Annotated in this window: 60 protein-coding genes and 2 tRNA genes (1 of these 62 cut by a window edge); 37 read left to right on the plus strand and 25 right to left on the minus strand. The window is 44.0% G+C overall.

Annotated elements, in window-relative coordinates; translation table 11 throughout:
• The 3 genes in view from nuoL to nuoN are tightly spaced (at most 11 nt apart) and all read left to right on the plus strand, a layout consistent with a single transcriptional unit that may run on beyond the window.
• Positions 1–465, plus strand: partial view of an NADH-quinone oxidoreductase subunit L gene (nuoL, locus tag AC4JOV_RS01110; protein ID WP_229936961.1) — the final stretch only. Its footprint begins 1431 nt before the window's first position; 465 of the gene's 1896 nt are visible here — the last part of the coding sequence; its start codon lies beyond the left edge, outside the window; the stop codon is at positions 463–465.
• Between the two features lie 11 nt (positions 466–476).
• The gene (locus tag AC4JOV_RS01115; protein ID WP_229936960.1) at positions 477–2003 is read left to right on the plus strand and encodes an NADH-quinone oxidoreductase subunit M; all 1527 of its coding nucleotides are present in this window, start codon (positions 477–479) and stop codon (positions 2001–2003) included.
• A complete protein-coding gene (gene nuoN, locus AC4JOV_RS01120) occupies positions 2003–3493 on the plus strand; it encodes an NADH-quinone oxidoreductase subunit NuoN (RefSeq protein WP_491522168.1) in 1491 nt (496 codons plus the stop codon). The genes AC4JOV_RS01115 and nuoN overlap by 1 nt, the downstream gene beginning before the upstream one ends.
• 261 nt (positions 3494–3754) lie before the next feature.
• Here the strand turns inward: nuoN and miaA are convergent, their stop codons facing one another.
• Positions 3755–4663, minus strand: coding sequence for a tRNA (adenosine(37)-N6)-dimethylallyltransferase MiaA (miaA, locus tag AC4JOV_RS01125; RefSeq protein ID WP_229936958.1), 909 nt, complete (start codon positions 4661–4663; stop codon positions 3755–3757).
• A 49-nt stretch (positions 4664–4712) separates the two neighbouring features.
• On the opposite strand from miaA, the gene AC4JOV_RS01130 reads away from it, so the two are divergent.
• The 8 genes from AC4JOV_RS01130 to tilS all read left to right on the plus strand — a co-directional run bounded on the left by AC4JOV_RS01130 (position 4713) and on the right by tilS (position 11158).
• Positions 4713–5270, plus strand: coding sequence for a CDP-alcohol phosphatidyltransferase family protein (locus AC4JOV_RS01130; protein WP_229936957.1), 558 nt, complete (start codon positions 4713–4715; stop codon positions 5268–5270).
• 10 nt (positions 5271–5280) lie between these two features.
• Positions 5281–6150 carry a menaquinone biosynthesis prenyltransferase MqnP gene (gene mqnP, locus AC4JOV_RS01135; protein ID WP_229936956.1) on the plus strand — a complete coding sequence of 290 codons (870 nt, stop codon included), beginning with the start codon at positions 5281–5283 and terminating at the stop codon, positions 6148–6150.
• A complete protein-coding gene (locus AC4JOV_RS01140) occupies positions 6150–6482 on the plus strand; it encodes a sigma-70 family RNA polymerase sigma factor (RefSeq protein WP_229936955.1) in 333 nt (110 codons plus the stop codon). The genes mqnP and AC4JOV_RS01140 overlap by 1 nt, the downstream gene beginning before the upstream one ends.
• Positions 6483–6784: 302 nt before the next feature.
• Positions 6785–6861 (plus strand) — tRNA-Arg (locus AC4JOV_RS01145).
• 192 nt (positions 6862–7053) lie between these two features.
• Positions 7054–7129, plus strand: a tRNA-Phe gene (locus tag AC4JOV_RS01150).
• Between the two features lie 242 nt (positions 7130–7371).
• A complete protein-coding gene (locus AC4JOV_RS01155; protein WP_229936954.1) occupies positions 7372–8718 on the plus strand; it encodes a hypothetical protein in 1347 nt (448 codons plus the stop codon).
• 143 nt (positions 8719–8861) lie between these two features.
• Positions 8862–10175, plus strand: coding sequence for a 30S ribosomal protein S12 methylthiotransferase RimO (gene rimO / locus AC4JOV_RS01160; protein WP_229936953.1), 1314 nt, complete (start codon positions 8862–8864; stop codon positions 10173–10175).
• The gene (tilS, locus tag AC4JOV_RS01165; protein ID WP_229936952.1) at positions 10172–11158 is read left to right on the plus strand and encodes a tRNA lysidine(34) synthetase TilS; all 987 of its coding nucleotides are present in this window, start codon (positions 10172–10174) and stop codon (positions 11156–11158) included. The genes rimO and tilS overlap by 4 nt, the downstream gene beginning before the upstream one ends.
• Before the next feature lie 295 nt (positions 11159–11453).
• On the opposite strand, the gene AC4JOV_RS01170 is transcribed toward tilS, so the two are convergent.
• The 4 genes from AC4JOV_RS01170 to AC4JOV_RS01185 form a co-directional block, all read right to left on the minus strand.
• Positions 11454–12308, minus strand: coding sequence for a tyrosine-type recombinase/integrase (locus tag AC4JOV_RS01170; protein ID WP_305799969.1), 855 nt, complete (start codon positions 12306–12308; stop codon positions 11454–11456).
• Positions 12309–12938 carry a lysophospholipid acyltransferase family protein gene (locus AC4JOV_RS01175; RefSeq protein ID WP_229936951.1) on the minus strand — a complete coding sequence of 210 codons (630 nt, stop codon included), beginning with the start codon at positions 12936–12938 and terminating at the stop codon, positions 12309–12311.
• Between the two features lie 8 nt (positions 12939–12946).
• Positions 12947–14257, minus strand: a complete 1311-nt coding sequence (miaB, locus tag AC4JOV_RS01180) for a tRNA (N6-isopentenyl adenosine(37)-C2)-methylthiotransferase MiaB (protein WP_229936950.1) — start codon at positions 14255–14257, stop codon at positions 12947–12949.
• A gap of 72 nt (positions 14258–14329) precedes the next feature.
• Positions 14330–14569: an HP0268 family nuclease gene (locus AC4JOV_RS01185; RefSeq protein WP_229936949.1), complete on the minus strand. Its 240-nt coding sequence runs from the start codon at positions 14567–14569 to the stop codon at positions 14330–14332.
• A 210-nt stretch (positions 14570–14779) separates the two neighbouring features.
• On the opposite strand from AC4JOV_RS01185, the gene nusA reads away from it, so the two are divergent.
• The 3 genes from nusA to AC4JOV_RS01200 all read left to right on the plus strand — a co-directional run bounded on the left by nusA (position 14780) and on the right by AC4JOV_RS01200 (position 17385).
• A complete protein-coding gene (gene nusA / locus AC4JOV_RS01190) occupies positions 14780–15946 on the plus strand; it encodes a transcription termination factor NusA (RefSeq protein ID WP_229936948.1) in 1167 nt (388 codons plus the stop codon).
• Positions 15947–16293: 347 nt separating this feature from the next.
• Positions 16294–16917, plus strand: coding sequence for a glycine-rich domain-containing protein (locus tag AC4JOV_RS01195; RefSeq protein WP_229936947.1), 624 nt, complete (start codon positions 16294–16296; stop codon positions 16915–16917).
• Between the two features lie 135 nt (positions 16918–17052).
• On the plus strand, positions 17053–17385 hold the full coding sequence (locus tag AC4JOV_RS01200) for a hypothetical protein (RefSeq protein ID WP_229936946.1): 333 nt from the start codon (positions 17053–17055) through the stop codon (positions 17383–17385).
• A 252-nt stretch (positions 17386–17637) separates the two neighbouring features.
• Here AC4JOV_RS01200 and AC4JOV_RS01205 read toward each other — a convergent pair whose 3' ends face one another.
• The 3 genes from AC4JOV_RS01205 to gap all read right to left on the minus strand — a co-directional run bounded on the left by AC4JOV_RS01205 (position 17638) and on the right by gap (position 20582).
• Positions 17638–18327 (minus strand): triose-phosphate isomerase, encoded by a 690-nt coding sequence (locus AC4JOV_RS01205; RefSeq protein WP_229936945.1) that lies wholly within the window; start codon positions 18325–18327, stop codon positions 17638–17640.
• A 1-nt stretch (position 18328) separates the two neighbouring features.
• The gene (locus AC4JOV_RS01210; RefSeq protein WP_229936944.1) at positions 18329–19519 is read right to left on the minus strand and encodes a phosphoglycerate kinase; all 1191 of its coding nucleotides are present in this window, start codon (positions 19517–19519) and stop codon (positions 18329–18331) included.
• 70 nt (positions 19520–19589) lie between these two features.
• Positions 19590–20582, minus strand: coding sequence for a type I glyceraldehyde-3-phosphate dehydrogenase (gene gap / locus AC4JOV_RS01215; protein WP_229936943.1), 993 nt, complete (start codon positions 20580–20582; stop codon positions 19590–19592).
• A gap of 59 nt (positions 20583–20641) precedes the next feature.
• On the opposite strand from gap, the gene nadD reads away from it, so the two are divergent.
• A complete protein-coding gene (nadD, locus tag AC4JOV_RS01220; RefSeq protein WP_229936942.1) occupies positions 20642–21229 on the plus strand; it encodes a nicotinate (nicotinamide) nucleotide adenylyltransferase in 588 nt (195 codons plus the stop codon).
• Complete coding sequence (rsfS, locus tag AC4JOV_RS01225; protein ID WP_229936941.1) at positions 21226–21570, plus strand: ribosome silencing factor; 345 nt, start codon at positions 21226–21228, stop codon at positions 21568–21570. The genes nadD and rsfS overlap by 4 nt, the downstream gene beginning before the upstream one ends.
• Here the strand turns inward: rsfS and AC4JOV_RS01230 are convergent.
• From AC4JOV_RS01230 to mraY, 7 genes are all read right to left on the minus strand, one after another.
• Entirely contained in the window at positions 21567–21902 is a 336-nt protein-coding gene (locus tag AC4JOV_RS01230) for a hypothetical protein (protein ID WP_229936940.1), read from the minus strand. The genes rsfS and AC4JOV_RS01230 overlap by 4 nt on opposite strands.
• Before the next feature lie 30 nt (positions 21903–21932).
• Positions 21933–23630 (minus strand): arginine--tRNA ligase, encoded by a 1698-nt coding sequence (gene argS / locus AC4JOV_RS01235; protein ID WP_229936939.1) that lies wholly within the window; start codon positions 23628–23630, stop codon positions 21933–21935.
• Positions 23631–23738: 108 nt separating this feature from the next.
• Positions 23739–23978 carry a Sec-independent protein translocase subunit TatA/TatB gene (locus AC4JOV_RS01240; protein WP_229936938.1) on the minus strand — a complete coding sequence of 80 codons (240 nt, stop codon included), beginning with the start codon at positions 23976–23978 and terminating at the stop codon, positions 23739–23741.
• A gap of 71 nt (positions 23979–24049) precedes the next feature.
• Positions 24050–24679, minus strand: coding sequence for a guanylate kinase (gmk, locus tag AC4JOV_RS01245; RefSeq protein WP_229936937.1), 630 nt, complete (start codon positions 24677–24679; stop codon positions 24050–24052).
• A complete protein-coding gene (locus AC4JOV_RS01250) occupies positions 24672–25442 on the minus strand; it encodes a hypothetical protein (protein WP_229936936.1) in 771 nt (256 codons plus the stop codon). Before AC4JOV_RS01250 ends, gmk begins: the two co-directional genes overlap by 8 nt.
• A 73-nt stretch (positions 25443–25515) precedes the next feature.
• On the minus strand, positions 25516–26742 hold the full coding sequence (gene murD / locus AC4JOV_RS01255) for a UDP-N-acetylmuramoyl-L-alanine--D-glutamate ligase (protein WP_229936935.1): 1227 nt from the start codon (positions 26740–26742) through the stop codon (positions 25516–25518).
• Between the two features lie 46 nt (positions 26743–26788).
• Positions 26789–27847, minus strand: a complete 1059-nt coding sequence (gene mraY, locus AC4JOV_RS01260) for a phospho-N-acetylmuramoyl-pentapeptide-transferase (protein ID WP_229936934.1) — start codon at positions 27845–27847, stop codon at positions 26789–26791.
• Positions 27848–27937: 90 nt separating this feature from the next.
• On the opposite strand from mraY, the gene gpmI reads away from it, so the two are divergent.
• The 3 genes from gpmI to fabG all read left to right on the plus strand — a co-directional run bounded on the left by gpmI (position 27938) and on the right by fabG (position 30735).
• A complete protein-coding gene (gpmI, locus tag AC4JOV_RS01265; RefSeq protein WP_229936933.1) occupies positions 27938–29419 on the plus strand; it encodes a 2,3-bisphosphoglycerate-independent phosphoglycerate mutase in 1482 nt (493 codons plus the stop codon).
• A gap of 188 nt (positions 29420–29607) precedes the next feature.
• Positions 29608–29949: a hypothetical protein gene (locus AC4JOV_RS01270; protein ID WP_229936932.1), complete on the plus strand. Its 342-nt coding sequence runs from the start codon at positions 29608–29610 to the stop codon at positions 29947–29949.
• Positions 29950–29991: 42 nt separating this feature from the next.
• Positions 29992–30735 (plus strand): 3-oxoacyl-ACP reductase FabG, encoded by a 744-nt coding sequence (gene fabG / locus AC4JOV_RS01275; protein WP_229936931.1) that lies wholly within the window; start codon positions 29992–29994, stop codon positions 30733–30735.
• Positions 30736–31802: 1067 nt separating this feature from the next.
• Here the strand turns inward: fabG and AC4JOV_RS01280 are convergent.
• A complete protein-coding gene (locus tag AC4JOV_RS01280) occupies positions 31803–32456 on the minus strand; it encodes a small multi-drug export protein (protein WP_229936930.1) in 654 nt (217 codons plus the stop codon).
• 152 nt (positions 32457–32608) lie between these two features.
• On the opposite strand from AC4JOV_RS01280, the gene AC4JOV_RS01285 reads away from it, so the two are divergent.
• The 15 genes from AC4JOV_RS01285 to AC4JOV_RS01355 all read left to right on the plus strand — a co-directional run bounded on the left by AC4JOV_RS01285 (position 32609) and on the right by AC4JOV_RS01355 (position 45506).
• The gene (locus AC4JOV_RS01285; RefSeq protein WP_229936929.1) at positions 32609–33271 is read left to right on the plus strand and encodes a response regulator transcription factor; all 663 of its coding nucleotides are present in this window, start codon (positions 32609–32611) and stop codon (positions 33269–33271) included.
• Positions 33264–34103: a sensor histidine kinase gene (locus AC4JOV_RS01290; RefSeq protein ID WP_229936928.1), complete on the plus strand. Its 840-nt coding sequence runs from the start codon at positions 33264–33266 to the stop codon at positions 34101–34103. The genes AC4JOV_RS01285 and AC4JOV_RS01290 overlap by 8 nt, the downstream gene beginning before the upstream one ends.
• Before the next feature lie 142 nt (positions 34104–34245).
• Positions 34246–34983, plus strand: a complete 738-nt coding sequence (locus tag AC4JOV_RS01295; protein ID WP_229936927.1) for an energy transducer TonB — start codon at positions 34246–34248, stop codon at positions 34981–34983.
• A gap of 110 nt (positions 34984–35093) precedes the next feature.
• Positions 35094–37082 (plus strand): TonB-dependent receptor, encoded by a 1989-nt coding sequence (locus AC4JOV_RS01300; RefSeq protein ID WP_229936926.1) that lies wholly within the window; start codon positions 35094–35096, stop codon positions 37080–37082.
• Between the two features lie 8 nt (positions 37083–37090).
• Positions 37091–37840, plus strand: a complete 750-nt coding sequence (locus tag AC4JOV_RS01305; RefSeq protein ID WP_229936925.1) for a nitrous oxide reductase accessory protein NosL — start codon at positions 37091–37093, stop codon at positions 37838–37840.
• Positions 37841–37900: 60 nt separating this feature from the next.
• Positions 37901–38569, plus strand: a complete 669-nt coding sequence (locus tag AC4JOV_RS01310) for a nitrous oxide reductase accessory protein NosL (RefSeq protein WP_229936924.1) — start codon at positions 37901–37903, stop codon at positions 38567–38569.
• An 18-nt stretch (positions 38570–38587) separates the two neighbouring features.
• Complete coding sequence (locus AC4JOV_RS01315; RefSeq protein WP_229936923.1) at positions 38588–38848, plus strand: hypothetical protein; 261 nt, start codon at positions 38588–38590, stop codon at positions 38846–38848.
• Positions 38838–40019 (plus strand): ABC transporter permease, encoded by a 1182-nt coding sequence (locus tag AC4JOV_RS01320; protein WP_229936922.1) that lies wholly within the window; start codon positions 38838–38840, stop codon positions 40017–40019. Before AC4JOV_RS01315 ends, AC4JOV_RS01320 begins: the two co-directional genes overlap by 11 nt.
• Positions 40016–40693, plus strand: a complete 678-nt coding sequence (locus tag AC4JOV_RS01325) for an ABC transporter ATP-binding protein (protein WP_229936921.1) — start codon at positions 40016–40018, stop codon at positions 40691–40693. The genes AC4JOV_RS01320 and AC4JOV_RS01325 overlap by 4 nt, the downstream gene beginning before the upstream one ends.
• Entirely contained in the window at positions 40686–41651 is a 966-nt protein-coding gene (locus AC4JOV_RS01330) for a hypothetical protein (protein WP_229936920.1), read from the plus strand. Before AC4JOV_RS01325 ends, AC4JOV_RS01330 begins: the two co-directional genes overlap by 8 nt.
• The gene (locus AC4JOV_RS01335) at positions 41648–42151 is read left to right on the plus strand and encodes a hypothetical protein (protein WP_229936919.1); all 504 of its coding nucleotides are present in this window, start codon (positions 41648–41650) and stop codon (positions 42149–42151) included. The genes AC4JOV_RS01330 and AC4JOV_RS01335 overlap by 4 nt, the downstream gene beginning before the upstream one ends.
• A gap of 140 nt (positions 42152–42291) precedes the next feature.
• Complete coding sequence (gene acpP / locus AC4JOV_RS01340) at positions 42292–42522, plus strand: acyl carrier protein (RefSeq protein ID WP_229936918.1); 231 nt, start codon at positions 42292–42294, stop codon at positions 42520–42522.
• A 95-nt stretch (positions 42523–42617) separates the two neighbouring features.
• Positions 42618–43835 carry a beta-ketoacyl-ACP synthase II gene (locus AC4JOV_RS01345; protein ID WP_229936917.1) on the plus strand — a complete coding sequence of 406 codons (1218 nt, stop codon included), beginning with the start codon at positions 42618–42620 and terminating at the stop codon, positions 43833–43835.
• 9 nt (positions 43836–43844) lie between these two features.
• A complete protein-coding gene (gene accA / locus AC4JOV_RS01350) occupies positions 43845–44780 on the plus strand; it encodes an acetyl-CoA carboxylase carboxyl transferase subunit alpha (protein ID WP_229936916.1) in 936 nt (311 codons plus the stop codon).
• Between the two features lie 108 nt (positions 44781–44888).
• Positions 44889–45506: a DedA family protein gene (locus AC4JOV_RS01355; RefSeq protein ID WP_229936915.1), complete on the plus strand. Its 618-nt coding sequence runs from the start codon at positions 44889–44891 to the stop codon at positions 45504–45506.
• Here AC4JOV_RS01355 and dbpA read toward each other — a convergent pair.
• From dbpA to rpmB, 5 genes are all read right to left on the minus strand, one after another.
• Positions 45503–46864 (minus strand): ATP-dependent RNA helicase DbpA, encoded by a 1362-nt coding sequence (gene dbpA, locus AC4JOV_RS01360; RefSeq protein ID WP_229936914.1) that lies wholly within the window; start codon positions 46862–46864, stop codon positions 45503–45505. The genes AC4JOV_RS01355 and dbpA overlap by 4 nt on opposite strands.
• Positions 46865–46948: 84 nt before the next feature.
• Positions 46949–47182 carry an HP1242/YdcH family protein gene (locus AC4JOV_RS01365; RefSeq protein WP_229936913.1) on the minus strand — a complete coding sequence of 78 codons (234 nt, stop codon included), beginning with the start codon at positions 47180–47182 and terminating at the stop codon, positions 46949–46951.
• Positions 47183–47217: 35 nt separating this feature from the next.
• A complete protein-coding gene (argJ, locus tag AC4JOV_RS01370; RefSeq protein WP_229936912.1) occupies positions 47218–48408 on the minus strand; it encodes a bifunctional glutamate N-acetyltransferase/amino-acid acetyltransferase ArgJ in 1191 nt (396 codons plus the stop codon).
• Between the two features lie 60 nt (positions 48409–48468).
• A complete protein-coding gene (locus AC4JOV_RS01375; RefSeq protein ID WP_229936911.1) occupies positions 48469–49599 on the minus strand; it encodes a potassium channel family protein in 1131 nt (376 codons plus the stop codon).
• A gap of 27 nt (positions 49600–49626) precedes the next feature.
• Positions 49627–49833 (minus strand): 50S ribosomal protein L28, encoded by a 207-nt coding sequence (gene rpmB / locus AC4JOV_RS01380; RefSeq protein ID WP_229936910.1) that lies wholly within the window; start codon positions 49831–49833, stop codon positions 49627–49629.
• A gap of 234 nt (positions 49834–50067) precedes the next feature.
• Here rpmB and rpe point away from each other — a divergent pair, with 234 nt between their 5' ends.
• The 3 genes from rpe to AC4JOV_RS01395 are packed head-to-tail and all read left to right on the plus strand — an operon-like array spanning position 50068 to position 52126.
• Positions 50068–50709, plus strand: a complete 642-nt coding sequence (rpe, locus tag AC4JOV_RS01385; RefSeq protein WP_229936909.1) for a ribulose-phosphate 3-epimerase — start codon at positions 50068–50070, stop codon at positions 50707–50709.
• Between the two features lie 18 nt (positions 50710–50727).
• Complete coding sequence (locus AC4JOV_RS01390) at positions 50728–51339, plus strand: phosphoribosylanthranilate isomerase (RefSeq protein ID WP_229936908.1); 612 nt, start codon at positions 50728–50730, stop codon at positions 51337–51339.
• On the plus strand, positions 51323–52126 hold the full coding sequence (locus AC4JOV_RS01395) for a 3'-5' exonuclease (RefSeq protein WP_229936907.1): 804 nt from the start codon (positions 51323–51325) through the stop codon (positions 52124–52126). Before AC4JOV_RS01390 ends, AC4JOV_RS01395 begins: the two co-directional genes overlap by 17 nt.
• A 96-nt stretch (positions 52127–52222) precedes the next feature.
• Here the strand turns inward: AC4JOV_RS01395 and AC4JOV_RS01400 are convergent, their stop codons facing one another.
• The 4 genes from AC4JOV_RS01400 to uvrB all read right to left on the minus strand — a co-directional run bounded on the left by AC4JOV_RS01400 (position 52223) and on the right by uvrB (position 57652).
• Positions 52223–52873 carry an EI24 domain-containing protein gene (locus AC4JOV_RS01400; protein ID WP_229936906.1) on the minus strand — a complete coding sequence of 217 codons (651 nt, stop codon included), beginning with the start codon at positions 52871–52873 and terminating at the stop codon, positions 52223–52225.
• On the minus strand, positions 52873–53397 hold the full coding sequence (locus AC4JOV_RS01405) for a gamma carbonic anhydrase family protein (RefSeq protein ID WP_229936905.1): 525 nt from the start codon (positions 53395–53397) through the stop codon (positions 52873–52875). The genes AC4JOV_RS01400 and AC4JOV_RS01405 overlap by 1 nt, the downstream gene beginning before the upstream one ends.
• Positions 53398–53481: 84 nt before the next feature.
• The gene (locus tag AC4JOV_RS01410; protein ID WP_256444097.1) at positions 53482–55569 is read right to left on the minus strand and encodes an RNA degradosome polyphosphate kinase; all 2088 of its coding nucleotides are present in this window, start codon (positions 55567–55569) and stop codon (positions 53482–53484) included.
• 109 nt (positions 55570–55678) lie between these two features.
• Entirely contained in the window at positions 55679–57652 is a 1974-nt protein-coding gene (uvrB, locus tag AC4JOV_RS01415) for an excinuclease ABC subunit UvrB (RefSeq protein WP_229936904.1), read from the minus strand.
• Between the last annotated feature and the right edge of the window lie 19 nt (positions 57653–57671).

A 57671-nucleotide genomic window follows, 5' to 3' on the forward strand; every position in this document is an offset into this window, starting at 1 on the left:
GGTTTCTTCAAAGGAGGATTTGAATCATTTGTGACAACTCTCCTTCCTGCGTATCATATGAGTGAACATACACACCACTATGTATGGCTGCTTACAGCGATCGTAACACTCTTTGCAGTTGGCGGTATCGTACTTGCGTATATCAAGTACAACAAGGGTCTTGAGAGAAGTGAAAAACTTGAGAACAGCTTTATCTATAAGTTGCTTGCAAACCAGTACTATATTCCAAATATCTATACAGAGTTGATCTCTAAGCCATATGCAATGATCTCTGAGAAATTCTGGAAGAGTATAGACATGAATATTGTAGATAGAACAGTAGATGGTATTGCGCACTTCTTCTATAAGAGTGGGGATGTCAACAGACGTATGCAGACCGGTAACCTGTCACACTACCTTAATTGGATGGCTGTAGGTGCGGTTGTGCTCATGGTAGCTGCAGCAGTAACGGCGATGATAGGTTAAGGAGTAAATAGATGGATTATATTTTAAGTATATTGGTATTTTTCCCGGCAATCGCAGGATTGCTTGGGTTTGTGATAGATAAGGACAGTGCCAGAGTTTATGGTATTACTGTAGCTGCGATAGAGTTCTTACTATCCTTGTGGTTGTGGTTCAGCTTCGACGGAAGCAATGCGGGAATGCAGTTTGTAGAGCTTATCCCGGTGATTCCTGATTTTGGTGTGAACTACTACCTTGGTGTTGACGGTATCTCTCTCTTCATTATATTAATGACGACAATGATGACACTGATCGGTATTATGAGTTTGAGCGTAAAAGAGAATGTAAAAAACATGATCATTACGCTTCTTTTCCTTGAGATGACGATGGTCGGTGTATTCGTTGCACTTGATGCGATCATTTTCTACCTCTTCTGGGAGCTTTCACTTGTACCGATGCTTTATATCATCGGTGCATGGGGTGGTGCTTTGAGAGTCTATGCAGCGGTCAAGTTCTTCCTCTACACATTTGCAGGATCACTGATCATGCTGGTCGGTATGCTTTTCATGGCATATACCTACCACAGCCTTACAGGTGTATGGAGCTTTGCACTGACTGACTGGTATGCATTGGTGCTTCCTGTGAATTACCAGATGTGGTTATTCGCTGCATTCTTTGTCGGGTTTGCGATCAAGGTTCCTATGTTCCCGTTCCATACATGGCTTCCGTATGCACACGGACAGGCACCGACGATCGGTTCAGTGATCCTTGCTGCGGTACTGCTTAAGATGGGTACCTATGGATTTGTAAGATTCTCACTCCCGCTTTTCCCTGATGCAGCAGTGTTCTGGATTACGCCGATCGCGGTACTCTCCATTATCATGGTTATCTATACGGCGATGGTTGCATATGCACAAAAAGATATGAAGCAGGTGATCGCTTATTCATCTGTTTCTCACATGGGTATCGTCATGCTCGGTATCTTTGCAATGAATGCTGAAGGTATCGGTGGTTCTGTATTCCAGATGCTTTCACACGGGATTGTTTCGGGTGCACTGTTCATGCTTGTAGGTGTGATCTATGACAGAAGACATACAAAGATGATGGACGAGTTCGGTGGTATCGCAGCGATCATGCCGAAATACGCAGTGATCTTCGGTATCATGTTGATGGCTTCAGTGGGGCTTCCGCTTACGATCGGATTTGTCGGTGAATTCCTTGTATTGGTAGGTTTCTACCAGGTATCTCCGATCATGACGGTCCTTGCAGGTACATCGATCATTATCGGTTCTGTGTACATGCTTACGCTCTTTAAAAAGAGTTTCTTTGGCCCGGTAACAAAAGAGGAAAACAAAGTACTCAAAGATCTTGATGCAAAAGAGACCTGGTCACTTGTTCCGCTTGTAGCGATTGTTATCTGGTTGGGTATCTATCCAAAACCTATCCTTGATCCGATCGACAACTCTGTCAAAGCGATGTTGAGTTTCATGGATGAAAAAGCGATCACGCAAGAGGCAAAAGATATGATACATGTAGCGAAATCAACGAAGGAGGCGAAATAATGTTAGAGCCTATTAAAGTAAGTTTAGAGAGTCTAAACCTTATCACACTCGCGCCGATGCTTATCGCCATTGCGGGTGGTTTGATTATTTTGTCTATCGATCTACTTAGAGAGGGACTTCATAAGTCTCTCTATGTCATGTTGACAGTGTTAATATTGGTGGTTGATCTTCTTTCTACTGTTGGTCTCAATATCAATGAACGGGGGTTTTTCGATGTCATGCTTATCGATGGTATCTCGATCGTCTCACAACTCCTTGTGATTGTAGGGTCAATCGTATTTATTCCATTGGCACTTGGCTCAAAGAGATTCCACGAGTACTCCTATCCTGAGTTCTTTGCACTCTTCTTGTTCATGGTTGCCGGATTCCAGTTTATGGTGGCATCAGATAACCTGATCCTGATCTTCGTAGGACTTGAGACAGCATCTTTGGCACTCTATACGTTGATCGCTCTGCACAACAGAAGCAACTCTTATGAAGCAGCAGTGAAGTATTTCACTATGGGTGCATTGGCAGCCGGTTTCTTCGCGATGGGTTCAGCAATGATCTATGCATTGACCGGATCTGTTGAGCTTTACAAAGTGGCTGAAGTACTAGCAACAAGAACTGGAGAGGCAGATCTTATGATCGCGATCTTCGGAGGATTTGTATTGATCCTTGTAGCACTTGGATTTAAACTCTCACTCTATCCGTTCCACACATGGGCACCGGATGTATACGAGGGTGCATCTGCTGCATTGGTCGGATATATGTCAGTGGTTCCGAAAGTAGCTGCATTTGTGGTAGCGATCAGAGTATTCGGTATGTATATTGATCTGGGGATCGAGTGGGCAAGAACGACGATTCTTGTGATCGCAGTACTTACTATGACATTGTCGAATATTATGGCACTTGTTCAGGAAGATGTAAAACGTATGCTTGCATACTCGTCGATCTCTCATGCAGGTTTTGTTATCGCTGCACTGGCACTTGATACAACAGAGGGTAATACCAGTATCTTCTTGTACTATGCGCTCTTTATGTTTACCAACCTTGGTGCATTTGCAATGCTATGGATCTCACCTCATAAGATGAGAAGATTTAATAACAGATATGACCACCCGTATGAGAAGTTTGCAGGATTTATCAAGATCATGCCTATGGGTGCTGTGATCATGGCACTCTTTATGCTGTCACTTGCCGGTGTACCGCCATTCTCGGTATTCTGGGGTAAAATCTACGTGATGCAGGCAGCGGTCAACGCAGGATATATCTGGTTGGCGATCGTCATGGGTCTTAACTCTGCGATCGCAGCATACTACTACTTGAAGTTGGTAGTCTATATGTTCCTGAAAGATCCGGTAAAAGATGTAGATACGATCTACTATAACATCTCGAGACCGCTTATGGTAATCATCGGTTTTGCAACCGCTGCAACGGTAGGAGCGATCTTCTACGTCCAACCACTGGTATCGTATATCTACTATATGATCAGTGCAAGCGGGTATTAAATTTAGCGTTCAGCGTTTAGCGCTGAGCGTTTAGATTATTTTCTTCATTTTATATAGTATTCATTAATTCATCTCTTACAAGAACAACTTTTTCTTCAACTCTTATACATAGCTTTTTATGATACCTTTAAACCGGAAATTGTTGAATGTAGCAGTGTGGGGTACACTTGCTCCGACGTCACATTAATATTTCCCTTGTCGGGATGAGGGCATCCCGACCTACCTGTATGATTCGGTAGAAATACTATCTGGGTAACGTATTCAGAGTAGAATACGTTTCAACTCTTCCACACTGCCTTTGATGACACCCTCAAACTGGGAGGTGTTGAATGTGGTTTGGCGTTTGGCGAGGCGTGCGGTATTGGTCGTGATCTTTTCTGCAAGCATCGCTTTGTCATAGACCCCGTCGAGGTAATCAAGGGTCTCTTTGATCCCTATCGATTTCATACAGTTCGGTTTGCGTGTATATTTTTTCTCCAGCATACATATCTCATCGATGAGTCCCTCTTTGAGCATCAGTTCCGTTCTTAGGGCGATACGTTTACGCAGCACTTCTCTCTCTATATCAATCCGGTAGATAGGTAAAGTCCCTTTTATAACAGATGCAGGAGGATTGGCTTTGAAGTACTCTGAGGGTGTCATTCCCGTTTCCAGATAGATATTGAGCGCTTTTTCTATACGGTATCTGTCACTCTGGGAGATACGTTCCATATAAACCGGGTCAAGATCATATAAAAACTGATACGTCTCTTTCAGATCTTTTAGCATCCGGGCTGTTTTGTCTCTTACATGTTTAGAGACAGAGGGGAGGTCACTGATCCCTTCAATAAGCATTTTAAGATAAAAACTTGTGCCTCCCACAATCACCAGGTTTTTCCCTGCATGCATTGCTTTATGATAGACTTCTTGATAGAGTTTAACAAAAGTTGTCACATCAAAATGTTCATCGGGATAGAGATGGTCTATCCCAAAATGCTCGATGCCGGCTCTCTCTTTCTCTGTAGGTTTGGCTGAGACAATGTCGATCTCTTTATAGATAGAGAGTGAATCCAGTGAGAGGATATAGGCATCCATCTTTTGTGCTATCTCTATTGAGAGAGAGGTTTTACCTGATGCAGTAGGGCCGATAAGGGCTAATTGTTTGATCGTTTCATTCATAAGTGTAATCATACCATAACCCCAAAAAGGGTAAAATGAGGCAAATTATTATGAGGTATTTATGAACTTATTTGATAAGAACAACCGATTCAATATCGCAAACCTGGTAACCTTTACCAATATCTCACTGGGAGTCATCGCGATCTACTTTATCGTCAAAGGTGACTTTTTTACAGCGATCGTGTTGGCATGGATTGCGGGAGCATGTGATATCATCGATGGAAAGCTGGCACGCAAGTACAAACTCTCTACAGAGTTTGGTGTACAGCTTGACAGTTTTGCAGACTTTTTGTCTTTTGTGGTCATGCCGTCATTTCTGCTCTTTTATGCATTGGGTAAGGGGATCACCTCCGGTGTTCAGGAAGTGATAGTCGGTATCGTGTTTATCGTCTATATCCTTATGGGACTGAGAAGACTGGTGGAGTTTAACCTTAAAGCCGATGTAGGTGAAGTGGAAAAATTCTTTGAGGGTGTTCCTACTCCATTAGGGGCGATCTTGCTCTGGATTCTGTATCTGGTCTATAGCTATGCATTGGTAGAAAATGTCTATGCGATCACACTTCTGGTAGCTGTCATCGCGTGGTCACTCAACTCAAAACTCAAAATCCCGCATCCATAGAGAGTAGATCGTGCATCATATCAAAAAGAAATTCTCCGACCTCTCCGAATTGGTAATGTTTCAGCACTCGGTCTTCTCTTTACCTTTCATCTTTATTGCTATGTTGGTAGCTTCTTATCATGAGAATGGTTCGGGGTGGTTTGGATGGAAACTGCTTTTACTGGGAACATTGGCAGCAGTCAGTGCCAGAAACTACGCTATGGGCGTCAACCGCTATCTGGACCGGGATATCGATATACTCAATCCGCGTACAAAGAACAGACCCTCTGTGGACGGCAGGGTCTCTGCGACACAGATGTTCTGGTTTATTCTTCTTAATGCAGCGGCTTTTGTAGCGGTTGCCTACTTTATCAATACACTGGCACTGCAGCTTTCACTTCCGATACTGATCGTATTGGGTGCGTATACCTACTTCAAGCGTTTTTCCGCTTTGGCACACTTGATACTGGGGATCAGTCTTGGGCTCGCACCGATTGCGGGAGAGGTAGCTGTATCAGGGATGATCAGTTTATGGTCTGTCTCTCTTGCTGTTGGCGTGATGTTCTGGGTAGCGGGATTTGATCTGCTCTATTCACTGCAGGATATGGAGTTCGATATAGCACAGGGGCTGCACTCTATCCCTTCAAGGTTCGGTGCGACAAAGACGATGTGGATCGCGCGGCTGTTTCATCTGCTGGCGGTAACCTTCTGGATACTCTTTGTGATAGAAGCTGGGTTGGGACTCTTTGCCGTTCTGGCGATCGTATTTGCTGCCTTCATGTTAAGCTATGAACACTATCTGGTCAGTAAGGACTTTACAAAGATAGACAGAGCATTTTTCACCGTGAACGGATATCTGGGATTTGTATTTTTGATCTTTATCATTCTGGAGGTGATCTGATGGAGATGTTCGACTATATCGTCATAGGCTTGCTGGTACTTTTAGTGTTGGTTCTCTTTGGGCTGATCTCGGAAAACAGAAAAGTGAGAAAAGAAAATCATCTGTTAAACCAGGTGTTGGAGAAGAAAGATATGACGATAGCGAACCTTGAGGCTTCCAGAGTAGCTGTCCAAGAGGTAATCGAGAACTTTTCGATCAGTGATGAAGTGATGGCAGGGATAGAAGCCGGGGAGAGCAGGGAAGCGCTTGCACAAAGACTGGGTATCCCTGTAAGCAGGATCGAGCTGATCATAAAATTTGACAAGATCAAAAAAGAACAGACAACCGTCTAGTAATCTTTATAGAACAATTAATTCAACATTATCACATAGATTTTCTCTCGTCATTCCCGACCTCGCACCCCCCCCAGGGGCATTTCCTTCGAGCATCGGGAATCCACATGCTTAAGTGCATCGAACTGTAGATTCCTGCCTCCGCAGGAATGACGGTATTTATTATTGAGCTGGAAACAGCAGATCAAACGCCTTTTTATAGGGTATACCTACCTGATAAGATAAAGTTGAACAAATAACTGGAAAACCACTTGCTAAATAAAGAATATTATGGTACTATTCCATCCTCTTTATGAGAATATGCGACCATAGCTTAGCTGGATAGAGCATCGGTTTGCGGTACCGAAGGTCTCAGGTTCGAATCCTGATGGTCGTACCACTTTTTGTCTTATTTGTATTCATCTTTCACGCGTCTCCATTTGACGTACTGGATGTACGCCGCTTTCAGATCACGCAAAATCTGAACACAACTAAGAAAAAGAGTGAGCATAAAGAGATTTGAAATAAAAGTTTCTTGAAACTAAGCAAAGCTTAAGTTTAAGTAGCTATAATTTCATCCACTTCAACAGATGGCTCTGTAGCTCAGTCGGTAGAGCAAAGGATTGAAAATCCTTGTGTCGGCGGTTCGATTCCGTCCAGCGCCACCACTACTTATAATTTTCATAAAAAAATCAAAAAATTATTAACATTTCTTAAGATAACTGGAGAAATTAACAAAAATCCTCTTATTTATTGCATCAAAATATTTTATGTAACCCCTTCAAAGGCCCTGTATTGGGGCCTTAGCGCCTGTGATTAATTATTTGTTAACTTTTTGTTTATTTTTATTGACACCGTTTTAGTTTGTTCGCTATAATTTGGGGTATTCAAAAAAAACAAGGAGATTACAATGAAAAAAGCTTTATTACTTTCAGTAGTAGCGTCGTCAATGATTATGGCAGGTGGAGATATCGCTCCAGTTGAGCCAGTAGTTGAAGCACCGGCAGAGGTAGCAGGATGGGAGTTCTCAGGAACTGCAAAAGTTTATTATCAAACTGCAGGTCAAGATGTGACTAGTACAGAAAAATATATGGGAGATGTTGTTTATTCTGGTAGTTATGAAAATGATATCTTTAAACAAGAGTCTTCAGCAGCAGATTTCGGTCTTCAACTAAGAGCAACAAACTCTGATCTTATTGCAGGGATCGGTGCAGGTGTTGAAGTAAGCGGTCTTTCTACACTCAACCTTGAAAACTGGATGGTTTCTAATGTAATGCAAGGTACAGCAAACGATGGTGATATCGATGATCTAACTGATGGTGGGTGGATCTCTCAAATGTACTTGACTTACGGATTCGGTAACACATCTATCAAAGCGGGTCGTCAAGAGCTTCCAAAAGGACTTTCTCCGTTTGCATTCTCTGAAGACTGGAACGTGTTCAAAAACACATTCGATGCAGTATTGGTAGTAAACAGTGACCTTCCTGACACTGCATTGGTAGGTGCATGGGTAGCTGGTGCAAACTTCAATGCATTTGGTGCTGGTAACAACATTACTGACTTCAACTCTCTCAATGACGAGAAAGGTGTATGGATGTTGACTGCACAGAACAAGTCTATCGCAAACCTTACATTGACTGGTTCTTACTACTTCGCGGATGATTTCTTGGGTGATAGCCTTAACATCCTTTGGGGAGATGCGCAGTACGATGCATCAAGCTTCAATGTAGGTATCCAGGGTGGTACGGTAATGCATGATGCATTTGCTGATGATATCGTAGCATTCGGTGCAAAAGTAGGTGCTGAGCTTGCTGGTGCACACGTAATGGCTGCATACTCAAATGTAAATGATGGTGGTGTTGACCTAGATCTTGATGGTGATCCTGATATCGGTGGTATCTTCAACATCGGTGGTACAACATCAGCGCTTTACACTGACCTTCTTTCTGACCAAGTTTCAAACGGTTTGTTGATGGCTTATACAAGATTTGATATGGATAAATTCGTTGTAAAAGGTAACATGGATGCACTTGGTGGAAACATTTCTGCTGCATACGGGTACACTGACTTTGATACATGGAACGGTGACCTAAACGAGTTCAACCTTGGATATACAACAAACATTACAGATGCATTAAATCTTAACGTTGCGTATGCATACATCGCTGCTGATCTTACTGAGATAGATGGTGATTATAGCTACAACGAAGATGCAGAGATGAATGTTGTTCGTGTAATCGCTACATACAACTTCTAAGAAACACTTTCGTTTCTTCTTAGAGTCCGGGCTTTTGCCTGGCTCTAGCCTCTCTTTTTTTCTTTCAATATTCTTTTAATTTCACACCTTTTTCATTTACGCTATAATGCTGAATAATTTTAACTACTATGTATTGGATTTTTATGAGCAAAAAACTACATTTAGTCAGTCTTGGCTGTACCAAAAACCTGGTGGACAGCGAAGTGATGCTGGGGCGTCTCAGAGAGTATGAGATCACCGATGACAACAAAGAAGCCGATGTCATCATCGTCAACACCTGCGGCTTTATCGATGCAGCCAAAGAGGAGAGTATCAATACGGTACTGAACCTGCATGATGAACGCAAAAAAGAGTCGATCCTGGTCATGAGCGGCTGTCTCTCTGAACGCTACAAAGAGGAGTTGCAGGCTGACCTGCCTGAAGTTGATATCTTTACAGGGGTGGGTGACTATGAGAAGATCGATGCGCTGATCGCAACCAAGCAGAGCAGTTTCAGCCCTGAAGTCTATCTGGCAACTGAAACGTCAGGCAGGGTGGTGACAGGGTCAAACTACCATGCCTATATCAAGATCGCAGAGGGGTGTAACCAGGCCTGTGCATTCTGTGCGATACCAAGCTTTAAAGGTAAATTGCATTCACGTTCACTTGCCTCCATCCAAAAAGAGGTAGAGCATCTGGTAGCAGAAGGCTTTTACGACTTTTCATTTATCTCCCAGGACTCTTCAAGTTACGGAAGAGATATAGGGATGAAAGATGGCTTGTATGCGCTTGTAAAGAGCATTGAGAAGATTGAGGGTGTAAGATTGGCACGTATCCTGTATCTCTATCCAAGTACAACAACGTTTGAGCTTATCGATGCGATCGCGGATTCGGAAGTATTCCAGACCTATTATGATATGCCTATCCAGCATATAGACGACCGTATGCTCAAGGTGATGAAGCGTGGTTTCGGGGAGAAAAAGACGAGGGAACTGCTTGAACATATGAAGTTAAAACCGGGCGCCTTTATCAGAACTTCAGTGATCGCAGGGCATCCCGGTGAGACTGAGGAGAGCTTTGAGAAGCTCTGTACTTTCATGGAAGAGTTTGGCTTTGACAGATTCAATACCTTTACCTACTCCAATGAAGAGACCACAGCTGCCTACACCTTGGAACAGATACCAGATGAGATCAAAGAGGAACAGGCAGCAATCCTTGGAGAGATCGCAGAGTGCTCGACACTGGCATCTCTTCAGAAGATGGTAGGTCAAACGGTGGAACTTGTCATTGACGGAGAGAGTGAAGAGCATGAACTTCTCCTCTCTGCAAGGCCACTGCAATGGGCAGTCGATATCGACGGAGAGATACTGATCAACGACACCTCTGATCTGCCTATCGAGTATGGCAAGGTCTATGAGGCCAATGTCACTGAACTGGTGGGAGATCAGTTGCTCGCAACCTTAGTGAAACAGGTATGATCGATTCAGTACTTCTTAAAACGCTCAAAGCAAAAAAGAATCTTCTGGCCTTTTCAGCAGGGGTAGACTCCTCTGCACTTCTATTCCTCTTATTGGAACACCATATCCCTTTTGATATCGCTTTAGTGAACTACGGTACAAGAGAGAGCTCTCAAGCGGAAGAGGCGCATGCCAAAAAACTGGCGCTGCAGCATGGTTTCAGATGTTTTACCGTCAGAGCACCGCAGTTTGAGAGTCGCTTTGAAGAGCAGGCCAGGGGATTCAGGTATGCCTTTTTTGAAGATCTGATCCAGGAGAATGGATATGATACACTGTTAACAGCACACCAGTTGAATGATCAGCTTGAGTGGCTGCTGATGAGACTCTCCAAGGGGGCAGGCCTTTCTGAACTGCTTGGACTGGAAGCAGTGAGTCAAAAAGAGGATTACCAGCTTATACGTCCGCTTCTTGAAGTCAGTAAAGAGGAGCTTTTGGAGTACCTTGAGAAAAATAACTATCCATACTTTATAGATGAGAGTAACCAAGAGGTAAAGTATGAACGCAACTACTTTAGAAAACACTTCTCCGATCCATTGATCTCACGGTATAAAGAGGGGATCAGACGCAGTTTCAAGTACCTGAAATTCGATCAAAAAAGGCTTGAGCGTCAATTTGAACTGCTGCATAGAGAAAAGGAACTTCATATTATCAAGCTGCATCTACCGGAGGCCAAGGTACAGGCGGCAGATAGCATACTCAAAAGCCTGGGATATCTGATGAGCGGTGCACAAAGAGAGGAGTTGGAGAGATCAGGGAGTCTGGTGATCGGAGGGAAGTGGGCAGTAGAAGTGCAGAATGATCTTCTCTATATAGCTCCATACCGCACTGTAGATATGCCAAAAGCCTTTAAAGAGAAGTGCAGGGTAGCAAAGATCCCTGCCAAGATCAGACCCTATCTGTTTGAAGCAGAGATCGATCCTGCATCCATCATTTCTAATCTTTAACGCCACACTTCAAATGTTCGTACATGGTTCTACACGGCTCAGGGTGAACAGACAAAAGTGATCTAATCGCGTAGTGTGCGTAATCACGCACCAATAAGGTGGGTTTTTTAAAGCCTATCGGAACCTAGCAGAGTATGCCACGTTTATTATTGTGACCAATTACGAATCCAGATATTAATGTACGTCAACCTGTGGATCCCCGGGTGCCCGTAGGAAATGCCCTTGGGGTACAAGCCCGAGGATGACGAAAGCACTTGACACCTTATCATGACCCTGTCACGATGCTACCTGCTACCTACTCTTCACTGCTATCCTCTGAGCCTTTATGGGCAAGGGGATGCGCCTTCATATACTCATTCATCTTTTTTGCCGTACCGAGTTTCGTATAGACCTGTGTCGTGGCCATCGTAGCATGCCCCAGGAGCTCACTGACATCTGCGATCCTTGCTCCTTGGTTAAGCAGGTGGGTGGCAAAGGAGTGACGAAGCTGGTGAGGGGTTGCTTTGATGCCGTGTGATTTGAAAATTTTGGTCAGTCTGTAGCGCAGCTGTGCACTGTTGAGTGGGACATTTCCTTTTTCAAAGAGATACTTTTTGGGTGTATGGTTAGCCAGATAGGTATTGATAAGATCCCTGATAGCAGGCAGAAGCGGCAGTTCTCTTACTTTGTTCCCTTTTCCTCTCACCTGTACCCACTCCGGCTGTATCTGAGAGAGCTGAAGCGTACTCAGTTCCGTAATACGCAATCCAAGTCCATAGAGCATGGATATCAGTAGTTTCTCTTCGAGTGTGGCACTCTGGAGTACTTCCTGGATATATTGGGCCTCTATAGGCTTTGGAAGGCTTTTGGGTACCTTGATAGATTCACCGGCAATCAGCCTGATAGGCAGATTCTCTTGTTCCTCGAGGTAGTTGATGCATGAGTGGATCGCTGTCAGTTTTGTAGCAATCGTATGTTTGTTCTTTTTGGCGATCTGAAATCTGTAGGGGGTAATATCAAGTACAAAAGCATTATCTTCCTGATAGAAGTGACTGACCTCCATCATCTGTCTGAGTGCTACCTCATACGTCGTTAAGGTTGCTTCGGAGTAGCCCCTGATATCTACAAGATAGTCTAAAAATCCGTCGATGAGTTCCTGGAGCTTTTTCATTTATATGATGGTGTGTTCCAGCATTTTATCCGTAAGGTAGGCTTTTGCCTCATCGAGTTCCATCCCATCCATCTGAAGTACCTTGATATGGAAGTCAATGGTGGAAAAAGGTTTTGGGACGACAAACCTGTCCCAGCTACCCAGTTGCCAATATCTCTTACAGGTGAAATTGACTGCATAGATAGGGAGCTTACCTTTTACGGCCAAGGCGACTGCACCGTCACTCACTTCATGTCTCGGTCCTCTTGGACCATCGGGTGTGACAAGCAGGTCATCCCCTTTTTTAAGCGCACGGAAGGCTTCCAAAAGGACCTGTTTTGCACCCCTTGAGCTGGAACCTCTCAGTGGTGTAATATAAAAATACTCAAGTACTCTGGCGATCATCTCTCCGTCAAAGTGTCTGGAGATGATGCCCGAAGCAGACTGTTTTTTATGGAAGTGGCGATAAGCCTGGGGGGAGAGCAGAAGTTCTCCATGCCAGCAGACAATGACCCCTGGATCCTGAGTAACCTCTCCTTCAATATGGAAAGACTTTCTGGAGGTATACCAGTAAAACCTCATAAGAAGGTAGCCCAGGGGAGGGAGGATCACTTTTGCGATGGCTCGTGTGATATCTTTTCTCTTTGCCATGATCTGCTTTACGGGTTGATGACCTCTCCGTCAAGAGAAGCTCTGGATGTTTTTGTGATCTTTACATCTTTGATATTTCCAAGAAGCTCTTCGCTTCCTTCTACAAAGATGAGTCTGCCATCATCCGTCCGACCGGAAACCCTTCCGTTAGGCTTGAGTTCATCAAAGTAGACTTTGTGTACTTTCCCAAACTGATCATCCATTTGTGCGGCCAAGATCTCAAAGTGTCTTGCCTGCAGACGGCTGAGTCTCTCTGAAGCGATCTCATCAGGAACCACATCACTGAAGTGTTGTGCTTCCGTATGCGGTCTTGGAGAGTATTTGAAGGAGAAGACCTGTTCAAACTGCACTTTTTCAAGTACATCCATGGTATCTTCAAAATCCTGATCACTCTCTCCGGGGAATCCGACAATGATATCCGTTGAGATCGTAGCTTCCGGACAGAGTGCACGTATCTTGGCACAACGGTTTAAGAAGTTCTCTTTGCTGTACCCGCGTTTCATTGACTGAAGCAACTGCGTAGATCCGCTTTGAAGCGGTACATGGATCTGTTTGCAGATCTTCGGATTGGAGGCAAACTCCTCGAGGAAGGCATCATCCATATGAAGCGGATGCGGTGAGGTAAACCGGATACGCTCCAACCCTTCGATCTTGGAGATCTTTTGAAGCAGTTGCGTAAAGTTGATCTTCTCTTCACTGCTTCCAAAACGGCGTCCGTAGTTGTTGACATTCTGTCCAAGGAGCATCACTTCTTTCGCCCCTGTTTTAACTGCCTTGGTGATCTCCTGTACGATCAGATCGCTAGGGATAGAGATCTCTTCCCCTCTGGTAGCAGGAACGATACAGAAAGTACACTTCTTATCACATCCTATCGAGATGTTGACCATCGCTTTGTAAGGGTTACTGCGGTATTCGCCGAAAGCATAGGTACTCTCATCATAATCTGTAGCGATCTCAACGGCATGTTTTTTCTCCAGCACCGTGTTGATCTTAGAGACATTTCTGGCACCTAGGACAAAGTCTACTACCGGAGCACGCTTGATAATATCTTTACCGAGGTGTGAAGCGGTACATCCTGTGACGCCGATCTTGGCACCCTCTTTTTTACGTTTGTTAAATATACCGATTTCACTGAAGAGTTTGGCAACGGGTTTTTCCCGTACCGAACAGGTGTTGATAATGATCAGATCGGCATCTTCAAGATTCTCTGTAAGTTCGTAGGAGTCTTCTTTATTCAGTTCTGCGATCATATGCTCACTGTCGCGAACATTCATCGCACACCCGAGTGTTTCGATAAAAAGTTTTTTACAATTCGGCATCTAGTGCCTCGCTGAATGGTATTTTAATACTTATTGACAAGTTACTTCTTTTTTATTGTAGGTTTTGGTGGATTAAGCGATAATGTGTACTTCATAGATGTACTCATTCTCATCCATGCCATATTTTACTTCTCTCATATAGACGGAGTATCCCTTCTCTTCGAAATACTCGATCAGTTCTTTAAGCTCTTTGTGAGAGTTTTCTTTATCAAAGTAGAATATAGACTTGTTTGCTAACTCTTCTTCCAATTTGGCTAATTCAATGGTTTTGGGCTTTGCTTTCAGAGTTGTTCTAGCAAGTTTTAGTTTCATCTACATTCCTTTTATTATGTGTACTCATAGTTAATAATATTATACTTTATTTTTCGTAAAGCTTCGTTTAGCTATAATAATCCTCTACAAAAACACCACTTCCTAGATGTTCTTAACACTGTTATGTTACCTCTTGTAGCGGTTAAAATTGAAACAGAGTTATAACGAAAAGAATTTAATCAATGGTAAACTGAGAAACAAGGATATACGTTGGAAAAAATATTAGATATTATTGAAGCAATAGCATTAGAAAAAAACCTTTCAAGAGAGAGTGCGATAGAAGCATTTAAAGAAGCACTGACAAATACGGCAAAAAAATTGACCTCTCCTACAAGCACCTTCGAGGTAATGATCGATTCTGATACAAAAACGTATGAGATCAATAAAGTCATTACTGTTGTCAAAGATGATGATGACCAGCTCTACACTGAGATTATGAGAGAGGGGAAAAGCCAAGAGGTAGAGTCTGACAGTTTTATCTCACTCTCTGATGCAAAAGAGTTTGATGAGTCCATCGAACTTGGTGATCAACTGAAAGAAGAGTTTGTATTGGAAGATTTTGGACGTACTGCTTCGGCAAACCTTTTCAAAGAGCTTGAGTATCACATCCAGAGACGCATAGAACAGGATCTTTTTGAAAAGTATAAAGAGAAGATCGGTACGATCATGATCGGTAATGTCAACAGAATCGATGCGGATGAGAACACCTATGTCGAGATAGGCGAGCTCAAAGGTGTACTTACACTTAGAAACCGTATCAAGGGTGAAAAGTTCAAACATGGAGATACCATCAAAGCACTCTTGCGTTATGTCAGCGTTGATCCAAAACAGGGATTGTTTCTGGAGCTTACAAGAACCTCACCGAAATTTCTAGAGGCACTGATGGCTAAAGAGGTGCCTGAGATCGATGATGGTGTGGTTGAGATCGTCGGAGCGGCCAGAATCCCGGGTGAGAGAGCAAAACTGGCACTCAAAACCGATCAGACAAATGTGGATCCTATCGGAGCGGCTGTAGGTGTAAAAGGTGTACGTATCAATGCGGTAAGTGCAGAGTTGTGCGGTGAAAATATTGACTGTATCGAGTACTCTCCTATCCCAGAGATCTATATCACGCGTGCTTTAAGTCCTGCGATCACAAAAAGTATCAAAGTGATTCCGGATGAGAAAAAAGCAGTGATCAACATCACTTCAGATCAAAAAGCAAAAGCGATCGGGAAGTCAGGTATCAATATCCGTCTTGCCTCTATGTTGACAGGGTACGCGATCGAGCTTAACGAGGTAGAAGGTATCGTTGAGAGAGCACCAGAGGCTACGGCTGAAACCGGAGAAGTGGAAAAAACAACAGATACTTCAGCACTTGCGGATCTCTTTAAATAAGAGAGACACTTTACAATGCAACTCCTTCCCATCGTCTTGATGGGAATGCAAAGAACCACTAAGATATGTTCTTCCTCTGATGTAAATCATCAACTTTTTAAACGCTTTTGAATGTATATTTTCTTTTATAGTTTTCATTATAAAACATCCCCATATAGAACATTTTATAAGGTTTTCTATTGAAGGGTATAGATTTATAGGCTGTAAATGTCGCTATAGTGAATAACGTTATAAAATATGTTAGATTATAAGGTTTTGTTGTAGTGATATAAAATGTCATTCCAAATTAGTGTTTTAAATACAAGTCAGATACAATAAATAAATGATAAACGAGGGGAAGGAAAATAATGTCTCATGAGTATTATATAATTACGATTATCGTAATTATGATTCCCATCTTTATTTATAGTCATTTTTATCAAAATAGGCAAAAGAAACAACTTGTTTATATAAAAAATTACATATTCCCAGACAGAATCAAACTTAAACTCAAGGAACAATATCAACATCTGACAAATGAAGAAATCGACAAGGTTCTTTTTGCACTTCGCGATTATTTTTCTATAGCAAATAAAGCTAATGGAAAAACTGTTGCAATGCCATCTAAAGTTGTGGATACCGCCTGGCATGAATTTATTATTTTTACTAAAGTATATAAGACATTTTCTCAAAAAGCTTTTGGAAGATTTTTTCACCATATACCAACTGAATCTATCGAAGCTAAAGAAAGCGTAGATGATACATTAAAACTCACATGGAAACTTGCTTGTTTGCATGAAAATATCATGCCAACAGATCCTGATAAATTGCCCTTACTATTTGCTATTGATGAACTGTTGAAAATTGAAGATGGAAATATATATTCTTTAGATGATGATTTAACCAATATGCTAACTTCTCAAAAGTCAGATTGTTTCGGAGTTAGTGGTGGTGGAGGTTGTTCTGGTTTCACAGGCTGTGGAGGGTCTTGAAGTTGAAATCTTAATTTTAAAAACCTTATAAAATATATAACTTTATGAGGTTTTCATTATTGCAAAATAAGTGCTTTTATTGACCTTTGCGTTATGAAGCTTTTTGTTATAATCCAGGAAGAAAAAGGGGGTTTTATGTGTTTAAATAGAAGAGTTGTTTTTGCTATCGGGATTACTGTTCATTTTTTAGTATTTATTAATTTATTTAGCATGATAAAAGATATACATATTGTATACAGCATTGTAATAACTATTTTATTTTTTACACTACCAATTTTATTGAGTATATTTACAAAATGTCCAAAGTGTTCAAATTTTATTTTTTATAATCCCCATGCAAATTTTGCTCAGTTTAATCCTTCTCTTCCATTAAGTAATAAGTATTGTAAAAAATGTGGTCAAGATTTAGATAAATGTGAGATAGAAACAGATGAAATAACAAATAAGCATTTAGGGAAGCCTAATTAATTAGGCAATATTAGTTGTGGGAAAAGGATTTTTTACCGACACATAAAAACCTTATAAAATATATAAATTTATAAGGTTTTATCCACTATTTATGATTCGTTCCCATCGTCTCGATGGGAATGCAGACTAGAACGTAATGTATCATTAGAGGTTTTATAGTGACTAAAAGTTATATTTACACTCCCATCGGGACGGTGGGAGCGAGAAGTACTGAAAAAGTAGGGTAGAGATACCCTGAAAAAGAGGATGATCTTAGCTTAAGATCATTGAAGCAAATTTCTCTGCATCGAGTGATGCACTCCCTACCAATACCCCATCTACATTGTCGATAGAGGCGATCTCTCTGATATTGTCAGGGTTGGCACTTCCGCCATAGAGTAGGGGACAAGCTACTGCTTTTCTGAGTGCTTGATGCGTTGATGCGATCTCTTCAATAGTTGCACTTCTTCCTGTACCGATCGCCCAGATAGGCTCGTAGGCTACGATGAGGTTTTCATAACCTGTATCAATCCCTTCGAATTGAGCCAAAAGGTAGGCATTGACCGCTGCATCACCTTCCTGGCGTACTTCAAGCGGTTCACCGATACAGTAGATGATCTCAAATCCTTGTGCTTTAAAGAAGTCAAACTTCTCTGCAACCTTCTCCTGGGACTCTCCCAGAAGTTCACGTCTTTCACTGTGACCGATAAGCAGCGTTTTGACACTGAACTCTTCGAGTTGTTCCAGGCCGATCTCACCGGTAAAGGCACCTTTTTGCGCCGGATATGCATTTTGTGCACCCAGGGTAAAGTCACCCTCGTAGTGATCCAATGCGGTAGCAGGAGGAAAGACATACACCTTATCCCCGCTCTTTTTTGCAGCAATTTTTTGACTCAAAGTATCAAAGTACGCTTTTGTACTACTTCTCGTATGATTGGTTTTGAAGTTGGCTGCAAATATCATTTTATTTCAGGGCCTCAAGACCTGGAAGCTCTACACCCTCAATGAGTTTGAGGCTGGCACCGCCACCTGTACTCACAAAGGTCATCTCATCAGCATCACCGGCTTTATTGACTACGTCGGCAGTATCTCCACCCCCTACGATGGTTGTAGCATGTGTCTGTGCGATATTGTGTGACATGGCGATACTTCCTTTGGAGAAGCGATCCATCTCATAGACACCCATTGGACCATTCCAAATGATCGTCTGTGCATCATTGAGTGCTTCACGGAAAAGACGGCTGCTTGCAGGTCCGATATCCAGTCCCATCCAACCTTCCGGTATCTCCTGGGTAGGAAGGAATTTTACCGTGGTATTTTCAGAGAATTCTGGAGAGACGACGACATCTACCGGAAGATAGAACTTTACACCGTTCTCTTTCGCCTTTTCCATGATCCCTTTTGCTTCCTCGATGAGTTCATCTTCAACCAAAGAGTTCCCGATCTCATACCCCTGTGCTTTAAGGAAGGTAAATGCCATTCCTCCTCCGATAATCACTTTGTCAACCTTTTCGATAAGATTGGTAAGGGCTTGAAGCTTTCCTGAAACTTTACTTCCGCCTACCACTGCTACAAACGGTCTGACAGGATTCTCTATCACTTTAGAGAAGAAGTTGATCTCTTTTTCCATCAGGAATCCTACTGCTTTGTGCTCCTGATCAAAAAACTGTGTGATCGCATGGATAGAAGCATGTTTTCTATGGCATGCACCAAAGGCATCATTGACATAAAAGTCTGCCAAGCCTGCAAGTTTTTTGGCAAAATCTTCGTCATTCGCTGTTTCACCTGCTTCATAACGAAGGTTCTCAAGCAGAAGAATGTCACCGCCCTGAAGCTGTGCAGCCTTGTTGTGTGCATCCTCACCGACCACATCTTCTGCCATAAAGATCCCGTTTTTGATCTTGAGAAGTGTATGCAGTCTTTTGGCAACCGGAGCGAGGGAAAATCTCTCCTCATACTGTCCCGGTTCAGGTCTCTCATAGTGAGAAGCCAGGATGATTTTACACTCACGGTCGATACAGTAACGGATGGTTTGCAGTGCAGAACGGATACGTCTGTCATCCGTAATGTTCCCAAACTCATCTTTCGGTACGTTAAAATCACAACGGATAAATACACGTTTACCTGCAATATCTAGACTTTTAATATCTTTCAACTCTTTTCCTCTTCTTTATACTGATTTAAAACTGATTGAAAGAGGAGCAAAACCCCTCTTTGCACTTGACTTATTTACTGATATGAAGTGCCATATCTACAAGTCTGCATGAGTAGCCCCACTCATTGTCATACCATGAAAGTACCTTGACCATATTGTCACCGATCACCTGGATCGTATCGAGTGCTACTACTGAGCTTAGCTCCTCTCCTACAAAGTCCTGTGATACTCTGTATTCTCTGTCTACGCCGAGGATACCTTTGTGTGAACCTTCACTTGCCGTGATGAAAGCAGTTTTTACTTCATCCAGTGTCACGTTTTTGTTCAGTGTCACTGTAAGGTCTACCATGGAGACATCCGGAGTAGGGACTCTGATCGCCTGACCATTGAGTTTTCCTTCAAGGTTTGGCAAGACTTTAGAGATCGCTTTTGCTGCACCCGTAGTTGTCGGAACGAGGTTTGTTGCCCCGGAACGTCCTTTTCTCGGGTCTTTCTTGTGTTTAGCATCCAGGATAGGCTGAGAGGATGTATAAGAGTGGATCGTAGTCATCAGCCCTTTCTCGATACCAAAAGCATCATCCAGAACTTTGGCAACAGGTGCAAGACCGTTTGTCGTACAGCTTGCATTTGAAACGACGGCCTCTCCTGCATACTCCTCTTCATTCGCACCGATGACAAAGGTTGCTGTATCGTCTTTCGCCGGTGCAGAGAAAAGTACTTTTTTAATACCGTTATCCAGATAAGGCTGGACACTCTCCGCAGTCAAAAAGGCACCGGTACACTCCAGAACGACTTCCACACCAAGTTCAGCAAAGTTCAGTTTTGCAGGATCTCTCTCTGCGAGGATCTTCGCTCTATCATTCCCCATGCAGAGGTAACCGTCTTCCACTTTAGCATCTTTGCGTGTACCATGTACAGAGTCATACTTTACATTGTATTCGATCATTTCGTGAGCACCGCTTGCATTGACAGCTACGAGTTCAATATCATCTCTATCTGCAATGATACGTGCTACACATCTACCAATTCTACCCAGTCCGTTGATTGCTACTTTTACAGCCATTTGTTATCCCTTGATTATTATGCTAAAATTGCGTAATTTTACTGTATTTGAGGTTATATTTGGGTAAAGAAGCACGAGAGTCTATCGCAATATTCGGAGGAAGTTTCGACCCGCCGCATAAGGGACATCAGCTGATCGTCTCAAAAGCTGTGGCATCTCTGGATATCGACAGGCTTTTTATCGTACCCGCATACCTCAATCCGTTTAAGCAGAGTTCTCTCGCACCGGCAGACCTCAGGTTGCAATGGTGTCAAACACTTTTTGATCCTTTGGAAAAAGTTTCAGTGAGTGAGTATGAGATCCAGCAGGGTAAAAGTACGTACACCGCTGATACTGTAAAGCATTTTCAGAATCTCTATGATGTCAAATATTTGATCATCGGTTCTGACAACCTTGAGTCATTGACGAAATGGCATCAGTATGAGTGGCTGAACAGACAGGTGACATGGGTAGTAGCTACCAGAAAGAATAACAGTTTAGATACCAGTATACTGGGAAGTTATATCAAACTGGAACTGGATGAAGAGATAAGCTCTACACATATACGAACGACACAACAACTTGACGGAGTGGATAGCAAAATCGCTGATTCTGTCAAGCAGTTGTTACTGCAAAAGAGTCAACAAATAAAGGATAAAAATAGATGACATTAGACCAACGTATTGAAAGAATTGTTGCGATACTTGATGATAAGAAAGCTGAAGAGATAGAGGTATTTAATCTTGATAATGCAGATTATGTTGCAAAACGCGTGGTGATCGCCAATTCACTCAACGGAAAACATACCAAAGCACTGTATGATCACTTGAAAAGAGAGCTTAAGCCGGAGGGTGAAGAGTTTCTGGCAACCGATGAAACAGATGAGTGGACGGTAGCGGACCTTGGGGATATCCTGATCCATATTATGATCCCTGAGTACAGACAGCGCTATTCACTGGAACAGTTCCTCAATGAGCTGATCGAAAATCAGAAAAAAGAAGAGGCTTAATCCAGGATCGTATACTCATGGCCTGATCCCGTGAGTAACTCCATGATCAGAAAAAGCCCGATCGTTACAGCGGGTGAGAAGAGGATCCACCAGTAGTAACGGTCTTTAAAGAGATAGACAAATAACCCTCCCCAGGCAGCAAGCAGAAGGATCAGGTGTGCGATAAAAAGCGGTATCACCTGCCTGGTGATATTCCCCATAACCGCAAACCCCAATATTACGCCAAATGTACCAAGTGAAATAAAGAGTTTTTTCAGGTTTTTTGTTTTGAAGTAGTACAAAAAGAGGATACCAAGGGTGAGAATAATCGCTAAAACTATCATACCCTTCATCTGACTCTCCTCTCTTTCTTATTTGAAGTATTATAACCTGTCTACTACTTCAATACCAAGTAGTTCCAGTCCCTGTTTGATCGTCTTGGCCGTAAGGTCAGCCAGTTGAAGGCGGCTCATTTTGGTTGCTTCATCGACACCCTCTTTGAGGATAGGGTTCTGTTCATAAAAACGCATAAAGAGTGTCACCATTTCATAGAGATAGGTAGTGATCTGGTTTGGTGAAGCATCTTCTGCTGCACGTTCAAGTATATCTTCAAAACGGAGCAGCATCACTGCCAGCTGCTGTTCGAGTGTATCAGAGATGATGATATCACCTTCTACCGGTCCATTATGCTTTCTGAAGATACTTTGGATCCTTGCATAGGCATACTGCATATAGAGTGAAGTATTCCCTTCAAAGCTGAGCATCTTGTCCCAGTCAAAGATATAGTTTGATTCACGGTTGATAGAGAGGTCTGCATACTTTACTGCACCGATCCCTACGATTTTAGCCAGACGCTCTACCTCTTCCTCGGAGTAGTTCTCTCTCTCTTTAATCGCACCTTTCGCTCTGATGACCGCTTCATCAAGCAGGTCGATGAGCTTGACTGTCCCTCCGTCACGCGTTTTAAACGGTCTTCCGCTTTTATCCATCATGGTTCCAAAGGCGACATGCTCAAGTTTGACATCTTCAGGTACGAAACGTGATGTTTTTGCCACACTGAAGATCTGTCTGAAGTGTCCAGCTTGTCTTGCATCTACGACATAGCAGATACGTTTTGCATCCAGCACATTGGCTCTATAGCGCAGTGCAGCCAAGTCAGTAGTGGCATAGAGGTATCCACCGTCTCCCTTCTGTACAATGACAGGGATCTCTTCACCCTCGAGGAAGACACACTGTGCTCCGTTACTCTCTTGCAGCAGCCCCTCGGTGATGAGGTCTTCGATGACCTGAGGAAGATCTTCATTGTAAAAACTCTCCGCTTTGACATCTTCTCTTTTCAGGTTTACACAGAGTTTTCCGTAAACATCTTCACAGTGTCCCAGCGAGGCATCAATGAATTTTTGCCAGAGGTTCAGACAGTGGTGGTCACCGCTCTGGATCTTGACGACATACTCTCTTGCTTTGTCGGCAAAGGCCTGATCAGCATCAAAACGCGCTTTTGCCTCTTTGTAGAACTGTTCAAGGTCACAGAGTTGAGCCACACCCTCATTGCCGGTCTCTTCAAGGTAAGCGATAAGCATTCCAAACTGGGTTCCCCAGTCTCCGATGTGGTTCTGACGTATCACGTCATCACCCAAAAACTCCAGCAGGTTTGAGAGGGTATCTCCGATGATCGTCGAACGAAGGTGTCCCACATGCATCTGTTTTGCCATGTTTGGTCCCGAGTAGTCTACTACTACCTTGAGAGGTGTTTCATGTCTGCTGATACCAAGTCTGTCATCGCTGAGCGCAGTGTGACATGCTGAAGCGATCCACTCCGGTCTTAACCAAAGGTTGATAAATCCCGGTCCTGCAATTTCTGCTTTCTGGATAAGGGTTGAGGTGTCCAGGGCATCAAGAATCCCTGTTGCAATCTCTCTAGGGTTTTTTCCCAGTTTTTTTGCCAATGCCATAGCTCCGTTAAATTGGTAGTCACCAAACTGCGGTTGTGTTGCTTCAGAAACGCTGATAGGTTCTGCATCAATACCGGCCTTGCTAAATGCCTCTTTGATAAGCGTATTAAGTTGTGATTTCAGTTTCATAAGGTTCCCATATGATCGTAATAATTAATATGAAATTGTAGCAAAAAATAGTTAGCGGAGAGTTAGTGTGAAGAGAAGTGTCCAGTGCATGGCACTGAACAGAAGGTTTTAAGCGTTTTCGCTCTTTTTTTCTTCGATCTTTGCTTCAGTTTTTGTTTCGGTTTTAGTTTCCTCTGTTGAAGCAATCTCTTTTTTCTCTTCTTTCTCGTCGTCTTCTTTTACTGCTTGTTTAAAGTCTTTGATCCCTTTCCCTACACCTTTTGCAAGATCTGGAATCTTTTTTGCTCCAAAAAGAAGTACAACGATTGCTAAGATGATCAGTAGTTCTGGCATACTTGGCATACCCATAGTCAGTCCTTTAGTTTCGCTACATTGAGCATTAATTTTGGATAATTATACATGAAAATAATTAATCTTTCTTAGTGGCTCAACCAACGCGAGATAAATTCGGTTTGATCTTCTTCTTTTTGTTTCAATCTCGCAGCTTTGGCAATGATCACAAACTCTTTTGCCGCATCCTCTACCGTGTCATTGAGTATCGTAAAGTCATACTCTCCCACAGCCAGTATCTCTTTTTTTGCATTTTCAATCCGTTTGCTGATCACCGCTTCATCATCGGTTGATCTTGCACGCAGTCTGTTTTCAAGCTCACTCAGGGTAGGGGGTGTGATAAATGCGGAGGTGGTGATATCATCCATCTTTGCACGTACCAGACGGTGCCCCTGGACATCGATATCAAAGATAACCAGTTTTCCCTCTCCCAGTGCTTTTCTGACAGGTTTGAGCGAGGTTCCGTAGTAGTTTCCGTGCACTTCCGCATACTCAAGGAAGTTTCCTGCTTTGATATCCTCTTCAAACTCTTCTTTACTGACAAAGAGGTAGTCTTTGCCATGCTCCTCTCCTACTCTCGGCGGACGGGTGGTCGTAGAGATAGAGAAGTAGTACTCTCCGATCTCTGCGGATGCAGCATTGATGATCGTACTCTTTCCTGCACCGCTTGGCCCGGAGAGTACCAAAATGGCACCACTGTCTGATATTTTCTTACTCATTTTCACTGTCTTTAAACCTGATGTTGATGGTTACCTCTGCACCATGCAGAAGTTTTTTCAATTTTTTTATTTTCATTTTTTTCACGGCATCCAGTAGTTTTATTTCAAACTCTTCTTTTTGTTCCTCTGATTTCTGGGCATCATGCGTGATATGAAATGTAACCTCTTTCTCTACCGCTTCGATCACATCCTCTTCATCGACGATCTCGAGCCCTTCATCAATAAGGTTTTGTTTAATGACCTCTCTTTTTAACGTCTCCAGTTCCTCTTCATCTCTCTCCAGAAGATCGTCTACTAACGGCTCATCATCCATCTCTAGGAGCGATTTTATCTTTTCAATTTCATTGATATCCAAAATCTCGTGAGCGCTTACTTCGTTCTCTTCTTCTTCACTCTTTTCGACTGGCTCTTCTTCAGCTGAGAGAGGAAAGATATGAGGTGGTTCCTCCTCTGATAGTTCCAATGATTCTATCACCTCTATGATCTTGGAAGGAAGAAATGGTTTCTTGATGACGATGTCGGCCGGTTCATAGTTTCCATCAGGGTGGCTTGTAAGAAGCACCAGCTTTGCAATATCGAGTGTTCGCAGTGTATCAAGGGTAATATGCTTGTAGCTTGCATCATCAATGAATGCAAGGTCATAGGGCTTATCTTCGATCTCTTCCAATGAGGAGAATTCATAGAGTTCTGCATGCCTGTCTTTTAGACAAAGCGTGATAAGTCTAGAGACAACAGGGTTTGTATTGAGCAATAAAATATGCATACAGAAAAGATCCTTTTTTGATATGGGTTATAGTTGATTATAATCAAAAATTGATTATGTTTTGTTGTGAGCGCTATAAAGCCTTGACGAGCCTTATAAAGGTCTCTCCTCTATCCTTGTAGGAGTTGAACTGGTCAAAGCTGGCCGCAGCAGGTGAGAGCAGTGCGACCGACGCTTTGGTATGTTCACGGTCTATAGCGGCAACAGCCTCTTCGATCGTCTTTGATTCATGAGCATCTATCCCATATCTTTCTGCGAGATCCAGAAGTTTGTCGTTATTGGCACCGATCGTATAGATCTTGATATCACATCCTTGCATGGTCTTAAAGAGTGGTGTGAGATCTACCCCCTTATCTTCTCCTCCGAGAATCAAATGGATCTTTTTCCCCTCAAACCCTTTGATCGCCTGGATCGTGGCATCAAGGTTGGTGGCTTTGGAGTCATTGATCCAGACTCTGCCCTGTAGATCTTCTATCTTCTCTTGTCTATGTGCATCAAGTGTGAAAGCGTTGATGAGAGCGTAATCGGTTTCATCAAAAAGTACTTTGGTGATCGCCAGTGCAAGCAGGGCATCCTGCAGGAATGCAGCTTTGAACTCAATTTGTCCGGCATCAAGATCAAAGTAGTGTTCCAAAAATGCATCAGAGTCATACTCAACGACATAAGCCCGGGTAGGCGGCACCTTCAGCCCTTTTGGAATCAGCGCCAGTTCACCCTCTCTCATCGTCCTAAGCGGTGCAAGCTTATCCGCTTCGTACTGCTCGGGGGTACCGTGCCAGTCAAGATGATCGGGTGTGATCGGTAGGAGCAGATAGATGTTCGGAGAAGCTATTTTGGTGTGGTGAAGGGTAAAAGAGCTGGTCTCCAGAATCCATATCGGTGCTTTTGTATCAAGCTCTGCCAACGGTGTACCGATATTTCCTCCGGCTACAGCACCGCGCTTTTCAAGCAGGTGTGTCAGCATTTGAGTCGTTGTGGTCTTCCCGTTGGTTCCGGATATCCAGATACTGAAGGGCATCACTTCTGAAAAGTAGTCATACTCACTGAGCAGATTTTTGGCGCTTTTGATCAGAGGGTGATCCGGCTTGAGGCTGGGGGTTGTCACTTCCAGTGCACTTGCCTCAGGATCAAAGAGGTGTGAAGGAAGGATCTGATTTCGCTCTTCATCCATATAGGATTCTTTGACATTATCATCAAAAAAAGTACATCCTCCCCCAAGGCTTCTCGCGATCGCCCTGGTTGTCAATCCGTATCCAAAAAGTGTAGGTTTGTTCATTTTATCGTCCATTGTTTTCAACATGTTTGCCTTTGCGGCCTCACTTTGTTACGCACCCTAAGGGCATTTCTCATCTGAACTTAAAGGAGATGAGTGCAAGGATATTGGCAATCAGCGAGATCATCCAAAAACGTACGATGATCTTGTTCTCTGCCCACTTTTTCATTTCAAAGTGATGGTGTATCGGTGCCATCAAAAAGACCTTTTTCCCGCGCAGTTTGAAGCTGCCGACCTGCAAGATCACCGAAACCGTCTCTATCACAAAGATCAGACCGATCAGGATAAGCAGCACTTCACTTTTCCCAAGGATCGCCAGGTATGCAAGGAATCCACCGATCGCCAGACTGCCCGTATCCCCCATAAAGATCTCAGCGGGATAACAGTTGTACCAGAGGAATCCCAGGAGCCCCCCTGCAAGCGCAGACGCCATGATCGTGACCTCTCCCACTCCTTTGATGTTAGGCACAAGAAGGTAGCCTGAAAAAATGGCATGTCCCGTGACATAGATAATGGTTCCCAGCGAGATAAGCGCAATGATAGAAGGTACGGTTGCAAGTCCGTCAAGTCCATCCGTGAGGTTGACTGCATTGGTCGTAGCCAAAAAGACCAATACCCAGAAAATCACTGCAAAATAACTCATATCAAAAAGTTCATTTTTTAAAAACGGGAGATAGAAAGTTGTTGGAAAATCGGCATAAAATAGCACTGCGATGCTACATAAGGCTACAACGACCTGACCTCCGAGCTTCCCTCTAGCCGAAAGTCCTTCAAGGTTATCTCCGGAGAGTATCTTTCCGATATCATCTTTAAATCCTACCAAACCGAAACCGACAAGGGTGATCAACCCTGCCAGGATAAAAATGTTCCCCAAGTTTGCACTTAAAAGCACGGCCATCACTGTAGAAGAGATAAAGACGGCTCCACCCATGGTCGGTGTATGACGTTTCCCCTCGTGCGCAGGGACATATTTATTGATAGGCTGATTCGCTTTTTTTGAGATGGCCCATGCGAGGTATCTGGGCATGATCAGAAGCGTCAGGATAAATGCGATAAAGAAGGCAAAACCTGACCGTACCGTAATATATCCAAATAGGTTGATATCTAAAAGATGCGAGAGTTCGTATAACATAGGTCTCTTTTGTGGTTTTAGGATTAAAAAAGGTTATTTTACTATTATTTCAATAAAAAATATAAGACTTGAGAAGAATTAGGGTACTTAATGGATATTCAAAAAACAGTTTTAATCATTACTGACGGTATCGGGTGTAAGCCTGATAGTAAATGTAACGCGTTCAAAGATGCGGTCAAACCAACCTATGACAAACTTTTTGAGGAGACCCCCAGGGTGCTGATCTCTACACATGGGCTCAGTGTCGGACTGCCTGAAGGGCAGATGGGGAACTCCGAAGTAGGACATATGACCATCGGAAGCGGCCGTGTACTCTATCAGGATCTTGTAAAGATCTCATTGGCGCTTGAAGAGGGGAGTATCGAAGAGAACACTCCGCTTAATGAAACACTGGGAAAAAGTGAGAGAGTACATCTTATCGGATTGCTGAGTGACGGCGGGGTACACTCGCACATTGAGCATACGATCGGACTGGCAAAACTTGCAAAGGCGAGAGGGAAGAGAGTATTTCTGCACCTGATCACGGATGGCAGGGATGTGAGTCCTACTTCAGCGAAAACCTATATCGAGCAGATCGAAGCGATCACGGATGAAGATATTTCTATCGCTACGCTTGGCGGGCGTTTCTACACGATGGACAGAGATAACCGCTGGGAAAGGGTTGAGAAGGGATATCGGGCGATTGCAGAAGCTACACCTGCTACGGCACTCTCTCCGAGAGCATATGTGGATGAGAGTTATGCGAAAAATGAAACCGATGAGTTTATCCTGCCTGCGGCCTTTGAAGGGTATGAAGGTATGGCTGAAGGCGACAGTGTGATCATGACCAACTTCCGTTCAGACAGGGTACGTGAGATCACTACGGCATTGGGTGATGCAAACTTCAGCGCGTTTGAGAGAGCATTCAAACCGCTGCATATCGCTACAATGACGCAATATGATGCGACATTCCCGTATCCGGTTCTTTTCCCTAAAGATGCACCGAAAAACACATTGGCTGAAGTGGTAAGCAGGGCGGGATTGCGTCAGCTTCATACTGCAGAGACAGAGAAGTATGCCCATGTGACTTTTTTCCTCAACGGTGGTGTTGAGGAACCGATGGAGGGTGAAAGCCGTGTACTCATCCCGAGTCCGGATGTGAAGACCTATGATATGAAACCCGAGATGTCTGCACCTGAGGTAGGTGAAGCAGTGCGTACCGCGATGGATGAAGCGTATGAGTTTGTCGTGGTGAACTTCGCAAACGGTGATATGGTGGGACATACCGGGAATTATGAAGCTGCACGTAACGCAGTCCATGCGGTAGATACAGAGCTTGGAAAGATCATTCAAAAAGCCAAAGAGCAAAACTATGCGATCATTCTCACTTCTGATCACGGAAACTGTGAAGAGATGGTGGATGATGAGGGTAATATCCTGACAAATCATACCGTAGGAGAGGTTTGGTGTTGGGTCATGGCTGATGGCGTAGAACATCTCAAAGAGGGATGCGGACTCAATAACGTAGCACCTACCGTTCTGAAGGTGATGGGACTGGAGATACCGGAGGAGATGGACGCGCCTCTCTTTTAGGCTGTCCTATCACCTTTTAACGATGAGATACCGTTTTGAAAGAGTCAAACCGGTATCATTGATCAGTCACTGACGATTCTATCCTTTTGTACACTCCAATATGATATTTTTTTAAACAACGAACCAAGAACCTCTTTTTGAAATATGATACAATATAGGCAAAAACCCAAGTAAGAGAGGTGGTATTTATGCAAAAGAAGATCAAAGAATCAGTCGCCACACTTTTAGCACATATTATTAAAGTGGATAAGCGGGATATAGAGAAAGAGGCACCACTCTTTTGCGATATACTCGGACAGGATTTTGAGTGCAGTGAGGTGGAGAGTAAAGCATTTCTAAAAGATATTATGGACACAGAGTATGATCTGGATCAGCATATTCAGATTATAAAAATGGCATTGCGTGAAGACAAAATTTCCAAATATCATTTGATGGAACAGCTCAACCATATTATATATTCCGATAAGATTACTCCGGAGGATTATGCGTTTTTTGAGAAACTCAAAAATGAGCTCTTTGAGTCTCATTAAGCGCTTCATGCTACAATATCGCAAAGATTTGAAGGACGTATGATGAAATTTAGCGGGAATAATGTACTGGTTACCGGTGCAAGTAGAGGTATCGGTGCGGAGATTGCCAAAAGATTGGCTGATATGGGACTCAAAGTATGGATCAACTACCGTAGCGGAGAGGCTGAAGCAAATGCAGTCAAATCGGCGATCGAAGCAGAAGGTGGAAAAGCTGACGTGATCGGGTTTGATGTGAGTGACGAAGAGGCATTTGTTGCTGCGATCAAACGTATTATAGAAGAGGATGGAGAGCTTAGCTACCTTGTCAACAATGCGGGGATCACCAAAGATAAACTGGCAATGCGTATGAAGACCGAAGAGTTCATGGATGTCATCAATGCCAACCTAAAATCAACATTTATCGGATGTAGAGAAGCACTAAAAGTGATGGGTAAAAAGCGCTTCGGATCAGTGGTGAATATCGCATCGATCGTAGGTGAGACAGGAAATGCTGGTCAGACCAACTACTCGGCAAGCAAAGGCGGGACGATCACGATGACGAAATCATTTGCCCAGGAAGCGGCACCGCGCGGCATCAGATACAACAGTATCACTCCGGGATTTATCGCTACCGAGATGACCGATGTACTGAAAGATGAGATCAAAGATGCCTTTACTGCAAAGATCCCGATGGGAAGATTCGGTGATCCGAAAGAGGTCGCTGATGCCGTAGCATTCCTTCTCTCAGACCATGCTTCCTATATCACAGGAGAAACCCTAAAAGTAAACGGCGGAATGCATATGTGAGACACGTTAAGAAAACGACAATAGTTTGTCGTTTTTAGTGTCGAAACCGAAGCGGTGGAGCAGAGCGACCCGCGAAGGTAGAAGGACACGTTAAGAAAACGACAATAGTTTGTCGTTTTTAGTGTCGAAACCGAAGCGGTGGAGCAGAGCGACCCGCGAAGGTAGAAGGACCCGTTAAGTAAACGTGAGTGAACCTCACGTTTATAGGGTCGAAACTATGAGAAGCGTCAAGCAAAGGCAAACTGCTTTGCCTTTGTAGCTTCGGAACCGGAACGGTCGGAACGAAGTGTAGCCGTGGAGGCAAAAGCGTCAAGCAAAGGCAAACTGCTTTGCCTTTGTAGCTTCGGAACCGGAACGGTCGGAACGAAGTGTAGCCGTGGAGGCAAAAGCGTCAAGCAAAGGCAAACTGCTTTGCCTTTGTAGCTTCGGAACCGGAACGGTCGGAACGAAGTGTAGCCGTGGAGGCAAAAGCGTCAAGCAAAGGCAAACTGCTTTCTCACAGAGAGTGCAAGCACAAAGCCTTTCTAGCTTCGGAACCGGAACGGTGCCCTGAACATAGAGAAGAAATGCCCTTGAGGTGCGTAACGAAGTGTAGCCGTGTAGGCAAAAGCGTCAAGCAAACAATCTTGTGCTTGCACTCTCTGTGAGAGCTGTTTGGTTCCCCAACCTGTGGATCCCCGGGTGCCCGAAGGAAATACTCCTGGGGTGCAAGTCCGAGGATGACAAGTACACTGTCATTGCTGCGTAGGCAGAGGAATACCTTTATCCCGACATACAGCTCTTATGGGGGAGTTCACCATTGATGTCGGGGTGAGGGCACCCCGACCTACACTTTATATCGAAGATCCGTAGGTTTGGCACCGCCAAACGTTCTCAACTCATCTTTATGTTTCATCACAAGATCGATACTCCTGCTACTGTCTATTTCGGTGCGTGATTACGCACCCTACGCGATACTGGGGTTCTCTAATGGGAACATAGGGTTCGACAGGCTCACCCTGAACGGAGATGTGAAGAGCGGTTACTGTGAAGAAAATTCACAATCTCTACAAGCCTAGCATAGACACTCAACCCCGTTTTTTTCTCATAAAATACCAGATCAAGACAATCACAGCAGCAGTTGAAAGCACCATAATAAGCGCATCACTATAGACAATAAGCGTCGCTTCAAAATTTTTGATGAAGTAGGTCCATAAGATGATCGCTATCAATGTACTGAAGAGTACAGAGAGAAGCGTGGTTAAATGGGGAAGACCCATTAGGTAGCCTACGAAACTGCCTACAACAGGTCCTGTCATTGCAAATGGTGTGAGTACAAAAAACAGCAGTCCGATGATGCCATATTTTTTAATCATTGGCTGATACTTCTCTGCACTCTTTTGGGAGCGTTTTAAAAAGTCATTTAAGGGGTTATACGAAACCACGTGAAGACTTCTCCAGCTTAGTACAAAAAGCGGATAGAGGATCAATACCATAATGGATTCAATGAAAAGGTTGAATGCAATGAGTAGGGTAGTATCCATCTGTGAAGAGATCCCGATGGAGAGTCCGGCCATTCTTCCAAAAATGATATTGGATGCCGTCATACTTAACAATACATTGAACCTATCCGGCCAAAAGTAGGCACTGACCGTTAAGAGGAGTAAAAAAATGGCAAGCAGAAGAAGACCGAATGCTAATATCTTTCCTTCAGCATGTTTAAAATAAATCTCTTTTCCCATTCCGAAAAAATACCTTTCAATGAGATGTATATATTATAACCAGTAGTATTGAAAATTTAATGATGATGATAATCAATAGCTATGAATATTTTTTTTGTTGAAGAATAAGTTTGGTTATAATGTTGCTTTGCTTATACATTTAAAGGAGAGTGATGGCAGTCAGGGTTCTTATACTGGAAGATGATAAACTTTTCAATGAAACACTACAGGACTTTCTGGAAGAAGAGGGGTATGCACTGGATGCCGTGATGGACCCTTATTCTGCACTGGACCTCACCTATGAAAAGAAGTATGATCTCTATCTTTTTGATGTGAATTTGCCATATGAGAGCGGATTTGATCTTTTGGGAAAATTGCGAAGTGCCGGAGATATAACACCCACTATATTTTTGACCTCCAGAGATGATAAAGAGTCACTGGTTGAAGGATATAGTTTGGGGGGTGATGATTATATGAAAAAGCCTATTGATTTTGATGAGCTTCAGTTGCGTATCGAAGCATTGCTTCGTCGACAGACACGCACCCAAAATGTCAAAATAGGTGAGTACACACTTGATGTGAAGAACAAAACACTCTTTTATCAGGGAGAGGAGGTTGACCTTACGATCAAAGTGATAGAGCTCTTGATGCTCTTTATACAATCCAGGGGAGATGTGGTGACCAGTGAGTTTATCAAAGAGCAGCTCTGGACTGCCAATCAAATGCCAAGTGACGGTTCGATACGTGTCTATGTGACTCAGCTCAAAAAACTTTTCCCTGACCATATCAGCAATATCCGTGGCGTAGGGTACAAATTTGAGGATATCGATGGATAAACGGATTTTCTGGGGGACGGTGATCTATGTTTTGAGCATTGGATTTGTATTGGGATTTATGTACCATATCCTTAATACATGGGGAGTGACTACAAAAATCTATTTTCTAAGCGCTTTGGTTTTGATGCTTTTTTCGGGAATGTTCGGATATATTTTTGTCAGTACTATATTGGCACCTGCAAAAAGACTTGACAAGAACCTCTCTCATCTGACCAAAGAGATACTGCATGAACTCAATATCCCGCTTGCAACCATCCAGGCTAATACCAAACTGATCGCCAGAAAACTGGATGATCAGAAAAGTCTGGATCGTATCGATCGTATCGATGCATCTTCCAAAAGACTGGAGAGGCTTTACCAGGAACTTGCCTACAGTATCAAAAAAGAGTTGCAGCCTATCGAAAAAGAGACTTTTGATCTTAAAAAGGTGCTGGAGGAGAGGATAGAAGTCTTTGAAGCTTTTGATCGTAACAGCTTTAATATGGATGTGAAAAACTACATGGTTAGGGCGGATAAGATAGGATTTGAGAAGGTGATAGACAACATTTTGATGAATGCGATGAAGTACTCCTCCAAAGATACACCGATCACCCTCTCCCATACCCAGAATATTTTGAGTATCAGTGACCGGGGAGTAGGAATGAGCGAGACCGAGCTTTTGAAGATCTATGAGCGTTACTATCAGGCTGACAGCTCCAAACAGGGGGAAGGGATAGGGCTTGCGTTAGTAAAATCCTACTGTGACAGTGAAGGGATTGATATACAGATCAAATCAGAAAAAAATCAGGGAACTACGGTTTCTCTTGATCTGAAAAAGATCGTTTTACACTAAATTAACAGTTGCATTATATAATCTGAAAATAAAAATCAGAAGTATGAGTTATATATCGTTAAAGGTATCGATATTTCTGTAAAATGAAGATGACGGGATGCGTTTATAACTTTTGTTATAATGCGTTTCAAAAAGAGGTTGTGTGACTAATTATCGGTTTTTGTTCTCCTTTTTAGTAACAAGTATCTCTTATATCGTCGTGGGATTCTCTCTGTTTTACTTCTCACAAACCACCAACATCTCTGACACAAAGTCATCTCTGAATACCATTGAGCTTACTGTCCAGGCATTTCAACCTCAAGTGATAGAAAAAGAGCCGGAACCGATCAAAGAGGAGACACCGGAACCGGAAGAGAAGGTAGAAGAGACACCACTGCCTGAACCTGAACCCGAGGTTGAACAACCTAAACCGGTAGAGATACCAAAGCCGAAACCTCTTCCCAAAAAAGAGGAGAGTAAAAAGCCGGAACCCCCAAAAGAGAAGGCTAAGGTCAAAAAAGAGAAGCCAAAGAAGCACGTCAAAAAGAGCACAAAGAAGTGTTCCCCTGCAGAGAAAAGAAGTGCACTTAAGAGTAGCAAAAAGCAGCGCAGTTCAGCCAATGAGAAAAACCTTTTTCTTGCAAAAGTGAGAGATCGCATCAACCGAAACAAAAGCTATCCTCGTGTTGCCAAACGTCGGGGAATGCAAGGCAGTGTTGAAGTAAACTTCACGATCTTGCCAAATGGTCATGTCTCTGCCATTGCGGTAAGTGGTTCAAGGGTTTTTCATACCTCTGCCAAAAAAGCCGTAGAGAAAGCCTTCCCTGTGAGCGTCAAGAATATACCGATGAAACTGCCCGAAAAGGTCTCCATCACACTGCATTACAGACTGAGCAGATAGTTTACAAAGTAACATTACTCCTCCCTTTCTTACAAATATTAAGAGAATTTAACAGTCATTTAACACTTTTTCGGTTTACTTATAAGCATATAAAATAAGGAGTATAAGGAATGAGGAAGGTAATCGGACTTTCGCTATTGACTGCGATGGCTATTCAAGCTGCACCGGTAGTGTTGGATGAGATAGAAATAGAGGGAAAAGTAGATACTGAGGTGATCAAGGATGTAAGCGGGGAGGAGATCAAGTCCGCAGACGTTGCTGAAGGGTTGGCCAAAGAGTCTTCAAGTGTATGGCTTGTGAGAAGAAGCGGTATCTCAAATGATATCATCGTGAGAGGACAGAAGAAAGACAATATCAACGTGACGATCGATGGGGCAAAAGTCTTTGGTGCCTGTCCGAATAGAATGGATCCGGCTATTTCACATATCCTGACGAACAATATTGACTATATCGAAATGACCGAAGGGCCTTATAACGTAGAGGATACCGGCGTACTGAGTGCAGATGTGAAGGTTCATACCAAAAAACCGTCTGAAGAGTTTGAGGGTGAGGTCAACCTCAATGCAGGAAGCTGGGGATATAGAAAGGCCTCTTTTTCTGCCAGCGGGGGGACGGATACGCTGAAGTTCCTGATCAGTGCTTCAACTGAAAAGGGTGAACAGTATGAAGATGGGAATGGTGATGATTTTGCAGAGCAGATCGAGAAGCAATCTCCGGGCAATTTCGAATATCAGGATCAATACAGAGATATGGATGCCTTTGAGAAGAAAACTGTCATGGCAAAACTCTTTTGGGAAATAGCAGACAATCAGGAGCTGAGATTGAGCTATACGGGAAACAGAAGCGATGATATCCTTTACCCCTCTTCAAAGATGGATGCCCTCTATGATGATTCGGATATTTTCAATATAGAGTACACAGCCAAAGATCTCGGCAAATACTCCAAACAACTGGACCTGCAGCTCTACCAGTCAGAAGTGGACCATCCGATGTCAACCATCTACCGTAAAGCGGCAACAGATATTACAAAGGAAAAAACACACTGGCTTGATACGAAAATGCAGGGAGCCAAGATCAAAAACAGCTTTGATATGGAAGGCCATCTGATCACAGCCGGACTGGACTACAGCCTGAGAAACTGGAATGGAAGGTTTTATACTAACGGTACACCGGGTCCTATAAGTCTTGATGATGTTGATACTGAAAACTATGCACTCTTTGTGAAAGACACCTTCAGAACAGGCAAGCTTGAGTGGAACCTTGGGTTGAGATATGATGATACCGAGATTACTTCAGGAAATGCTGCAGATCCAAGCAATGATTACCGTGAACTCAACGGATTTATCTCCGGAACCTATCATGCGGATGAAAATACCAGATATTTCGCAGGGATCGGGAAGTCATCCAGAGTACCTGATGCAAGAGAGCTTTATATCAGAATGAGCGGAAAGCAGCAAGGTACACCGACTCTGGATAACACGAAAAACTATGAATTTGACCTGGGTATGGAAAAGAAGTTTGAAAATGCAACCTTCAAAGCCAAAGCATTCTACAGTATGCTGAAAGATTTTATCGCCTACAATTCGGATGCAGTAGGAGGAGAACATCTTTTTGAAAATGTGGATGCATCCATCTACGGTGTGGAGTTCAGCGGAAGCTACATCGCAAGCGAATCATTCTATTTTGACTATGGAGTCTCTTACCAAAGGGGTAAAAAAGATGATCCTCTGACAGGGCAGACAGACACTGACTTACCTGAAATCCCGCCTTTGAAGGTCAATGCAGCGGTAAATTATCTGTATGATGATACATTAAGTTTCAGAGCAGAATTAGTTGCGGCGGATGAATGGAGCAATTATGACGAGGATAACGGTGAGCAGGAACTTGATGCCTATGCTGTGGTGAACCTTAAAGGAACGAAGCAGTTCAACGATCATTTTGAGTTGACCGTAGGTGTCGATAATGTTTTTGACAACACTTATGCGACAGCCAATACCTATAAAGACCTGACACTTCTTGGTGTATCAGGCAGTGATGATGTGATGCTCCTCAACGAGCCCGGACGCTACTTCTATGCGAATCTGAAATATAAATTTTAGGAGTGAAAATGAAAAAGGTCTTATGGATTGTATCGGCGTTGATGGCACTGGCAAGCTTGTCTCAGGCTGAGATGAAGTGTGCTCCGGGCAAATGCGCTTCCGGAAAATGTGCAGGTAAGGTGCAGGTTGAAAAACCAAAGAAGATGATGAAGATGTTTCAGAGTGTTTCGCCCTCTGAAGCAACGCTTCTTCAATCGGGAGATGCAAAGGCATTCTGTCCAAATTGCGGTATGAATCTGCCGATGTTCTATAAGACCAATCATGCAGCGACTATTGACGGTAAAGTAAAACAGTACTGTTCGATCCACTGTCTGGCTGAGGATATCACCAAGGGGCTAAAGCCGACAGAGATCAAAGTTGTGGATGTCAGTACGTTGAAGTTCATTGATGCTTCTAAAGCACACTATGTCGTAGGGAGCCGCCAAAAAGGTACAATGACTATGACCAGTAAATATGCCTTTGCCGACAAAGCTGAGGCTGAAACCTTTGTAAAAATCAATGGAGGGGAAGTGACCAACTTTGACGGTGCTCTCCAGAGAGCACAGCAAGAGTTCCAGAATGACACTGAAATGGTTGATAAAAAACGTGTCAAAATGCGTGAAATGGGGAAGAAACTTTATACCCAAAAGTGTCAAAAAACAGATCAGTCGTTTGAGACTGTAGCTGAAGCCAAAACATTTGTTGTGACCAATAAACTTTGTGAAGGATTGAATCCTAAACAGCTGCAGGCTGTCGGGCTTTATCTTCAAAGCCGATAGATGCTACACTTTACCTAAATTTCAAGAGTCCGGGTTTTACCCGCTCTTCAGAGGTGCCACTTGAAAAAAACAATTTTTATTTTCCCTATACTTTTACTTCCGCTTTTTGCCAATGAGTTCACTCAGGCCAAAATGATCAAACTGACACAAAAAGGCGAGAAGATTGCCAAGAGTCTGTGCGAGATTGATAAACTTCCCTCAGCTACTGGTACGATCGAGCAATTGATAGTGAAGATTCAGGAGTCACATGCATGTCCTCCTCTCTCAAAAAGCAAACTGGAAGCAGTTGCCTACTATATCAGCAACGGCAGCATGAAGGCAAACAAAGGGCATATCCATGTACCAAATGATGCCAAGTGCCCTGTATGCGGGATGTTCGTTGCAAAATATCCTAAATGGGCGGCTTCAATGACCTATGAGGGAGAGACCTACTACTTCGATGGTGTGAAAGATATGATGAAATACTATATCTTTGATGGAAACTTTCCTTATGACCGCAAGAAGATCACCGTGATACAGGTAACAGACTACTATACGTTGGAAGGGATTGATGCCAAGCGTGCATTTTATGTCTATGATTCGAATGTTTATGGACCGATGGGACGTGAATTGATCCCCTTTAAAACACTGGAGTCGGCAGAGACATTCAACCGCGAACATCAGGGAAAGAAGATCCTTCGGTTTGATGAGATCACCGATATGATGGTGATGGCACTTGATGGACTTTAATAACAGATTGACAAGGAGTTGAGAGATTTGATTAAGCAGTTTATTACGCTAGTAGGAGTGTTGAGTGCTGTGACAGGTATGATGCTGGGTCACTATTTTCTTCTGGAGAGAACATCTCAAAAAGAGCTTTTTTCTAACCTTGTAGCAGTGACCGGTTTTGCATCGCCTTCGCTCAGTACGGCCTTTTATGAACCGAAGGTCTTGGGTGAGAAGGTAGGGCATCCTGCTTCTCCTCAGATGCAGTCACTCAATAGAATGGATTTTGTTTATGCCGAATAAGTCTCCGTTTTTATATTTCCTCACCCTGCTGCTTTTTAAACAGAAGATCAAGCATATAGGTGTGATGTTGATCTCTATCGTGATTATCACGCTTATCAGCTCGGTGCTCTTTATCTCCAGCTCGCTGCAACATACGCTGCAAGAGACGATCGATGCGCAGGCGGATTTCACTGTGAAAAGAGTAGAGGCAGGCAGACCGGTGACGACTCCGCTTAGCTGGGTGGATCAGATCATTGATATTGAAGGGGTATCGGATGTGACACCCCGGGTACACGGCCGCTACTTTTATGCCCCACGCGAAGAATCTTTCTGGATCGTAGGGATTGATTTTTTTGATGTACAGGGTTCTAAGGCATTGCAGAGATTGGTCAAAGGTATTGACCTGAAGCAGTTTTTCAGCAGTGAGAGTATGATCGTAGGGGAGGGGGTGAAAGCCTTTCTGAAAACACACTACTATACGGACAGTTTTTCATTTAAGACGCCCCAGGGGGTATTTAAAAAGGTGAAACTCTATGAGGTACTGCCAGGCTCACTGAATCTGCTTGCCAATGATATGATCATTATGCCTATTGATCTTGCCCGAGAGATTTTCGGACTGGATGAGGATGAGGTGACAGATATTACGTTTAATGTACCCAACGAGGCAGAGTGGGACAATGTCATCAGTAAGCTGCATCTGCTTGCCTATGATATCAGAGTGGTAGAGAAGAGAGAGGTAGAAAAAGCCTATGAGAATCTCTACAACTACAAAGGCGGTATCTTTTTGATTCTCTATATTATCGCTTTGCTTACCTTTATGCTGATCTTGTATCAGAGGTACTCTATGGTCTACTCTTCAGAGAGAAAAGAGATAGGTATCCTAAGGGCAGTCGGTTGGAGTATCAGGGATATCCTGAAGTTGAAGTTCTATGAGACCTTGATCCTTGTGATCACAAGTTTTATCATAGGTGTGGTTTTGGCATATGTGTATGTCTTTATCCTTGGCGCACCGATCTTGATAGAGATATTCTTGGGCGGTGCAAACCTGGTGAATCATGCAGTGTTGGTTCCGGTGATAGAGTTCGGTATATTGGGCTCTCTCTTTTTGCTCTATGCGGTACCTTTCTTTGCCGCAGTATTGATCCCCTCCTGGCGGATCGCTGTGATACCACCTAAAGAGGCGATGCGATGATAAAGATTGAGAATGTCAGTAAAAATTTCGGCGAGGGGGAGAAGCTGTTTCAGGCCCTTAGATCGATTGACCTTGAGGTAGAGGAGGGGGAGTGTGTGATCCTGAGCGGCATCAGCGGAAGCGGAAAGTCAACGCTACTCTCTCTTATGGCAGCACTCGATCGTCCAAGCGGCGGGAAAATCGTTGTAGAGGGGGAACTGGTCTCCAAACTGCCTGACCTGCATGCATCAGCCTACCGGGCAAAGACGATCGGAGTGGTGTTTCAGCACTTTAACCTGATCGAATCATTGAGCGTAGAAGAGAATGTCATCGTTCCTTTGATCAACAGCGGTCTGGATATCCCAACGATCCACAAGATGGCGGAGCAGAGTATGCAGCGTGCCTCGATCCTTCATAAGTCATCCCAGGATGTCTCTTCGCTCTCAGGAGGGGAGAAACAGCGTTGTGCGATCGCAAGAGCATTGGTACATGATCCCAAAGTTATTCTCTGTGATGAGCCAACAGCCAACCTTGACAGGGAAAACTCACTCAAGTTTATTGAAACGATTCAGGAGTTGCATGAAGCGGGTAAGACCATTGTGGTGGCAACACACGATCCGCTTTTTGAGACATTGCCTTTTGAGAGCCGAGTGGTACATATGGAGGATGGTGTCATAGGAAGTATCAGTGAATGAGATACTCCTAAGCAGTGAGGTGATCGTCTACCTCCTCTCTGAAATGGTACTTTACCTCCTCTTGCTGATCGCAGCGATCGCGACTTTGGGTATCCTGAAGGGGTGGAACTTTGATCACTTTACGGAGAGACAGTTTGCTCTGGAGAACCGATCCTATCTGGTCATGAGCATTATCTTTTTTGTCCTTGGACTCAAGATGCTTCTGCTTCCCTACTTTGCCTATACCATTGATGTACTCTCACTTCTGGTGCCCGGTGCGATGTGTGCTGCAGGAGTGATCGATGCGAATGAGTATGGTGATCCCCTCTTGGTTCTAAAGATCATGATACTCTTTTTGAGCGGTCTCTGGCTTAGGGTGAACCGTATCGACCTGGAGGGGAAACGTTATCCCTACATGAAGTTCAAGTCCTGGTTTTATCTTCTGATCTTTCTCTTTTTGAGTGCAGAACTGGTACTGGATATCCTCTACTTCAGCCATATCGATACGACGAATCCCGTCAGCTGCTGCTCTGTGATCTTTGGGGAGATAGGGGGCAACAGACTGCCTTTCGGCCTTGATATGCAGAAACTTTTGATACTCTTTTACCTGCTTTATCTGCTTTTGGTTTTAATGCTGTTCTCTCAGCAGTACCTGATGCGGGCAGCAGTCAGTCTCTTTTTTGCGCTGATTTCATACTATAGTATTGTTTATTTTTTCGGTACGTATATCTATGAACTTCCTACACATAGGTGTCCGTTCTGTATGCTGCAGAGAGAGTACCATTATGTAGGATATGCAGTATGGGGACTGCTTTTTACCGGTACCTTTTTTGCGATAGAGAGTGCCGTGATCGAAGGTCTGTTTCAGAAGGATGCATTGAAACTCAAAAAAGTTTCGATAGGATTGCTTACTTTGTTCGTACTGCTCTGCAGCAGTTATGTGGGAATCTATTATCTAAATAACGGAGTATTTTTATGAAAAAGTTTATGATGAACCTGCTTACGATTGCGATCGTGATCGCAATCATTATCATTCTGCTGCTCTCTTTGGGGACTGACCAGGGGGCTCGCTATGTTTATAAGGGGAATACCGCCTATGAACCTGTAGTGATCCAGCCCAAAGAGTATCAGTGTTCAGAGTGCAGTATGGATATAGAGGAGATGGAGTATAGTGCACAGATCATTACCCCGGAAGGGGATACCTACTTCTTTGATGATATCGGGTGTGTGGTGGATTGGCTTGAGGGGCGTAAGATCAAAACTCAAAAGGTGATTACCAAAACACTGGATACGGGTCACTGGATCGATGTGGATAAGGCATGGTATACACGTACGGCACCTTCACCTATGGGGTACGGATTTGCTGCCTATGAGCATAAACAAGAGGGGCTTATCTCCTATGAAGAGATGAAACTTCTGATGCTACAGGGGAAGCATCTTCATGATCCGTTTGTCAAGAAATCACTTCTTGGCAAATAATGATGTAACTTTTTGTCGACAATAGAGAGCTTCCTCAAGTGATGAGGAAGACAATTTCTTCGTTTGCCTCTTCTACTAACTCCTTTTTATCATTTTTTAGCTATACTTAGGGGCATTTAAAACTAAAAAGGAGAAATCAAATGGCACTATTTGATGACGTAAAAGAAGTAGTTGTTGAGCAACTTAATGTAAGCCCAGACGAGGTAAAAGAAGAGTCTAAGTTTGTTGAAGACCTTGGGGCTGACAGCCTTGACGTAGTTGAGCTTGTAATGGCACTTGAAGAAAAATTCGATATCGAAATCCCTGATGATCAAGCTGAAGCGATCGCTACAGTTGGTGATGCAATCAAGTTTATCGAGAGTGCAGAGTAAGTCGTCTGTAGCACCCCGTTACGGGGTGATAAACTAGGATAGATCTTAGCATTTTTTGAAATGTTAATATATATCTTATTTGTACAGGAGAGATAGTGAGAAGAGTAGTAGTGACAGGTTTGGGGATGATTAACTCTCTAGGACTTGAAAAAGAGAGTGCATTTGCTGCAATGATTGAGGGTAAATGCGGTATCAAAAAGATTTCATCATTTGATACAGAGAAGCACTCAGTAAAGATTGCAGGAGAGATCACGGATTTTGATCCGTCTACTGTTCTGGATGCAAAAGAAGCAAAAAAGGCGGATAGATTTATCCAGCTTGGAATGAAAGCTGCACAGGAAGCGATGGATGATGCCAATCTTCCTGAAGGAACAGACAAAGACAGATTCGGGATTGTATCCGCATCGGGGATCGGTGGTCTTCCGAATATTGAGAAGAACTCTGTGATCTGTGAAAACAGAGGGCCAAGAAGAATCTCTCCATTCTTTATTCCCTCTTCATTAGTGAATATGCTTGGTGGATTCATCTCTATTTACCAGGGGCTTAGAGGACCTAACCTTTCAGCAGTTACGGCTTGTGCAGCAGGTACGCATGCGATAGCTGAAGCTGCAAAGAGTATTATGGTCGGTACCTCTGACAAGATGCTTGTTGTAGGTGCTGAAGCTGCGATCTGTGAAGTAGGGATCGGTGGGTTTGCTGCGATGAAGGCACTCTCTACACGTAATGATGATCCTCAGAGTGCATCAAGACCGTTTGATGCAGAGCGTGACGGATTTATTATGGGTGAAGGTGCCGGTGCATTGGTATTGGAAAGCTATGATGATGCAGTAGCACGTGGCGCAACGATCTATGGAGAGTTGGTCGGATTTGGTGAGAGTGGGGATGCAAGCCACATCACTTCACCGTCAATGGACGGTCCGCTAAGAGCGATGCAAATGGCATACAAAATGGCAGGAGAGCCGAAAGTGGATTATGTCAATGCACATGGTACATCGACTCCTGCAAATGACAAGAATGAGACAGCTGCACTTAAAGAGCTCTTTGGAAGCAAAGAGAATTGTCCTCCGGTAAGTTCTATCAAGGGACAGATCGGGCACTGTCTTGGTGCTGCAGGTGCGATCGAGGCTGTCACATGTTTGATGGCGATGAGAGACGGTGTAGTTCCTCCGACGATCAACTATACGACTCCGGATGAAAACTGTGATCTTGATTATGTACCGAATGAAGCGAGAAAAGCTGACCTTAACATTGTTATGAGTAACTCATTTGGTTTTGGTGGAACAAACGGCGTAGTGATCTTTAAAAAAGTATAAGGAAATAAGATGGCCACATACTTAGAGTTTGAGAAGAAGATCGAGCAGATACAAGAAGATATCGTATCTGCACATGCCATTGCCAATATGGACAGTGTAGCAAGGTTGCAAAAGGATCTGGAAAAAGAGGTGAATAAAACATTCGGTTCACTCTCAGACTTTCAAAAACTTCAACTGGCACGTCACCCTGACAGACCCTATTCACTGGACTATATTAAGGCGATCATGCATGATGCTTATGAGATCCATGGGGACCGTGCTTTCCGTGATGATCCTGCGATCCTCTGTTATATCGGTTGGATCGGTGATCAAAAAGCGATGGTGATCGGTGAACAGAAAGGGCGAGGGCAGAAGAATAAGATCAAAAGAAACTTTGGTATGCCAAATCCTGAGGGGTATAGAAAAGCACTTCGTGCAGTAAGACTTGCAGAGAAATTTGATATCCCTGTATTGATGTTGATAGACACTCCGGGTGCCTATCCCGGTCTGGGTGCAGAAGAACGCGGACAGAGTGAAGCGATCGCAAAGAACCTTTTTGAATTTGCAGCAGTAAAAGTACCGCTGATCTCAGTGGTGATCGGTGAAGGTGGTTCAGGTGGTGCCCTGGCTATCGGTGTGGCTGACAAGCTTGCGATGATGCGCTACTCTGTCTTTTCTGTTATCTCTCCTGAAGGGTGTTCTGCGATCTTATGGAACGATCCGAGTAAGGTAGAGGTAGCTACCAAAGCGTTGAAGATCACACCAAATGATCTGTATGAGCATAAACTTGTCGATGATGTGCTTGAAGAGCCATTGATCGGTGCACACCGTGATAAAGATACCGCGGCAGAGGTGATCAAAGCGTACTTCCTGGAGAATGTCAAGGCCCTTAGGGAACTAAGCGAAGATGAACTTCTGGAGCAGCGTTATCAAAGACTGACTGCTGTAGGCGCCTTTTCTGAATAAAACATAAAATAGACAAAGTCTATTTTCCTCGTTGAGACTATGTCCCCTTCATCAGGGGGCTCAAGCGATTCGTCGCTTTTTAATTTTCTAACAAATAATAGAGTAAAAATGATACATGAACTAGCACAAACCATCGTCTCTTATATCGGTGACCTTGGCTATGTGGGTATCTTTCTGCTCATGTTTCTTGAGAGTACCTTTTTCCCTTTTCCCAGTGAAATCGTAATGATCCCGGCAGGTTATCTTGCCTATCAAGGTGAGATGAATCTATACGGGGTAGTTTTTGCCGGTATCTTCGGTTCTGTGGCCGGTGCACTCTTTAACTACTATCTTGCGGTCTATGTCGGGCGAGCATTTATCCTGCGTTACGGCAGATACTTTTTCGTCAAAGAGAAGACGATGGATAAGCTCGAAGCGTTTTTTAAAACACATGGAGAGCTCTCTACCTTCAATGGCAGGCTTGTCCCGGGTATTCGTCAGCTGATCTCCCTGCCGGCAGGATTGGCACGCATGCATGTGGGAAAATTTGCTCTCTATACGGGACTTGGTGCGGGTATCTGGGTGATCGTATTGGTCACACTGGGATATCTGCTTGGATCACAGGAGGAGCTTATCTCTGAGTATCTCCGTTCTGCGACGCTGATCGCCCTTTTGAGTGTGGTGTTGATCACGCTCTTTTATATTGTACGGCATAAAAGACGTCAGAAGATCCTGGACAGAGATTAGTCCAGTATCCAGGAGAGATATTTTTTCTTTTTGATTTTTACTTTTTTGAGTGCTTTTTTCACTTTCTCTATCACCGTATGATGCAGTGCGATATAAGCATTGTTATCGGTGATATCTATCTTGCCTATCTCTTTGGCATCGATACCTATCTCTTTACAGAGGGTTCCGAGAACATCCCCTTTTCTGAGCTTGGTTTTTTTCCCTCCGTTGAGACAGAGGGTATCGTACTCTGAGCGCATTTTATAGTCACGCTCACTGCGTAATACATCCAGTTTACCCTTTCGTGCCATTGAGGTGATATAGCTGCACTTTGAATGCTCTTGAGGCGTATAGAGTGATAGTGCCCTCCCTGAAGCCTCTGCACGGCCTGTCCGTCCTATACGGTGTGTATAGACCTCTTTGTCAAAAGGAAGATCATAATTGATTACCAGCTCTATCTCTTTGATATCAAGTCCCCGGGAGGCAACGTCTGTCGCTACAAGTATACGTTTGGATCCATTGGAGAAAGCGATCACCGATTCGTTGCGTGCCCTTTGATCCAGGTCACCTTGCAGGTCTATAACAGAGTGACCGAGTGAATGGAGCCTGTCAGCAAGAGAAACGACATCCGCTTTCGTGTTGCAGAATATCAATAGGGAAGCCGGTTTATAGCTATTGATAAGCGTGATGAGCGTGTGAAACTTATCAGAGGTCTCATAGACGATCTCATCGATTTTCGCAGCTTCCTGCGCTGTATCCACTTTGATCGTGAGCGGATGGATGAGTAGTGTTTTGCTCAGTTGTTCTATCTTGGCAGGAAAAGTTGCCGAGAAAAGGAGTGTCTGTCTTGGTGAAGGTATATTGGACGCAATAGCTACTATCTCATCATAGAAGCCCATGTCCAGCATCTTGTCAGCCTCATCAAGTATCAGGGTTTTGATGCTATCAAGTTGCAGTGTATTCTTGCCCAGATGGTCTTTGAGTCTTCCCGGTGTCCCTATAAGTATATGTGCCCCTTTTGCCAAAGAGTCGGCTTGCGCACGTAGCGGAACACCGCCATAGAGTGTAAGGATCTTCAGGTTTGCTTTGTATGCAGCCACTTTTCTCAGTTCTGTTGCAACCTGCTCGGCAAGTTCACGTGTAGGTGTGATGATGAGTGTCTGGGGCTTATTATACGCTACATCGGTACAGATAATTGAAGGCAAACCAAATGCAAGGGTCTTCCCCGAACCGGTTTTGGATTGAGCCAAAACATCTCTGCCATCAAGTATAGAAGGAATACTCTCTTCTTGTATCTTTGTCATCTCTGTATAGTGAAGTGTCTTAAGTATAGTTAAGAGTGAAGGTGGGATTGCGGTGATTGTATTAAATTGTGCCATGATTTTCTTTGTAAAGATAGTTGAAAAAATTTATTGTGAGAGAGTGTATAAAACGGGCATGAAAGCCCGCGAGATGTAGAAGAATTAAGCGTTTTCTTGTTGCTCTTTTCTGTACTTTAGGATCATTGCAAGTGCTTCATCTTTTAAAAGAAGCTTCTCTTTTTTCATCTGCTCAAGCTCTGTATCTGTAAGGTGAAGTCTTCCTTCATCAGCATCTGTTGTCTGTTGATCAAGCTCGTTGTGCTTTTCAAAGATTTTTGCAAAGTGTGCATTCTCTTGTTTTAGTGCACTGATTTCATCTCTATATTCGTGTAGCATTATCTACTCCTACTCTTTTTTTATAATTATATCTTTTATGTTCTATACTCTGCATTAATTTTGACATACTCATAGCTTAAATCACACCCGTAAGAGGTGTAAGCACCGTCTCCCAACCCTATATCACAGGTGACTCTGAAGCTTTCCTGTTTCATGATCTCATAGGCTTTCTCTTCACGTGCCTTATCAAGCTCTCTGTTGTCACGATCATAGATCAGCAGATCATCATAATGGATCACAAGTTTTTCATCATCACAGGCGATCCCCGAAGCACCGATCGTTGAAGCGATACGTCCCCAGTTTGGATCTTCTCCAAAGAGTGCAGTTTTTACAAGCAGTGAGTTTGAGAGGGCGATACTGGCACTGCGTGCCTCTTCCTCGCTTCTTGCACCTTTGACTTCAAAGGCTACCAGTTTGTTCGCACCTTCACCATCTTTGAGGATCATCATCGCAAGCTCGAACATGATCTTCTCCAAGACCTCTTTAAAGGCCTCTCTGTGGTAGTTTCCTGAAGTTCTGTTTGCAAGCAGCATCACCGTATCGTTGGTAGAGGTATCTCCGTCTACCGAGATACGGTTGAATGACTGCTCTGTACTTGACTGAAGCAGGGCATCCATGTCAGGCTTAGGGATATCCGCATCGGTTGTGATAAAACAGAGCATTGTCGCCATCGCAGGGTTGATCATCCCTGCACCCTTGCAGATCGCAGCGATATTGAAACTCTCTCCGTTCCCAAGCTCTACCCTGTAGGCAAGTTCTTTTTTGAAGCTGTCGGTCGTCATGATCGCACGTGCAGCTTTGTGAGAGTCCCTAGCGTTGAAGTCAAGCAGATCAAAAGCCGAAGTGATTTTATCCATTGGAAGGCGGTACCCGATGACTCCGGTTGAAGACATGACAGGGTTGCGTACATCGATCTTTGCAGCAAGTTTTGACATGATCGTCTCGATATCCTCAATGCCCTTTGGACCGGTCATCGCATTGGCATTTTTGGCATTGATCAGCACGAAGTCTGTCTGGAAGTTCTCCGGGTACTTTTGGAAGTGTTTGATCGGTGCAGCCTGAAAGTTGTTTTTGGTAAAGACCGCACTGATATCGCAAGGGAGTTCCGAACGGATAAATGCAACATCTCCATCCTCGGAGTTGGTGCGCATGCCGACATTGGTTGCTCCACAGTAAAATCCCTGAACATTCTCCAGCCCTTTGTCTAAAGGTGTAATTTGATACATTGTTAATTCTCCATTTGATAAATAGTATATGAATAATCGGGTAGCAAGAGAAAAGGTCTGCTAGACGTACCTTAACTCTTCGGGTTTCTCTTTACGTCTGATCAGACTTTTCGCTTTAGCGATCCCCTCACTCGTACCGATCAGCAAAAGTTTTGATTTTGGCATGATGATCGTCTCTCCGTTAGGCATAGGGATAAACTTATCATCTTTCTGACGGATACCGATGATCGTAACATTGGCAACATCACGCAGTCTTGCTGTTTTGATCTTCTTCAGTGCCAACCATGAGGTTTTTGAGACTTTCGCCTCTTCCATATCCAGAGGTGTGTCCTGTTTATAGAGGAACTCCTGAAGCAGGTTCTCCATATCCGGACGTGCCGCCATCGCGTTGATACGCTGTGCCAGCAGTTTTGTTGCCGTGACGACTTTATTGGCACCCAGTTTAAGCAGCTTCTGGTCATCCTCGCTGCTTTTTGCATTGGCGATGATCAGGTAGGGCTGTCCTCTGTGGATCTCACTCTCGTAGAGTCGTACCGAGGCAATGGTTGCAATGTTGTCAGCGATATTGTCAGCCAGGGTAATGACCCCTTTGGCTGAAGAGAGATGTGACTTGAGTATCCCCTCTTCTGTATGCGGTTCAGCAGAGACAAAGTAAGGGTAGTGATACTTCTTTGCAACCTCTTCCATATCCTCTCTGGGATCGACAACCACAAAAGGAATGTGGTTTGATCTGAGGTGTGTGGTCACTTGAATCGTATATTCATTGTGATAACAGACGACGAAATGCTGCTTTAGTCTTGCAATCTCATAAAGCATTTTACGCTCCTTAGCAGTTTTTTGAAACTCACCTTTTTTGACCACCTCTGCGATAATACCTATGGCGATCGAAAATACAACGAAGCCGAAGATAATCAATGTAATCGTGAAAATACGTCCTGCATCCGAGATGGGTCTAATCTCACCAAATCCCACTGTAGTAAAGGTAATTCCTGTTTGATAGATCGCATCCATCAATGGAAAATTGTCGATAACCATATAGCCTAGAGTTCCGGCCAGCATTACCAGTACAGTAAGAATAAGAGGGAGTCTAAATGGAGCTAAATGACTGTAGTATTCATCATTTAGTGTTATATGCGGTTTTGGGGCGCTTCTCCAGCCGAGAAACTTTTTGAATCTTTGGATCGGACCCAAAGGTGTGTATCCCGAAAGAGTGGGATACTAGTTAGCTGCAGCTTGTGCAGCTTTCTTTCTCATTGTTCTAAGTGTAGAAGCAGCAACTTTGATTCTTTTCGTTGTACCATCCTCAAGTGTGATCTTTACAGATCTTAGGTTTGGAAGTTGTCTCTTTTTAGTCTTGTTGTTAGCGTGTGAAACGTTATTTCCAACAAGTGGACCTTTTCCAGAAACTGAACATCTTCTTGCCATGATATTTCCTTTATAAAATTATAGATAAATTCAACCTGTCTATGCAAAGGGCGAATATTTTGTGCGATTATAGAGTAAGTGACCATAATTTTTGCTTAATATAAACAATCCGTTCATTTTAACAAAGAGAGAGGAGTGTTTTTTCATCATTCTGATCCCTTCAATCCCGATATTTGGCATCTTATCATCTATATTTCGTTATAATAACTACAAATTATATCATATAGGGATGTTATGTTAGTTGCACCGAGTATTTTATCGGCAAATTTTGGAGAATTGGCAAAAGATGTAGAGGCTATCTGTGAGGGGGGATGCGATCTTGTGCATGTGGATGTGATGGATGGACACTTCGTTCCCAACCTTACGATCGGGCCTGTAGTGGTAGAATCTGTAGCAAAAGCTGCCACCAAACCGTTGGATATTCATTTAATGGTAGAGAACAATACCTTTTTTGTAGATCTTTTCGCCCCTTTGAAACCGGGATTTATCTCTTTTCATATCGAAGAAGAAAAACACCCGCATAGACTCATTCAAAAGATCAGAGCCCTGGGGATACGTCCGGCTGTCGTACTCAACCCGCATACACCGCCCGAGGCGATCGAGTTTTTACTCGAAGATGTCGATATGGTACTTCTGATGAGTGTGAATCCAGGTTTTGGAGGACAGAAATTTATCCCATCAGTGATAGAAAAAGCCAAACGCTTGAAATCACTGATAGAAAAGAGAAATTCAAAATGTCTGATCGAAGTGGATGGCGGGGTCAATGATCTCAATGTCAAAGAGCTGGAAGCGGCAGGTGTGGATGTCGTAGTGGCCGGATCGTATGTTTATAAGCATCCAGAGGGTGTAGAAAAAGCGATCGCATCATTAAAATAAGTTGTTGAGAGTAGAGTCGTGCAGATAAAAAATAGAAAACTAAGAGTAAAGATATGCGGTATTACCAACTTAAGAGATGCACTCTATGCAGTAGAGTGCGGTGCAGATGCATTGGGATTTGTTTTTTATAACCAGTCATCAAGATATATCAGTCCCGAGGCAGCGAAGAAGATCATTGATAAACTCCCTCCATTTGTAGAAACGGTAGGACTGTTTGTCAATGAAGGTGTCGAGACGATCGATACGATCTGTAAATATACCGATATCTCCCGTGCACAGATACACTTTGAGGTCGATGAAGAGTCGCTTGACCAGCTGCATGAACAGGTATTGCCGGTCGTACGTGTTCAGAGTCCTGAGGATATCCAAAAATTCGATCACAGATACCGTTTGGTCGATGTCCACAGTGATGCATACGGGGGGACAGGAGAACGCCTCAACCTCGAGTGGTTCAAAGGGGTAGACTGTTCCAAGATCATTCTGGCAGGGGGGCTTACGCCGGAAAATGTGAAAGAGGTGCAGGGATACGGCTTTTACGGTGTCGATGTCAGTTCAGGGGTAGAGTCAATTAAAGGCAAAAAAGATCCTAAGAAAGTAGAGCAGTTTATCGCCAATGCAAAAGGTATTTGATGAGCTGACCATTGCATTTCGTAAGCATGGCGGTCTGTTGAAAGAAGAGCAGTATAAGCATATTGCCGTTAAGCATACAACACTTCTGGAGGATGCCGATACGATCTATATCCTTCTGCAGGCATCGGGATATCCTATCTCACAAAGGGAAGACAATAGTTATCAACTGGATACCTATTTTACTCCCTATTATGAACAACGTTACTGCGTGGTCGATATAGAGACAAATGGCAGTAAACCGGGAGACTCCCAGGTCATTGAGATCGGTGCAGTGATGGTAAAAAACGGTCAGATCATTGATCGTTTCGAGACTTTTGTAGAGTGTGCTTTCCTGCCGGAGTATATCACCAAGATCACCGGTATAGAACCTCAGGACCTGATCGGTGCACCCAGTAGAAAAGAGGCACTGACCAGATTGCGTCACTTTATGGGGGATGCGGTCTTTGTGGCACACAATGCCAGTTTCGATTATAGTTTTTTGGATGCCTCTTTTGAACGTTTCGGCCTTGGTAACATGGGCAATCCGAAACTCTGTTCCATTGATCTCGCGAGACGTACCTTTGAGAGTGAGCGTTACGGCCTGGCCTATCTGATAGATTTTTTGGGTATCGAGACAGCAACCCACCACAGGGCCTATAGTGATGCCTACTGTGCTTACCAGGTGATGAGAAAGAGTTTTGAAACCGTACCGGAGTATGTACGAAGTGCAGATGATCTTATCGTGTTTTCGACCTCCAGCAGGAAGGAGAGAAGCCGAAAGAGGGAGCGGGGAGCAGGGAACAGCTAGCAGATATGGTAAGCTTTTCTCTGAAAAGCTTTTATCAATTAAGGTTGGGGAAACCCCAACCATGTAACCCTCTTATTACTTATTACTTATTACTTATTACTTATCTTTTAAAATATGGTGTAAAAAGAGTATCTGTGCAAATACCGGAGCAAAGAGGTTGAGCAGAGGAAGATAGTTGAAGAGTGATCCGATCATTGCGATGAGCGTAGACTTTTTACTCTTTGCTTTGAGCACTTCCTTGTCGCTGATAAAGAGAGAGCCGACATCATAGACGGTAGGATCCTTGAGCAGGATCGACCAGAGGTATAGGATGACGACCTGACCGAGGATCGGTATAAAAAGCAGCGGAAGCAGCAGGATAAACAGTCCTATAAAAACAGCACTTGATTTCAATGTAATGAGCACGGAGGTCGTGATATCCGCACTTCCGGTAACAGGGATAGAGGGGTAGTGTTTTTTTGCCAGCGTGATCAACAGTTTTTCACTCATCAGTGCTGTAAAGAGTGAGACCATGATGATAAAGAGGGTATAGGCTATGAGCAGAGAGGCCAAAGAGGTGATCGTAGCAGTGAGCCACTCCCACGGTATCCAACCGGCATAGAGTGTGATCAGCCCAAAGAGAGGATCCCATGCGATCCAGCTTAGGATGAAGGTGCTTAGCAGCGAGAGCAGGGCGATCTTCACTACAAAAGTGACCACTGAGGGACTGAAGATATCCCGGAGGCTTTTGGTAACAATCCGTTGCATTAGAGATATTCGTTCTTAAAGCTTACATAGCGTTGTGCTGAAGCATAGAGTTCTGCAATCTCTTCATCCGTGAGTTCACGCACCACTTTTGCAGGGCTTCCCATGATCAGACTTCTCGGAGGGAACTTTTTATTTTTGGTGACCAGTGCATCTGCACCTACGATAGACTCTTTCCCGATCACTGCACCGTCAAGGATCGTTGCACTCATCCCGATCAGGCAGGCATCTTCGATCGTACATCCGTGAAGCATGACTCTATGTCCTACCGTCACATCATTCCCGATAACGGTAGGGTGACCATCACTCATATCCTCTTTTTTGTGGTGGGTGACATGGATCATACTGAGATCCTGTATATTGGTACGGTCTCCGATAGAGATATAGTGTACATCTCCGCGTACCACGCATCCAAACCATACCGCACTGTCCTCACCCATGGTTGTGCGTCCTATCACCGTCGCCCCTTCTGCTACCCAGGCATTTTTACCCAGTTTGGGTGTCCACTCTTTAAATTTCAGTAACATTTTTTCTCCTTTTTAGAGTGCATCATCTTGCACTATTTTTGGGATCTGAACAAGGTGCGTGATTACGTACCCTACGCGTTTTGATCAGCTCTCCTTTAGCAGTCTGTTTGCCAAACGGTTGACATAGTCCGGCGTCTCTTTTTTTGATTTGTTGTGTATTTTGTTGGTGTAGTCTTCCAGTATCTTGTGGTTATTGACTGATTTTCCCAGTTCCGGTACTTTCACATAGTTGCCATCCGGCTGAAGTTTCCAGTTGAGGTTGTTGTCCGCAAGCTGCAGTTTAAGTATCTGAATGACCTTTTGTGTATGGTGTTCTTCCGTGATCGGTGTCATCAACTCTACACGTCTTACCAGGTTACGCGGCATCAGGTCGGCACTGGAGATGTAGCATGTTGTCTTTGCATGCTTGAAGTAGTAGATACGGGGATGTTCGAGGTACTTACCGATAATGGAGTGAACCGTGATATTTTCACTCACCCCTTTGATCCCCGGTTTCAGACAGCAGATTCCTCTGATGATCAGATCGATCTTACACCCTTCCTGGGAGGCTTTATAGAGTGCTTTGATGATATCCTGGTCTACCAGGGAGTTGGCTTTGAGGATCATATGCCCTTCATTGCCGTGACGGCTCTCCTTTTCGATGAGGCGGAGCAGTTTCGGTTTGATCTGTGTCGGCGCCATATAGAGTGTGTCCAGCTTGGTATAGGTAGAGAAACCTGTAAGGAAGTGGAAAAAGTTTGTCGCATCTTTTACATACTCTTCCTTGGAGCTGAAGTAGGACACATCCGTGTAGATCTTTGCCGTACTCGGATTATAGTTTCCTGTCGCAAGGTGTACATAACTTTGCAGTTTCTTTCCTTTGCGTTTGATCACCTGTGCGATCTTTGCATGCACTTTAAGGCCAGGGATTCCATAGACGACATGTGCGCCTACCTCTTCAAGCAGCTTGGCCCAGCGAAGGTTGTTCTCTTCATCAAAACGTGCTTTCAGCTCGACCAGTACCATCACCTGTTTCCCGTCACGTACTGCATCGATGAGCGCTTTGACGATCGGTGACTTTGGACCGGCACGGTAGAGTGTCATACGGATCGCCAGTGTATCAGGATCTGCAGCAGCCTGGGAGATGAACTTGACGACGGGATCGAAGCTGTCAAACGGGTGGTAGAGCAGGATATCCTGTTTGTCTATGGCTTCAAAGATATCTTCGCTGTCAAGCGGCGGCAGTACTTTCGGACTGAAAGTAGGAAGCACAAGGTGTGAAAGGGAGTTCTCTCCCACGATCTGCCAGAGGCTTCCAAGGTCAAGAGGAATGGATTTGAAGGCGTAGATATCTTCCTGATCGAGGTTCAGGTAAGAGAGAAGGAACTGCACCAGGTCATTATTTGCTTCATCAAGCAGTTCCAGTCGGATGAATGAGCCTTTGTTTCTTGAGCGTAATCCCTCCTGGAGGATCTCAAGAAAATCATCGGCTTCCTCCTCTTCGATCTCGATATCGGCATTTCTGGTAACCCTGAACGGAGTAGAGGCGATACATTTGAATCCAGGAAAGAGTTCGGACGCAAAATACTCCACCACCGTATCGATCGGTACGAAAGTATGCTCAAGCTGGATAAATCGAGGCAGGATACGCGGGATACGGATCAGACCGTGCTTGATCTGATTGGAGTCATCTTTCAGCGTGAGTGCCAGACCGAAACTGAGGTTGTTCAAGTGAGGGAAAGGGTGGGTTGCATCTACGGCGATCGGGATGATGACCGGATAGATCTCATTGAGAAAGATCTCTTTGACCTGTGCCTGCTCTTTAGTGTTGAGGGTATTGTAGTTTTTGATATTGACGCCATAGGTATAGAGTTCAGAGACGATCGAGTTGTAGCATGACTCTAATGTCTCATGCTCTTTATGAAGGTAGTTACGTATCTCCTCAAGCTGTTCACCGGGTGTCAGCTTGTCAGGTCCGGTCTCCTGGATGCGTGCAGAGTAGAGGGATTTAAGCCCTGCAACACGTATCATGTAGAATTCATCAAGATTGGTTCCGTAGATCGCAATAAACTTCAGCCTCTCAAGCGGTGGAAGATTCTCGTCGAGTGCCTGAGCGAGTACCCGGGAGTTGAACTGCAGCCATGAGAGTTCACGGTTAAAATAGAGTTGTGATGAATTTAGATCCATTGACACGGTGTATCCTTTTGTCGTTTCTAGTGGAAATCGAAAAAAAAACTTATCTTCCCACATTATTTACTGCGCGTATTATAACAAAAGTTGTAAACCGACCGATAACGAATGATCAGAGCTTTTTGATCTTGGCGATCTCGTCACGCAGCCTTGCTGCCTCTTCAAACTCAAGACTTTTGGCTGCTGCAAGCATCTTGGCTTTAAGTTCCTTGATCACTTTTTGACGCTCTGCTTTCGGCATTTTGTCCATTTTGCTGCGTTTGTTATAGAGTTCGCCCGCGTCTTCGACTTTGAGGTCGGTATCCAGCTCCCTGATCGTCGTTTTGGGTGTGATATTGTGCGCTTTGTTATACTCTATCTGTTTTTGTCGCCTTGCCTGTGTGGTTTCGATCGTGGTTTTCATCGATTCTGTCACCTTTTTGGCATACATCAGTACCTTACCGTTGGCATTTCTGGCTGCACGTCCGGCAGTTTGTATCAGTGAGGTAGTGGAGCGGAGGAACCCCTCTTTGTCTGCATCGAGGATCGCTACCAGGCTCACCTCCGGCAGGTCAAGTCCTTCCCTGAGAAGGTTGATCCCTACCAGGATATCAAACTCACCAAGACGTAGCGAACGGATGGTCTGGTTACGTTCGATCGCATCCATCTCGGAGTGCATATAGCGTGCTTTCAGCCCCAGGTCATTGTAGTAGGTGGTAAGCTCTTCGGCCATCTTTTTGGTGAGTACAGTGACAAGTATCCGTTCCCCCCGTTCTATCACAGGTTTCATCTTGTCATGCAGGTCTTCTACCTGGTAGGTACTGTCAATGACCTCTATCTCGGGATCAAGCAGTCCCGTGGGACGTACCACCTGTTCTGCGGTTACCGAAGAGAGTTCCCCTTCGATCTGGGCCGGTGTGGCAGAGACGAAAAGATAGTGCGGTGCTTTGTTGATATACTCGTCAAATTTGAGCGGTCTGTTATCCAGCGCTGAGGGGAGACGGAAACCGTGTTCTACCAGTACCTCTTTACGGCTTCTATCCCCCGCATACATCCCACGGAACTGCGGGAGTGAGACATGTGACTCATCGACGATCACCAGGTAGTCATCATGCATCGCCTCAAAGTAATCCATCATCGAGTAGGGGGTCTCTCCCGGTTTTTTCCCTGTAAGGTGGCGTGAGTAGTTTTCGATCCCTTTACATATCCCTGTGGCCTCCAGCATCTCAAGATCAAACTCGGTACGCTGCTTGAGACGGTTATACTCTACGAGACGCTCCTCTTTCTGATAAAATGCCAGTCTCTCATCCAGCTCCTCTTCGATACTTTTGATCGCACGGGCGAGTTTCTCTTTTCCTACGATGAACTGGTTGGCTGAGTAGACGACGACCTCCTCTTTGTGTTCATCTTTCTCCCCGGTGAGGGAGTTGAAGGTATAGATATCCTCCACTTCATCTCCGAAGAACTCTACGCGTATGGCGAACTCCTCCGAGTAGGCCGGGTAGATGTCGATCACCTCTCCGCTCACGCGGAAGTTTCCGCGGTCAAAGTACTCATCGTTGCGTTTGTATCCCATATCGACCAGCTTGAGCAGCAGCGCTTTCTGGTCATACTCTTCTCCTACACAGAGCTTCTGGACGATCGTTTTATAGTCCTCAGGGGAACCCAACCCATAGTTGGCTGAGACGGATGCTACGACGATCACATCATCATGACTGAGCAGTGAAGCCGTCGCAGAGAGTCTCAGTCTTTCCAGCTCCTGGTTGATCGAACTGTCTTTTTCGATGAAGAGGTCCTGTCTTGGCAGGTAGGCTTCCGGCTGGTAGTAGTCATAGTAGCTGATAAAGTACTCGACATGGTTGTTTGGGAAAAAGGCTTTAAACTCACTATAGAGCTGTGCAGCCAGGGTTTTATTGTGTGTCATGATCAGGGTCGGCTTTTGTGTCTTTTCGATCACTTTTGCCATGGTGTATGTTTTTCCCGAGCCTGTTACACCCAGGAGTGTCTGATAGCGGTTGCCTGCGAGGATGGAACTGCTCAAAGCTTCGATCGCGCCTGGCTGATCTCCGGAAGGTTTATAGGGGCTGCTTACAGAAAATTTGGACACAAAATACCTTTATTTTTCT

Source organism: Sulfurovum sp. MH2-6 (assembly GCF_058374785.1).

Excerpts from the sequence above, each read along its gene's own strand:
- AC4JOV_RS01115 (WP_229936960.1), top strand. The coding sequence starts at position 477 with ATGGATTATATTTTAAGTATATTGGTATTTTTCCCGGCAATCGCAGGA.
- nuoN (WP_491522168.1), top strand. The coding sequence starts at position 2,003 with ATGTTAGAGCCTATTAAAGTAAGTTTAGAGAGTCTAAACCTTATCACA.
- miaA (WP_229936958.1), bottom strand. The coding sequence starts at position 4,663 with ATGATTACACTTATGAATGAAACGATCAAACAATTAGCCCTTATCGGC.
- AC4JOV_RS01130 (WP_229936957.1), top strand. The coding sequence starts at position 4,713 with ATGAACTTATTTGATAAGAACAACCGATTCAATATCGCAAACCTGGTA.
- AC4JOV_RS01140 (WP_229936955.1), top strand. The coding sequence starts at position 6,150 with ATGGAGATGTTCGACTATATCGTCATAGGCTTGCTGGTACTTTTAGTG.
- AC4JOV_RS01155 (WP_229936954.1), top strand. The coding sequence starts at position 7,372 with ATGAAAAAAGCTTTATTACTTTCAGTAGTAGCGTCGTCAATGATTATG.
- rimO (WP_229936953.1), top strand. The coding sequence starts at position 8,862 with ATGAGCAAAAAACTACATTTAGTCAGTCTTGGCTGTACCAAAAACCTG.
- tilS (WP_229936952.1), top strand. The coding sequence starts at position 10,172 with ATGATCGATTCAGTACTTCTTAAAACGCTCAAAGCAAAAAAGAATCTT.
- AC4JOV_RS01170 (WP_305799969.1), bottom strand. The coding sequence starts at position 12,308 with ATGAAAAAGCTCCAGGAACTCATCGACGGATTTTTAGACTATCTTGTA.
- AC4JOV_RS01175 (WP_229936951.1), bottom strand. The coding sequence starts at position 12,938 with ATGGCAAAGAGAAAAGATATCACACGAGCCATCGCAAAAGTGATCCTC.
- miaB (WP_229936950.1), bottom strand. The coding sequence starts at position 14,257 with ATGCCGAATTGTAAAAAACTTTTTATCGAAACACTCGGGTGTGCGATG.
- AC4JOV_RS01185 (WP_229936949.1), bottom strand. The coding sequence starts at position 14,569 with ATGAAACTAAAACTTGCTAGAACAACTCTGAAAGCAAAGCCCAAAACC.
- AC4JOV_RS01195 (WP_229936947.1), top strand. The coding sequence starts at position 16,294 with ATGTCTCATGAGTATTATATAATTACGATTATCGTAATTATGATTCCC.
- AC4JOV_RS01200 (WP_229936946.1), top strand. The coding sequence starts at position 17,053 with ATGTGTTTAAATAGAAGAGTTGTTTTTGCTATCGGGATTACTGTTCAT.
- AC4JOV_RS01205 (WP_229936945.1), bottom strand. The coding sequence starts at position 18,327 with ATGATATTTGCAGCCAACTTCAAAACCAATCATACGAGAAGTAGTACA.
- gap (WP_229936943.1), bottom strand. The coding sequence starts at position 20,582 with ATGGCTGTAAAAGTAGCAATCAACGGACTGGGTAGAATTGGTAGATGT.
- rsfS (WP_229936941.1), top strand. The coding sequence starts at position 21,226 with ATGACATTAGACCAACGTATTGAAAGAATTGTTGCGATACTTGATGAT.
- AC4JOV_RS01230 (WP_229936940.1), bottom strand. The coding sequence starts at position 21,902 with ATGAAGGGTATGATAGTTTTAGCGATTATTCTCACCCTTGGTATCCTC.
- argS (WP_229936939.1), bottom strand. The coding sequence starts at position 23,630 with ATGAAACTGAAATCACAACTTAATACGCTTATCAAAGAGGCATTTAGC.
- AC4JOV_RS01240 (WP_229936938.1), bottom strand. The coding sequence starts at position 23,978 with ATGGGTATGCCAAGTATGCCAGAACTACTGATCATCTTAGCAATCGTT.
- gmk (WP_229936937.1), bottom strand. The coding sequence starts at position 24,679 with ATGAGTAAGAAAATATCAGACAGTGGTGCCATTTTGGTACTCTCCGGG.
- AC4JOV_RS01250 (WP_229936936.1), bottom strand. The coding sequence starts at position 25,442 with ATGCATATTTTATTGCTCAATACAAACCCTGTTGTCTCTAGACTTATC.
- murD (WP_229936935.1), bottom strand. The coding sequence starts at position 26,742 with ATGTTGAAAACAATGGACGATAAAATGAACAAACCTACACTTTTTGGA.
- mraY (WP_229936934.1), bottom strand. The coding sequence starts at position 27,847 with ATGTTATACGAACTCTCGCATCTTTTAGATATCAACCTATTTGGATAT.
- gpmI (WP_229936933.1), top strand. The coding sequence starts at position 27,938 with ATGGATATTCAAAAAACAGTTTTAATCATTACTGACGGTATCGGGTGT.
- AC4JOV_RS01270 (WP_229936932.1), top strand. The coding sequence starts at position 29,608 with ATGCAAAAGAAGATCAAAGAATCAGTCGCCACACTTTTAGCACATATT.
- fabG (WP_229936931.1), top strand. The coding sequence starts at position 29,992 with ATGAAATTTAGCGGGAATAATGTACTGGTTACCGGTGCAAGTAGAGGT.
- AC4JOV_RS01280 (WP_229936930.1), bottom strand. The coding sequence starts at position 32,456 with ATGGGAAAAGAGATTTATTTTAAACATGCTGAAGGAAAGATATTAGCA.
- AC4JOV_RS01285 (WP_229936929.1), top strand. The coding sequence starts at position 32,609 with ATGGCAGTCAGGGTTCTTATACTGGAAGATGATAAACTTTTCAATGAA.
- AC4JOV_RS01290 (WP_229936928.1), top strand. The coding sequence starts at position 33,264 with ATGGATAAACGGATTTTCTGGGGGACGGTGATCTATGTTTTGAGCATT.
- AC4JOV_RS01300 (WP_229936926.1), top strand. The coding sequence starts at position 35,094 with ATGAGGAAGGTAATCGGACTTTCGCTATTGACTGCGATGGCTATTCAA.
- AC4JOV_RS01305 (WP_229936925.1), top strand. The coding sequence starts at position 37,091 with ATGAAAAAGGTCTTATGGATTGTATCGGCGTTGATGGCACTGGCAAGC.
- AC4JOV_RS01320 (WP_229936922.1), top strand. The coding sequence starts at position 38,838 with ATGCCGAATAAGTCTCCGTTTTTATATTTCCTCACCCTGCTGCTTTTT.
- AC4JOV_RS01325 (WP_229936921.1), top strand. The coding sequence starts at position 40,016 with ATGATAAAGATTGAGAATGTCAGTAAAAATTTCGGCGAGGGGGAGAAG.
- AC4JOV_RS01335 (WP_229936919.1), top strand. The coding sequence starts at position 41,648 with ATGAAAAAGTTTATGATGAACCTGCTTACGATTGCGATCGTGATCGCA.
- acpP (WP_229936918.1), top strand. The coding sequence starts at position 42,292 with ATGGCACTATTTGATGACGTAAAAGAAGTAGTTGTTGAGCAACTTAAT.
- accA (WP_229936916.1), top strand. The coding sequence starts at position 43,845 with ATGGCCACATACTTAGAGTTTGAGAAGAAGATCGAGCAGATACAAGAA.
- AC4JOV_RS01355 (WP_229936915.1), top strand. The coding sequence starts at position 44,889 with ATGATACATGAACTAGCACAAACCATCGTCTCTTATATCGGTGACCTT.
- dbpA (WP_229936914.1), bottom strand. The coding sequence starts at position 46,864 with ATGGCACAATTTAATACAATCACCGCAATCCCACCTTCACTCTTAACT.
- AC4JOV_RS01365 (WP_229936913.1), bottom strand. The coding sequence starts at position 47,182 with ATGCTACACGAATATAGAGATGAAATCAGTGCACTAAAACAAGAGAAT.
- argJ (WP_229936912.1), bottom strand. The coding sequence starts at position 48,408 with ATGTATCAAATTACACCTTTAGACAAAGGGCTGGAGAATGTTCAGGGA.
- rpmB (WP_229936910.1), bottom strand. The coding sequence starts at position 49,833 with ATGGCAAGAAGATGTTCAGTTTCTGGAAAAGGTCCACTTGTTGGAAAT.
- rpe (WP_229936909.1), top strand. The coding sequence starts at position 50,068 with ATGTTAGTTGCACCGAGTATTTTATCGGCAAATTTTGGAGAATTGGCA.
- AC4JOV_RS01395 (WP_229936907.1), top strand. The coding sequence starts at position 51,323 with ATGCAAAAGGTATTTGATGAGCTGACCATTGCATTTCGTAAGCATGGC.
- AC4JOV_RS01400 (WP_229936906.1), bottom strand. The coding sequence starts at position 52,873 with ATGCAACGGATTGTTACCAAAAGCCTCCGGGATATCTTCAGTCCCTCA.
- AC4JOV_RS01405 (WP_229936905.1), bottom strand. The coding sequence starts at position 53,397 with ATGTTACTGAAATTTAAAGAGTGGACACCCAAACTGGGTAAAAATGCC.